The organism is Pseudomonas nitroreducens TX1 (assembly GCF_000313755.1).
GTDB lineage: Bacteria > Pseudomonadota > Gammaproteobacteria > Pseudomonadales > Pseudomonadaceae > Pseudomonas > Pseudomonas nitroreducens_A.
This window is the reverse complement of record NZ_AMZB01000120.1, coordinates 1-54,259: the sequence shown is the minus strand read 5'-3', so window position 1 is coordinate 54,259 and position 54,259 is coordinate 1. Positions and strand designations below refer to the sequence as shown.

General features: G+C 65.5%; 52 protein-coding genes and 1 riboswitch. Of the genes, 27 read left to right on the top strand and 25 right to left on the bottom strand.

The annotated features are described in order from the left end of the window. Positions 1 to 235: 235 nt before the first annotated feature. The 4 genes from C167_RS0118315 to C167_RS0118300 all read right to left on the bottom strand — a co-directional run bounded on the left by C167_RS0118315 (position 236) and on the right by C167_RS0118300 (position 8,527). Positions 236 to 2,962: a LuxR C-terminal-related transcriptional regulator gene (locus C167_RS0118315; RefSeq protein WP_017519747.1), complete on the bottom strand. Its 2,727-nt coding sequence runs from the start codon at positions 2,960 to 2,962 to the stop codon at positions 236 to 238. A gap of 232 nt (positions 2,963 to 3,194) precedes the next feature. Beyond that, complete coding sequence (locus C167_RS0118310; RefSeq protein WP_017519746.1) at positions 3,195 to 4,562, bottom strand: DUF1329 domain-containing protein; 1,368 nt, start codon at positions 4,560 to 4,562, stop codon at positions 3,195 to 3,197. 153 nt (positions 4,563 to 4,715) lie between these two features. Further along, on the bottom strand, positions 4,716 to 6,638 hold the full coding sequence (locus C167_RS0118305) for a DUF1302 domain-containing protein (protein ID WP_017519745.1): 1,923 nt from the start codon (positions 6,636 to 6,638) through the stop codon (positions 4,716 to 4,718). Between the two features lie 206 nt (positions 6,639 to 6,844). Beyond that, complete coding sequence (locus tag C167_RS0118300; protein WP_017519744.1) at positions 6,845 to 8,527, bottom strand: fatty acid--CoA ligase; 1,683 nt, start codon at positions 8,525 to 8,527, stop codon at positions 6,845 to 6,847. A gap of 390 nt (positions 8,528 to 8,917) precedes the next feature. Between C167_RS0118300 and C167_RS0118295 the strand changes: the two genes are divergently transcribed. Then, positions 8,918 to 10,093 (top strand): thiolase family protein, encoded by a 1,176-nt coding sequence (locus C167_RS0118295; RefSeq protein ID WP_017519743.1) that lies wholly within the window; start codon positions 8,918 to 8,920, stop codon positions 10,091 to 10,093. An 84-nt stretch (positions 10,094 to 10,177) separates the two neighbouring features. Here C167_RS0118295 and C167_RS0118290 read toward each other — a convergent pair whose 3' ends face one another. After that, positions 10,178 to 10,807, bottom strand: coding sequence for a LysE family translocator (locus C167_RS0118290; protein ID WP_017519742.1), 630 nt, complete (start codon positions 10,805 to 10,807; stop codon positions 10,178 to 10,180). A gap of 82 nt (positions 10,808 to 10,889) precedes the next feature. Between C167_RS0118290 and C167_RS0118285 the strand changes: the two genes are divergently transcribed. The 6 genes from C167_RS0118285 (at position 10,890) to C167_RS0118260 (ending at position 16,627) form a co-directional block, all read left to right on the top strand. Further along, the gene (locus C167_RS0118285; RefSeq protein ID WP_017519741.1) at positions 10,890 to 11,855 is read left to right on the top strand and encodes a 2-hydroxyacid dehydrogenase; all 966 of its coding nucleotides are present in this window, start codon (positions 10,890 to 10,892) and stop codon (positions 11,853 to 11,855) included. Continuing rightward, a complete protein-coding gene (locus tag C167_RS0118280) occupies positions 11,852 to 12,616 on the top strand; it encodes a DUF1835 domain-containing protein (protein WP_017519740.1) in 765 nt (254 codons plus the stop codon). The genes C167_RS0118285 and C167_RS0118280 overlap by 4 nt, the downstream gene beginning before the upstream one ends. A 53-nt stretch (positions 12,617 to 12,669) precedes the next feature. Beyond that, entirely contained in the window at positions 12,670 to 13,671 is a 1,002-nt protein-coding gene (locus C167_RS0118275) for a class I SAM-dependent methyltransferase (RefSeq protein ID WP_017519739.1), read from the top strand. Positions 13,672 to 13,790: 119 nt separating this feature from the next. After that, positions 13,791 to 15,248: an amino acid permease gene (locus C167_RS0118270; RefSeq protein WP_017519738.1), complete on the top strand. Its 1,458-nt coding sequence runs from the start codon at positions 13,791 to 13,793 to the stop codon at positions 15,246 to 15,248. Between the two features lie 44 nt (positions 15,249 to 15,292). Further along, positions 15,293 to 15,495: riboswitch (yybP-ykoY riboswitch) on the top strand. Positions 15,496 to 15,501: 6 nt separating this feature from the next. After that, positions 15,502 to 16,083, top strand: coding sequence for a TMEM165/GDT1 family protein (locus C167_RS0118265; protein WP_017519737.1), 582 nt, complete (start codon positions 15,502 to 15,504; stop codon positions 16,081 to 16,083). Positions 16,084 to 16,183: 100 nt separating this feature from the next. Continuing rightward, complete coding sequence (locus C167_RS0118260) at positions 16,184 to 16,627, top strand: ketosteroid isomerase-related protein (protein ID WP_017519736.1); 444 nt, start codon at positions 16,184 to 16,186, stop codon at positions 16,625 to 16,627. A gap of 148 nt (positions 16,628 to 16,775) precedes the next feature. On the opposite strand, the gene C167_RS0118255 is transcribed toward C167_RS0118260, so the two are convergent. Then, positions 16,776 to 17,759, bottom strand: coding sequence for an NAD-dependent epimerase/dehydratase family protein (locus tag C167_RS0118255; RefSeq protein ID WP_017519735.1), 984 nt, complete (start codon positions 17,757 to 17,759; stop codon positions 16,776 to 16,778). Between the two features lie 78 nt (positions 17,760 to 17,837). Further along, complete coding sequence (locus tag C167_RS0118250) at positions 17,838 to 18,659, bottom strand: M48 family metallopeptidase (protein WP_017519734.1); 822 nt, start codon at positions 18,657 to 18,659, stop codon at positions 17,838 to 17,840. 416 nt (positions 18,660 to 19,075) lie between these two features. On the opposite strand from C167_RS0118250, the gene C167_RS0118245 reads away from it, so the two are divergent. Continuing rightward, a complete protein-coding gene (locus C167_RS0118245) occupies positions 19,076 to 21,208 on the top strand; it encodes a methyl-accepting chemotaxis protein (RefSeq protein ID WP_017519733.1) in 2,133 nt (710 codons plus the stop codon). A gap of 294 nt (positions 21,209 to 21,502) precedes the next feature. Here the strand turns inward: C167_RS0118245 and C167_RS0118240 are convergent, their stop codons facing one another. From C167_RS0118240 to C167_RS0118230, 3 genes are read right to left on the bottom strand one after another with little or no spacing between them, the layout of a single operon-like run. Further along, positions 21,503 to 22,114, bottom strand: coding sequence for an SOS response-associated peptidase (locus C167_RS0118240; protein ID WP_017519732.1), 612 nt, complete (start codon positions 22,112 to 22,114; stop codon positions 21,503 to 21,505). Positions 22,115 to 22,133: 19 nt separating this feature from the next. Then, complete coding sequence (locus tag C167_RS0118235; protein ID WP_017519731.1) at positions 22,134 to 22,400, bottom strand: putative signal transducing protein; 267 nt, start codon at positions 22,398 to 22,400, stop codon at positions 22,134 to 22,136. Beyond that, entirely contained in the window at positions 22,400 to 22,582 is a 183-nt protein-coding gene (locus tag C167_RS0118230) for a CPXCG motif-containing cysteine-rich protein (RefSeq protein WP_017519730.1), read from the bottom strand. Before C167_RS0118230 ends, C167_RS0118235 begins: the two co-directional genes overlap by 1 nt. A 139-nt stretch (positions 22,583 to 22,721) precedes the next feature. Here C167_RS0118230 and C167_RS0118225 point away from each other — a divergent pair, with 139 nt between their 5' ends. Further along, a complete protein-coding gene (locus C167_RS0118225; protein ID WP_026079142.1) occupies positions 22,722 to 23,882 on the top strand; it encodes a 1-acyl-sn-glycerol-3-phosphate acyltransferase in 1,161 nt (386 codons plus the stop codon). Positions 23,883 to 23,925: 43 nt separating this feature from the next. Here C167_RS0118225 and C167_RS0118220 read toward each other — a convergent pair whose 3' ends face one another. Continuing rightward, a complete protein-coding gene (locus C167_RS0118220) occupies positions 23,926 to 24,204 on the bottom strand; it encodes a hypothetical protein (protein ID WP_017519728.1) in 279 nt (92 codons plus the stop codon). Between the two features lie 262 nt (positions 24,205 to 24,466). Between C167_RS0118220 and C167_RS0118215 the strand changes: the two genes are divergently transcribed. After that, positions 24,467 to 24,673 carry a hypothetical protein gene (locus tag C167_RS0118215; protein WP_017519727.1) on the top strand — a complete coding sequence of 69 codons (207 nt, stop codon included), beginning with the start codon at positions 24,467 to 24,469 and terminating at the stop codon, positions 24,671 to 24,673. Between the two features lie 64 nt (positions 24,674 to 24,737). Here the strand turns inward: C167_RS0118215 and C167_RS0118210 are convergent, their stop codons facing one another. After that, positions 24,738 to 25,325 carry a YajG family lipoprotein gene (locus C167_RS0118210; protein WP_017519726.1) on the bottom strand — a complete coding sequence of 196 codons (588 nt, stop codon included), beginning with the start codon at positions 25,323 to 25,325 and terminating at the stop codon, positions 24,738 to 24,740. Positions 25,326 to 26,125: 800 nt separating this feature from the next. On the opposite strand from C167_RS0118210, the gene mqo reads away from it, so the two are divergent. Further along, positions 26,126 to 27,619, top strand: a complete 1,494-nt coding sequence (gene mqo / locus C167_RS0118205; protein WP_017519725.1) for a malate dehydrogenase (quinone) — start codon at positions 26,126 to 26,128, stop codon at positions 27,617 to 27,619. A 63-nt stretch (positions 27,620 to 27,682) separates the two neighbouring features. On the opposite strand, the gene C167_RS0118200 is transcribed toward mqo, so the two are convergent. The 3 genes from C167_RS0118200 to C167_RS0118190 form a co-directional block, all read right to left on the bottom strand. Continuing rightward, positions 27,683 to 28,084, bottom strand: coding sequence for a VOC family protein (locus C167_RS0118200; protein ID WP_017519724.1), 402 nt, complete (start codon positions 28,082 to 28,084; stop codon positions 27,683 to 27,685). Positions 28,085 to 28,330: 246 nt separating this feature from the next. Further along, positions 28,331 to 28,618 (bottom strand): PA4642 family protein, encoded by a 288-nt coding sequence (locus C167_RS0118195; protein ID WP_017519723.1) that lies wholly within the window; start codon positions 28,616 to 28,618, stop codon positions 28,331 to 28,333. A gap of 98 nt (positions 28,619 to 28,716) precedes the next feature. Next, the gene (locus C167_RS0118190; protein ID WP_017519722.1) at positions 28,717 to 29,211 is read right to left on the bottom strand and encodes a hypothetical protein; all 495 of its coding nucleotides are present in this window, start codon (positions 29,209 to 29,211) and stop codon (positions 28,717 to 28,719) included. A gap of 142 nt (positions 29,212 to 29,353) precedes the next feature. Here C167_RS0118190 and C167_RS0118185 point away from each other — a divergent pair, with 142 nt between their 5' ends. Next, a complete protein-coding gene (locus tag C167_RS0118185) occupies positions 29,354 to 30,271 on the top strand; it encodes a LysR family transcriptional regulator (protein ID WP_017519721.1) in 918 nt (305 codons plus the stop codon). On the opposite strand, the gene C167_RS0118180 is transcribed toward C167_RS0118185, so the two are convergent. The 3 genes from C167_RS0118180 to C167_RS0118170 form a co-directional block, all read right to left on the bottom strand. After that, positions 30,255 to 31,679, bottom strand: coding sequence for an aldehyde dehydrogenase family protein (locus C167_RS0118180; protein WP_017519720.1), 1,425 nt, complete (start codon positions 31,677 to 31,679; stop codon positions 30,255 to 30,257). The two genes, C167_RS0118185 and C167_RS0118180, sit on opposite strands and share 17 nt — an antisense overlap. A 213-nt stretch (positions 31,680 to 31,892) precedes the next feature. Continuing rightward, positions 31,893 to 32,369, bottom strand: coding sequence for a WbuC family cupin fold metalloprotein (locus C167_RS0118175; RefSeq protein ID WP_017519719.1), 477 nt, complete (start codon positions 32,367 to 32,369; stop codon positions 31,893 to 31,895). 2 nt (positions 32,370 to 32,371) lie between these two features. Then, positions 32,372 to 32,929, bottom strand: coding sequence for a hypoxanthine-guanine phosphoribosyltransferase (locus tag C167_RS0118170; RefSeq protein ID WP_017519718.1), 558 nt, complete (start codon positions 32,927 to 32,929; stop codon positions 32,372 to 32,374). 155 nt (positions 32,930 to 33,084) lie between these two features. Here C167_RS0118170 and upp point away from each other — a divergent pair, with 155 nt between their 5' ends. The 3 genes from upp (at position 33,085) to C167_RS0118155 (ending at position 36,187) form a co-directional block, all read left to right on the top strand. Then, entirely contained in the window at positions 33,085 to 33,723 is a 639-nt protein-coding gene (upp, locus tag C167_RS0118165; protein ID WP_017519717.1) for a uracil phosphoribosyltransferase, read from the top strand. A gap of 3 nt (positions 33,724 to 33,726) precedes the next feature. Beyond that, positions 33,727 to 35,028 carry a uracil-xanthine permease family protein gene (locus C167_RS0118160; protein ID WP_017519716.1) on the top strand — a complete coding sequence of 434 codons (1,302 nt, stop codon included), beginning with the start codon at positions 33,727 to 33,729 and terminating at the stop codon, positions 35,026 to 35,028. Between the two features lie 160 nt (positions 35,029 to 35,188). Then, the gene (locus C167_RS0118155; protein ID WP_017519715.1) at positions 35,189 to 36,187 is read left to right on the top strand and encodes a lysylphosphatidylglycerol synthase transmembrane domain-containing protein; all 999 of its coding nucleotides are present in this window, start codon (positions 35,189 to 35,191) and stop codon (positions 36,185 to 36,187) included. Between the two features lie 3 nt (positions 36,188 to 36,190). Here C167_RS0118155 and C167_RS0118150 read toward each other — a convergent pair whose 3' ends face one another. Both C167_RS0118150 and purU read right to left on the bottom strand, forming a co-directional pair. Next, a complete protein-coding gene (locus tag C167_RS0118150; protein ID WP_017519714.1) occupies positions 36,191 to 36,376 on the bottom strand; it encodes a hypothetical protein in 186 nt (61 codons plus the stop codon). Positions 36,377 to 36,456: 80 nt separating this feature from the next. After that, positions 36,457 to 37,308 carry a formyltetrahydrofolate deformylase gene (gene purU / locus C167_RS0118145; protein WP_017519713.1) on the bottom strand — a complete coding sequence of 284 codons (852 nt, stop codon included), beginning with the start codon at positions 37,306 to 37,308 and terminating at the stop codon, positions 36,457 to 36,459. 257 nt (positions 37,309 to 37,565) lie between these two features. Between purU and mvaT the strand changes: the two genes are divergently transcribed. Continuing rightward, on the top strand, positions 37,566 to 37,940 hold the full coding sequence (gene mvaT, locus C167_RS0118140) for a histone-like nucleoid-structuring protein MvaT (RefSeq protein WP_017519712.1): 375 nt from the start codon (positions 37,566 to 37,568) through the stop codon (positions 37,938 to 37,940). A 68-nt stretch (positions 37,941 to 38,008) separates the two neighbouring features. Here mvaT and sbcB read toward each other — a convergent pair whose 3' ends face one another. Beyond that, positions 38,009 to 39,439, bottom strand: a complete 1,431-nt coding sequence (gene sbcB / locus C167_RS0118135; RefSeq protein ID WP_017519711.1) for an exodeoxyribonuclease I — start codon at positions 39,437 to 39,439, stop codon at positions 38,009 to 38,011. Positions 39,440 to 39,582: 143 nt separating this feature from the next. Between sbcB and C167_RS0118130 the strand changes: the two genes are divergently transcribed. From C167_RS0118130 to C167_RS0118095, 8 genes are all read left to right on the top strand, one after another. After that, positions 39,583 to 40,395, top strand: a complete 813-nt coding sequence (locus C167_RS0118130; protein ID WP_017519710.1) for a hypothetical protein — start codon at positions 39,583 to 39,585, stop codon at positions 40,393 to 40,395. 136 nt (positions 40,396 to 40,531) lie between these two features. After that, positions 40,532 to 41,299 carry a hypothetical protein gene (locus C167_RS0118125; protein ID WP_017519709.1) on the top strand — a complete coding sequence of 256 codons (768 nt, stop codon included), beginning with the start codon at positions 40,532 to 40,534 and terminating at the stop codon, positions 41,297 to 41,299. A gap of 155 nt (positions 41,300 to 41,454) precedes the next feature. Further along, the gene (locus tag C167_RS0118120; protein WP_017519708.1) at positions 41,455 to 42,126 is read left to right on the top strand and encodes an RDD family protein; all 672 of its coding nucleotides are present in this window, start codon (positions 41,455 to 41,457) and stop codon (positions 42,124 to 42,126) included. After that, positions 42,123 to 43,109 (top strand): stage II sporulation protein M, encoded by a 987-nt coding sequence (locus tag C167_RS0118115; protein ID WP_017519707.1) that lies wholly within the window; start codon positions 42,123 to 42,125, stop codon positions 43,107 to 43,109. Before C167_RS0118120 ends, C167_RS0118115 begins: the two co-directional genes overlap by 4 nt. Continuing rightward, positions 43,096 to 44,691 (top strand): DUF4129 domain-containing protein, encoded by a 1,596-nt coding sequence (locus C167_RS0118110; RefSeq protein WP_017519706.1) that lies wholly within the window; start codon positions 43,096 to 43,098, stop codon positions 44,689 to 44,691. Before C167_RS0118115 ends, C167_RS0118110 begins: the two co-directional genes overlap by 14 nt. Beyond that, positions 44,688 to 45,977 carry a DUF4350 domain-containing protein gene (locus C167_RS0118105; protein ID WP_017519705.1) on the top strand — a complete coding sequence of 430 codons (1,290 nt, stop codon included), beginning with the start codon at positions 44,688 to 44,690 and terminating at the stop codon, positions 45,975 to 45,977. Before C167_RS0118110 ends, C167_RS0118105 begins: the two co-directional genes overlap by 4 nt. Further along, positions 45,974 to 46,981: an AAA family ATPase gene (locus C167_RS0118100; RefSeq protein WP_017519704.1), complete on the top strand. Its 1,008-nt coding sequence runs from the start codon at positions 45,974 to 45,976 to the stop codon at positions 46,979 to 46,981. Before C167_RS0118105 ends, C167_RS0118100 begins: the two co-directional genes overlap by 4 nt. Beyond that, a complete protein-coding gene (locus tag C167_RS0118095; RefSeq protein WP_017519703.1) occupies positions 46,978 to 48,306 on the top strand; it encodes a DUF58 domain-containing protein in 1,329 nt (442 codons plus the stop codon). The genes C167_RS0118100 and C167_RS0118095 overlap by 4 nt, the downstream gene beginning before the upstream one ends. A 71-nt stretch (positions 48,307 to 48,377) precedes the next feature. Here the strand turns inward: C167_RS0118095 and C167_RS0118090 are convergent, their stop codons facing one another. From C167_RS0118090 to C167_RS0118080, 3 genes are all read right to left on the bottom strand, one after another. Beyond that, complete coding sequence (locus C167_RS0118090; RefSeq protein ID WP_017519702.1) at positions 48,378 to 48,737, bottom strand: PilZ domain-containing protein; 360 nt, start codon at positions 48,735 to 48,737, stop codon at positions 48,378 to 48,380. Between the two features lie 60 nt (positions 48,738 to 48,797). Further along, complete coding sequence (locus C167_RS0118085; protein WP_017519701.1) at positions 48,798 to 49,220, bottom strand: DUF4124 domain-containing protein; 423 nt, start codon at positions 49,218 to 49,220, stop codon at positions 48,798 to 48,800. A gap of 75 nt (positions 49,221 to 49,295) precedes the next feature. Then, positions 49,296 to 49,664 carry a hypothetical protein gene (locus C167_RS0118080; protein WP_017519700.1) on the bottom strand — a complete coding sequence of 123 codons (369 nt, stop codon included), beginning with the start codon at positions 49,662 to 49,664 and terminating at the stop codon, positions 49,296 to 49,298. 99 nt (positions 49,665 to 49,763) lie between these two features. Between C167_RS0118080 and C167_RS0118075 the strand changes: the two genes are divergently transcribed. The 3 genes from C167_RS0118075 (at position 49,764) to pyk (ending at position 53,154) form a co-directional block, all read left to right on the top strand. Beyond that, on the top strand, positions 49,764 to 50,588 hold the full coding sequence (locus C167_RS0118075; protein ID WP_017519699.1) for a tetratricopeptide repeat protein: 825 nt from the start codon (positions 49,764 to 49,766) through the stop codon (positions 50,586 to 50,588). Positions 50,589 to 50,688: 100 nt separating this feature from the next. After that, entirely contained in the window at positions 50,689 to 51,597 is a 909-nt protein-coding gene (locus tag C167_RS0118070) for a universal stress protein (RefSeq protein ID WP_017519698.1), read from the top strand. A 105-nt stretch (positions 51,598 to 51,702) separates the two neighbouring features. Then, positions 51,703 to 53,154 (top strand): pyruvate kinase, encoded by a 1,452-nt coding sequence (gene pyk, locus C167_RS0118065; protein ID WP_017519697.1) that lies wholly within the window; start codon positions 51,703 to 51,705, stop codon positions 53,152 to 53,154. 275 nt (positions 53,155 to 53,429) lie between these two features. Here pyk and C167_RS0118060 read toward each other — a convergent pair whose 3' ends face one another. Further along, complete coding sequence (locus C167_RS0118060) at positions 53,430 to 54,203, bottom strand: enoyl-CoA hydratase-related protein (protein ID WP_017519696.1); 774 nt, start codon at positions 54,201 to 54,203, stop codon at positions 53,430 to 53,432. Positions 54,204 to 54,259 lie beyond the last annotated feature (56 nt).

The window sequence follows — 54,259 nt, the reverse complement described above, 5'->3', positions numbered from 1 at the left end:
GAGCCCTTGCTGAGAAATCCCAAACTAGGTAGGAGCAACTGTCTTCTTTTGCGAGTCAGTGCTCGGGGTTCTTCCCTCTCCCCAACCCTCTCCCTGAAGGGAGAGGGAGCCGTCCGTGCCGGCTGATGGCGTGGTTTCATCCTGCTCCGAACGGTCCCCTCTCCCGCTTGCGGGAGAGGGCTAGGGAGAGGGGCTCCTTCACCTGCCGTTGACGTCGGAAGGCTCGGCCAGCGCCCTAGCGCAACAGCCCCATTTCCTTTGCCCGCGCCACCGCCTGGGTGCGGCGTTCGACGCCGAGCTTGTCGTTGATGTGGCGGGCGTGGCTTTTCACCGTGTGCAGGGAGATGAACAGGCGTTCGCTGATTTCCTGGTTGGAGCAGCCCTGGGCGATCAGTTCCAGGACCGCCAGCTCACGGCCGCTCAGGCAATCGGGGAGCGCCATGCCGCGCTCCGGCGCAGCCGGCAGTCGTTCGCGCAAGGCCTCGATGGCCGGCGAAGACGCCCGCACGGCCAGTTGCTCGCGCAGCCAGTCCGGATGTTGCAGCAGGACTTCATGCAACGGGATCAGCAGGCCGACCGCCAATCCATTCAGGCATTCGCCCAGCTCGAAGGAAGCCTCGCGTTCACGGCCGTCCTGCAGCAGCAGGGCAACCAGCTGGCCTTGGGCGAAACGTGCCTGCAACTGCGCACCGCCTTGCAGGGCGCCGCTGGCCACGGCGCGCAGCCGCGCCTCGGCGTCGGCCATGCGACCCTCGCGGCGCTCCAGCTGCGACTGCAGCATCTCCACGTTGCGCGGCAACTGTGGCGAACACTCCGGCGGGGTGGCCGGCTCGTCGCCGGTGTAGGTGTCGCGCAGACGCTCCAGCCAGGCCGTGGCCAGTTCGACCTGGCCCTGACCGAGCCAGAGTTCGCACTTGATCAGGGTAATGGCCGACAGGTAATAGACCGGCGGCACGTCCCACACGTGCATCATCCGCTCGACCTCGGCGAGGTAGGCGAAGGCGCGGGTGTAGTTGCCCAGCCGCCCTTCCAGGCTGGCCAGCACGCAGAAGCCGATCACCAGGCTGATATCGCGGCAGGCGCGAGCCTCCTCGATGCCGGCCTTGAGGCATTTGCGCGCCTCGTCCGGCTGCAGCGCCAAGCTGCGCAGGTAGCCCTGGTAAAGCATCAGCCGGCCGCGCACCGCATAGCGACGCTGCGAGGACAGGCCGGCCAACCGCGCCAGTCCCTGACGCACTTCGTCCTCGGCGCGCAGCACCTCGCCACGCGCCTGCAGCACGCGGGCTCGGTCGTAATGCACCATGGCCTCGAACAGCGGATTGCCGAAGCGTTGCGCCAGTTCCAGCGCCTCTCTGTTCAGCCCCCGTGCACGCCACAGGTCATCGCGCACGATGGAGATATTGCTCAGGGTCGACAGGCACAGCAGGCGCGGGCCGAAGCGCTCCGGACCGAGGCCCTGCAAGGCCTCCTCGCAGTGCCGCTCGGCCGCTTCGATCTCGCCACGACCACGGGCGATCACGCCCGCCAGGGCCTGCCATTGCGCGAGCAGGTCGCGCTGGGTGGTGTCATCCGCGGCGGGCAGGAAGCGCGACAGCTGCGCGCCCAGTTCCTCGGCCGCATCCAACTGACAGGCCAGCGCCAGCGCCCAGCTGTACAGCACGATCAGGCGCGGCGTGCTGGCCAGCAGGCTGTCGGGCAAGTCCATCTTCCAGCGCAGCAGCGTGGCGACGTTCTGCTCGGCCAGCAATTGCTCTTCGGACAGGCTCTGCACCAGGCTCGCGGCGACTTCCGGATGGCCGGCGCGCAGGGCCTGCTCCACGGCGTCATCGAACAAACCCTGGGCGCTGAACCAGCGGCACGCGCGCAGGTGCAGCGCCGCAGCCGAGGGCCCGGACCCGGGCAGCGGGCGGGCCAGCAGCAGGTCGGAGAACAGGTGGTGATAACGGAACCACTGGCCCTGTTCGTCCAGCGGCACGAGGAATACCTGGTGCTGCTGCAGATGACGCAGGATCGAGGCGCTGTCATGGGAGTCCCGCAGGGCATCGCACAGCTCGGCGGAGAAGCGTTCGAAGCGTGCTGTCTGGGCCAGGAATATCTGCACCTCCGGCGACTGCTTGTCGATCACCTCTTCCAACAGATAGTCGCGGATCAGCTCTTCGGCGCCGTGCACCGAAAGATCAGGCACATTGGCCGCCAGTTCGTCGCCATGGGCCAGCAGCCACAGGCGCAGCCCGGCGATCCAGCCTTCGCTGCGCTCGACCAGGTTGTCGAGGGCGTTGTCGTCGAGTTGGGCGCCGGTGGCGCAGACCAGTTGCGCCGTCTCCTCGACGGTCAGGCGCAGGTCCTGCTCGGTGAATTCCAGCAACTGGCGCGACAGGCGCAGGCGCGCCAGGTGCCAGTCCGGGCGCTGGCGGCTGGTGACCAGCACGACCAGGCCGGCGGGCTGGTGATTGAGGAGGAACTGCAGGCAGCGGTCGAGCACCGCCCCTTGGGCCAGGTGATAGTCGTCCAGCACCAGTAGCAGCGGGCGGTCGACGCAGAGGCTGTCCACCAGTTCATCAAGCAGGTCGTCGAGCCAGGCTTCGAAGGCGAACGGCTGGTGGCGCTGGCGCATCTTCAGCAGGGCCAGGGCTTCATCACCGAGGGTGGGGAAATGCAGGCGCAAGCCTTCGAGCAGGCGCTCGAGGAAGCGCCCGGGGTCGCTGTCCCTGGCACTGAGCCCCAGCCACAGGCTGCGCCATTGCTCTTCCAGCGTCTGGCAGAATTCGATGGCCAGGGAACTCTTGCCGAACCCGGCCGGCGCGGATACCAGGATCAGCCGTCCCTCCAGCCCTGCAGCCATGCGCTGGCACAGGCGCGAACGCGCGACGTGGCCATGTGGCAGCGGCGGCCGGAAGAAGCGGTTGCCGGCCACACCGGGCGGTACAGGGGTCAGACTTGGCAGAGTCGAGAAGTCGGTCATCGGCCTGGCTATTGCTCTAGCTCTTGTAGCGGTCAACGAAGGTCGCACTGTCGACCGAGCCTAGCCGCTCGCGAACGGGAATAGAAGCCGATTTTGTTACCTTTGCCCACAAGATGACCGGAAGGCATCCAACATTCCGTCCTCCATTCATCCGGCAGATGACGAGCCATAAAAAAACCGGCCCGAAGGCCGGTCTTTTCTCACCGCGGAACCACCCGTGGGGATCGGGGGATCAGCGCACGCCTTCCTGGCGAAGCGCTGCCGGGGTGAAGTCGCTTTCCGAGGCGCTGTAGTTGAAGTCGTAGGCGGATTTCTCCTCGTTCTTCAGGCCCAGCACCAGGTAACGACCGGACAGCAGGTCATACAGGGTTTCCGCGGTGTACCACGGTACCTGGTAGTTGTAGTAGAACTGGTTGAACGCCTCGGCCACGCGCCACAGGGTGCCACGACCGTCGTAGTGGTCGATGGCCACGGCCTGCCAGGTGTCTTCGTCGATGTAGAAGTCACGCTTGGCATAGATGTGGCGCTCGCCCGGTTTCAGGGTGGCGGTCACGTGCCACACGCGGTGCAGCTCGTAGCGCGACAGGTCCTGGTTCAGGTGGCCAGCCTTGATGATGTCCGAATACTTCAGCTTCGGATCGTCCATCTTGTAGTTGTTGTACGGGATGTACAGTTCCTGCTTGCCCACCAGTTTCCAGTCGTAGCGGTCCGGCGCGCCGTTGTACATGTCCAGGTTGTCGGAGGTACGCAGGCCGTCGGCGGCGGTACCCGGGCCGTCATAGGAAACCTGCGGGGCGCGGCGAACGCGGCGCTGGCCGGCGTTGTAGAGCCAGGCCAGGCGCGGCTCCTTCACCTGGTCGAGGGTCTCGTGCACCAGCAGCACGTTACCGGCCAGGCGTGCCGGCGCGGTCACACGTTGCTTGAAGTAGAACAGCACGTTGCTCGGCTTGCTGGCGTCGTAGTCCTTCAGGTCGGTGCGGAAGACGAATTCGTCCTGGAAGTACACCAGCGAGTAGGAGCCGTTGACCTGCGGAGTGGCCTGGGTCACCAGACGGCGCACGTGGCCGCCGCGATAGCGGGTGATGTGGTTCCAGATGACTTCCAGGCCGTCCTTCGGAATCGGGAAGGGGTTGGCCACCTGGAAGTTCTCCAGGCCGTTGCCGCCCTGCAGCAGCTTGGTACTGGTGGCGTTCTTCTTGGTCGCCTCGAGCACGTTCGCCGGCACGGTGGCGGTACGGTGCGACGGGTACACCGGCATCTTGTAGGTGTCGGGGTAGCGCTTGAACATGGCCTGCTGGCCAGGAGTCAGCTTGTCCTTGTACTGGTCCATGTTCTGCGCGGTGATGGTGAACAGCGGCTTCTCGCTGGCGAACGGATCGCTGAGGAAGCCCTTGCTGTCGGCGGTGCCGGCGTTCTTGGCCAGGCCACCAGTCCAGGCCGGAATCGAGCCATCGGCGTTGCCGGCCTTTTCCGCGCCCATCGGGGTCAGGGTGGTGCCGAGCTTGGCCGCTTCATCGGCAGAGACGGCCGCCATCACCTGGGAAGCGATGAGGCTGAGCGCCAGGGCGCCCGTGTGCAGCAGGATCTTTGTTGTTCTCATGCGTTTATCGTCCTCGTTGAGTCTTTGCCCACCGCGATGGCCGCCTTTCCAACAGCGCATCGCGGGTCTTGTCTGCTGCCCGGGGCGGCGGGTCACCCGGCCGCCCGGATGGCCCGCCGCGAGGGCGGGCCGCTTGCCGGTTGAACGGCCGGCTTAGAAGGTCACACCGAAGCTCAGGCTGACGAAGTCACGATCGTCGACGGTGGAGTACTTGCCGTCGAAGTAGTTGGTGTAGGCCAGGCTAGCGGTGTAGGTGTTCAGGTAGTCGGCGTCGATACCCAGGCTGACCGCCTTGCGGCCTTCCTCGAAGTTGCCACCGGGGCCGGGGGAGTAGCCGTCCACGTCGTGGGACCAGGCCACGTTGGGCTTGAGGTTCACGCCGGCGAACACGTCGTTGTAGTCCCAGATCGCACGGGCGCGGTAGCCCCAGGAATCAGCGGTGGTGAAGCCTTCGCTTTCGCAGTTGCGGCTGACGTTGTTGGCGTTGGCGGTGCCCAGGGTGGAGACGTTGAGCGCTTCGCAGGTCGGACGGCCGTTGAGGCTACCGTTCAGCGGGCCGGGGCCGAACACCGGGTCACGGCCGTAGCGCGCCTTGTTCTGGCTTTCCAGGCCGCCGACGTGGGTCCAGCCGACTTCGCCCACCAGGGTCAGACGCTCGGCGCCCATGACCTGGTCGAAGAAGTGGGTGAAGGTGGTCTGCAGCTGGGTGACTTCCTTGCGGCGGTAGCCGTGCAGGTCCTGGCCGGCGGTGCCGGTCAGCACGGAGGCATTGTCGTAGACGTGGTTGCCGCCGATGGACACCGGGTCCAGGCCGGAATACAGGATGTCGGTGGTGTTCAGCTGCACCGGTGCGTTCGGCCGGTAGCTGATCTCGCCCTGCCAGGCGGTGCCGGTAGGCAGCGTGGTGGAGAAGCTCAGGCCGTACAGGCGGATGTCTTCGGGGTACTCGATGAAGTAGCTGGAGTTGCCCGCCATCGCCGCCGCGCCGGCCTGGGCTGCCAGGGACGGGCTGATCGCCGCGATGTTGGTGATCAGCTGGTTGATCTGGGTGACCTTGGAGGCGTCGGCGCCACGGCCGGAGAAGATCGGCAGGCGGCTGTGGTAGTTCATGTAGTAGCCGCCGAACTCGGTGTTCAGGCTGTCGGCGAAGTACTTCAGGGAGAAGCCATACTGGCCGCTGTCGCGGGCGTCACGGTCCGGACCGCGCCGGACCACCAGGCCTTCGTTCCAAGGCGACGGAGTCACCGCCAGGTTCGGGCCGAGCAGGCCGTTCAGGGTGCGGATCGAAGCGGCGTTGTTGGTCAGCACTGCCAGGTTCTGGGTACAACCATCCGCCACCACGTCCGGCTGGGAGAAGAAGGTGCCGCAGTTGTCGACCGCGGTCTGATCCCACTCCAGCTGGTAGAAGCCTTCGGCAGAGAGGTTCTCGGTAAGGTTCTGCGAGAGGTAGAACATGTTCACCGGCACCAGGGCTTCCTTGATCTCGGAACCCGGGCGGCGGAAGGCGGTGACGTCGAACGGGTTGATCACGCTGATGCCGTTCTGGATGAAGGTGCTCTCGCCCCAGTTCACCACCTGTTTGCCCAGGCGCACGGTGCCGGGCAGTTCGCCGATGGCGTAGTTGTGGTAGATGAAGGCGTCGAGCAGCTGCGCGCCGGAGGCCTGGGCGGCTTCCTTGCGGTTGTGGTCGGACAGCGGCTTGAATTCGGTGTTCTCGTCCTTCTGCTCGAAGTCGTACCAGTACTTGCCGCGCAGGAAGACGCCGGTGTCCTGGTATTTCAGCTCGAGGTCATGGATGCCCTTGAAGATCTTCGAGAAGGTCTTGCCGGCCTTGTAGTTCAGGTGGCCGTCGTCGGAGGTCTGGGACAGCCCCTTGCCGCCGTTGTTGATGCCGATGAGGTTGCTGTTCGGATTCTGCGTCGACCAGCTGGCCCCCACGGACAGCGTCGAGTCGAACGAACCTTCGATTTCCCCGATGTTGAAGCTGACGGCGGATGCCGGCGTCGCCAGCGTGGATGCCAGGCTGACTGCCAGCGGCAACCGCGCCAGGCGCCAGATATGTTGCATGGTTTTCATCGACGCTACTCCATGTGTTTTTTGTTATGAGTAGTGGCGACTATAGCCAGCGTCCTACGGTGCTTGATCGCTCGAAAGTGTGATTTCACTTACAAAGGCCCTGACTAGACGCTTGCGCAGGCCCGAGGCGGCGTGATCACTGGGCTGCGCCGTGCCAAGCGCTTGCTTGGCACGGCGCCCGAAAACCGTGACTTGCCGGTCGTCGGTCACACCGTGGAGAGGAAGGCGCTACCTGCCTCCTGCCATTGGGCGATGTCTACCCGGATGCGCTTCTTGTCGAGCTTGCCGACACTGGTCTTGGGAACTTCAGTAACAACGGCGATCTGCGAGGGAATCGCCCACTTGTTGATGTGGCCCTGCTCGACGAAAGGCTTGAGGTGTTCGCGCAGCGCCTTGGCGTCCAGCGCCTGGCCGTCGCGCAGCACCAGCAGGGCGAACGGACGCTCGCCCCACTGTGGGTCGGGCACGCCGACCACCGCCACCTCGCGCACCGCCGGGTGACGGCTGATGAGGTCCTCCAGCTCCAGGGAGGACAGCCATTCGCCACCGGTCTTGATCACGTCCTTGATGCGGTCGCGGATATCGATGAAGCCCATGCCATCGAGAGTCGCCACGTCGCCGGTGTGCATCCAGCCACCCGCCCACAGCTCCTCGCCCTTCTCCGGCTCGCGGAAGTAGCCCTGGGTCAGCCAGGGCGCGCGCAGCACCAGTTCGCCCTGGGACTCGCCGTCCGCCGGGTGGAACTGGCCGTGCTCGTCCATGATCGCCGCCTCCACCAGCGGCACCGGCACGCCGGCCTTGATGCGGTAGGTGGTGCGCTCATCCTCGCTGCCGGCGCAGAGTTCCTGGTTGAGGTAGCCACAGGAAATCAGCGGGCAGGTCTCGGACATGCCATAGGCCGCCGTGAGCTGGATGCCTCGGGCCTTGGCGGCGTCGTAAAGCGCGTGGTTGAGGGCGCTGCCGCCAATGATGATCTTCAGCCCGCCGAAGTCGTGATCCTTGGCGCCAGCTGCGTTGAGCATCATCTGCAGGATGGTCGGCACGCAGTGGGAGAAGGTCACCTTCTCCTCGCGGATCAGCTTGCACAGCAGTTCCGGCTCGTACCGGCCCGGATACACCTGCTTCACGCCCAGCATGGTCGCCACGTAGGGCACGCCCCAGGCGTGGACGTGGAACATGGGGGTGATCGGCATGTAGACGTCATTGGTGCCCATCAGGCGGATGCTGTCCAGGCTGCCGATGGTCGAGGCCATCGCCAGGGTGTGCAGCACGAGCTGACGATGGGTGAAGTACACACCCTTGGGGTTACCGGTGGTGCCGGTGGTGTAGAAGGTGGTCGCCACCGAATTCTCGTCGAAATCGGGGAAGGCGTAGCGCGGGCTGGCGGCGGCCAGCAGGGTCTCGTACTCGCCGACGCAGTCGGCCAGCGCGCAGGTCTTGTCGGCGCCGTCGGTGATCAGCAGGGTCTTTTCCACCGTGGTCAATTGCCCGGCGATGCCCTGGTAGAGCGCGGCGAACTCGCTGTTGACCAGCACGAAGCGGTCCTCGGCGTGGTTCATGGTGTAGAGGATCTGTTCCGGCGAGAGGCGGATGTTGATGGTGTGCAGCACCGCGCCGATCATCGGGATGGCGAACATGCATTCCAGGTAACGGTGGCTGTCCCAGTCCATCACCGCCACGGTGTCACCCGCCTTTACGCCGGCCTCGGTCAGCACGTTGGCCAGGCGTGCGACGCGCTCGTTGAAGGTGGCATAGGTGTAACGCACGGTGTCGCGGTAGACGATTTCCCTGCCTTTCTCGTAACGGCTGCCCGACAACAGCAGGCTCTTGATCAACAGCGGGTACTGGTAGGCGTTCTGTGCAGCGGGGATGACGCGGGTCTTCAGCATGGCGTACGCACTCTCAAGGCGGGATCTCATCAGGATGAGACCGACTCTAGAGGGCCCGGTGTGTCCATTCATCAGTCAAAAGAGTGATTTGCCGATGACTCTATGGCCGCATCCGGTCACGCGGTAGAATCCTGGCGCCCGGTCGTTCACGGCCGGTACCTTTACCCGGAGTCCGTGTAGGGCCTGCGAGCTAGAGCAGAACAAGGCGGAAGCAGGCGAGGGAGCGGAGTTTACATCTAGTAAATGAGCATGACTCGCTTCGCTCGCCCCTGCGGGGCCGCGCTGAAGCGCGTTAGCCGCAAGCGGCTTCCGAGCCTGCTTCCAACGCAGTTATGCCGACGCGCAGCCGGTCCTACGGGGAGTCCCACAACAAGAGCGAAGAGGTTAGTCATGTCCGAGATCGTCATCGTCAGCGGCGCCCGCACTCCCATGGGCGGCTTCCAGGGCAGCCTGTCCGGCGTTTCCGCCGTCGACCTGGGCGCCATCGCCATCCGCGAAGCCATTTCCCGTGCCGGCATCCAGCCCGAGGACGTGCAGGAAGTGATCATGGGCAACGTGCTGCCCGCCGGCCTGAAACAGGGCCCGGCCCGCCAGGCGGCACTCAACGCCGGCCTGCCCGCCGCCACTGGCTGCACCACCATCAACAAGCTCTGCGGCTCGGGCATGAAGGCCGTGATGCTGGCCCACGACCTGCTCAAGGCGGGCACCAACAGCGTGATGGTCGCCGGCGGCATGGAAAGCATGTCCAATGCCCCCTACGTGATCGAGAAAGCCCGCACCGGCCTGCGCATGGGCCATGGCGAGATCAAGGACCACATGTTCCTCGACGGCCTGGAAGACGCCCGCACCGGTCGCCTGATGGGCTCCTTCGCCCAGGAAACCGCCGACCAGTACAAGGTCACCCGCGAAGAGATGGACGCCTATGCCATCGAGTCGCTCAAGCGCGCCCAGGCCGCCATCGAGGACGGCTCGCTGGCTTCGGAAATCGTCCCGGTGACCGTCACCACCCGCAAGGGCGAGACCGTGGTGAAGGACGACGAGCAGCCGCTCACCGCCAACCTGGACAAGATTCCCGGCCTGCGCCCGGCCTTCCGCAAGGACGGCACCATCACCGCAGCCAACGCCAGTTCCATCTCCGACGGTGCCTCCGCGCTGGTCCTGATGACCGCTGAAGAAGCCGCGCGCCGGGGCCTGAAGCCGCTGGCGAAGATCGTCGCCCACGCCACCCAGAGCCAGGACCCGGCCGAGTTCACCCTGGCCCCGATCGGCGCCATGACCAACCTGTTCAAGAAGGCCGGCTGGAGCAAGGACGACGTCGACCTGTTCGAGATCAACGAAGCCTTCGCCATGGTCACCATGCTCGCCATGCGCGAACACGGCCTGGATCACGCCAAGGTCAACGTCTACGGCGGCGCCTGCGCCCAGGGCCACCCGGTCGGCTCCACTGGCTCGCGGATCATCGTCACCCTGATCAACGCCCTGCAGAAAAAGGGCGGCAAGCGCGGCGTGGCCTCGCTGTGCATCGGCGGCGGCGAAGCCACCGCGGTGGCGATCGAGCTGGTCTGATACGTCGTCAGGCATGAAAAAGGGGCGCCTCGGGCGCCCCTTTTTCATTCGGAACCAAGCATTCCTGCAGGAGCGAGGCCAGGCTCAGCGCAGCTCGGTGAAGGCCAGCTTGATCCCCAGCCCCACCAGCACCACGCCCATCATCCGGTCGAACCAATGGCCCATGCGCGCAAAGCCGGCGCGCACGCGCTGCTGGCTGAACAAAAGCGCCACCAGGCAGAACCAGGTGGCCGTGGCGCAGGCCAGGTACACGCCATAACCGGCCTGCACCGCCAGCGGCGTGTGCGGGTTGATCACCACGGTAAACAGCGAGAGGAAGAACAGCGTGGCCTTGGGGTTCAGGCCATTGGTGACGAAGCCGGCGACATAGGCGCCCCGCGCAGTGCGAGCGACGGGCGCGGCGAGGGACTGAGCCGCTGCCGGCTCGGCAGGACGCGCCCGCAGAGCCTTGAAGCCGATGTACAGCAGGTAGGCCGCCGCCAGCCACTTCAGCGCGTTGAACAGCACGATGGACTGCGACACGATCAGGCCGATGCCCAGCAGCGAGTAGGTCACGTGCAGGAAGATCGCACTGCCCACGCCCAGCGCCGTCCAGGTGCCGGCGCGCCGACCGTGGGTCACGCTCTCGCGCACCACCACGGCGAAGTCCGGACCGGGGCTGGCCACCGCCAGCAGGTGGATGAATGCCACGGTGAGAAATTCCGTCCAGTACATCGCGCCTCCGCAGACCCATCGAAAAACGGTTAGGCTGACCACCTTACGTCAGACCGATTCACCGCAAAAGGTACCGCTGCACATGAACAGCCCCCGCGCCGTCTTCCTCGACCACGCCTCCCTCGACCTCGGCGACCTCGACCTCGCGCCGCTGCGCGCAGAGTTCGGCGAACTGGTCCTGCACGGGCGCAGCGATGCGGAGCAGGTGGCCGAGCGGCTCGAAGGCGCCCAGGTGGCCATCAGCAACAAGGTGCGCATCGACGCCGCCGTGCTGGAGCGCTGCCCGGAACTGAAACTGATCCTGGTCGCCGCCACCGGTACCAACAACATCGACCTCGTCGCCGCCCGCCGTCACGGCGTGACGGTCAGCAACTGCCAGGGCTATGGCACCCCGTCGGTGGCCCAACACACCCTGATGTTGCTGCTCGCCCTGGCCACCCGACTGCCCGACTACCAGGCAGCGGTGCGCGCCGGGCGCTGGCAGCAGGCGCCGCAATTCTGCCTGCTGGACTTCCCCATCATCGAACTGGAAGGCAAGACCCTCGGTCTGCTCGGCCACGGAGAGCTGGGCGGCGCAGTGGCGAAGCTCGCCGAAGCCTTCGGCATGCGCGTGCTGCTCGGCGCCCTGCCCGGCCGCCCGCCGCGCACCGACCGCCTGGCGCTGGACGAGCTGCTGCCGCAGGTCGACGCCCTCACCCTGCATTGCCCGCTCACCGATGCCACGCGCAACCTGATCGGCCAGCGTGAACTGGACCTGATGAAGCCTGGCGCCTTCCTGATCAACACCGCCCGCGGCGGCCTGGTGGACGAGCAGGCGCTGGCCGACACCCTGCGCCGGGGCCATCTGGGCGGTGCTGCCTTCGACGTGCTCAGCGTGGAGCCACCCAGGGACGGCAACCCGTTGCTGGCTGGCGACATCCCGCGTTTCATCCTCACCCCGCACAGCGCCTGGGGCAGCCGCGAGGCCCGGCAGCGCATCGTCGGTCAGTTGAGCGAGAACGCCGCCAGCTTCTTCGCCGGCGAGCCGCGCCGGGTGGTGGCGGCATGAGCCTGCATCTGGTCTGCGGCGACGGCGCCGCCGATGCCCTGCGCCGGGCGGCCGAGGCAGGGGTGCTGACCGAGAAGAAGATCCGCGTGTTGCCGGACGACCTCGCGGTCGGCCCTCTGAACGAGGTAGACGTCCCGCCCTGCCAGCAGCGCGCTGCGTTCTGGCACAAGCTGGGCGGCGAAGTCCTGCAGGAGCGGGCGATCGCCAGCGAACTGGCCAGCGACGCGACCTGGCTGCGCAGCCCGGACGCCGCCTCCGTCACGCTCTGGCACGGCGACAGTGCCAGCGAGCAGTTGCTGCTACGCCGCGTCTGTGCGTTGCTGCCCGCCAGCGTCAGCCTGCGCAGCGTCGGTGCCGGCAGCGGCCAATGCCGCAGCGAAGACCGCCACGCCATCGCCATGCTCAAACCCGTCGAACTGGCCAACGCCCTGGCCGCCAGCCACGAACTGGACGCCTCAGAGCGCCAGCATCTGGCCGCGGACTGGCAGCGCGCCCTGGCGGAAAACGCCGAGCTGCGCCTGTGGCTGGATGGCCAGCTGAGCGGGGCCGGCTACGCCCACATCGACCGTATCCTGCTGGACAGCGCCAGCGAGGCCTGGCGCCCGGTGCAATCGTTGATCGGCCCGACCATGGCGTACGTCGACGGGCTGTTCGTCAGCGACCTGCTGGCCGCCTGGCGCCTGCGCGAACAGGTCGCGGCCGGCGCGCTGGAGCTGCGTGGCGACGACTTCTGGACGAACTCCGAGGTGCGGCTCGCCTAGGCTCTGCCGCGGCAGCCCTGCTAAACTCGCGCCCTTTTTTGCCAGGAGGCCGCATGTCCAACGCCCCTACCAGTGAAGTGCTGCTGCGCCAGATCGAGCGCTTCCAGGGCCGCGTCCTGCTCGCCGGCCTGCCCGCCGACGCCCTGCTCGGCGATCTGCCGCAAGCCCAGGGCTGGAGCTGGCACGCCGGCGAAGCCCGGCAGTTGGAAGGTCGTTATCCCGGCCGCTGCCACTTCGGCGCCACGCCTCCCGCGGGCCGGTTCGATGCCGCCGTGCTGTTCCTGCCCAAGTCCCGCGAGCTGGCCGATTACCTGCTCGCCGCGCTGGCCAGCTGCGTGCCGGACGGCGAGCTGTACCTGGTCGGCGAAAAGCGCGCCGGCGTCGAACGCGCCAGCAAGCAGCTCGGTGAATTCGGCCGCGCCAGCAAACTGGACAGCGCCCGCCACTGCCAGCTGTGGCACACGCGCATCGACGGCGCACCGGCAGCGCCTGACCTGCATGCCCTCGCGCAACGCTACGAGCTGCCATTGGCCGACGGCCCGCTGCAGGTCGTTACCCTTCCCGGCGTATTCAGCCATGGCCGCCTGGACCGCGGCAGCGCGCTGCTGCTGGAGCACCTGGACCAGCTGCCAGCCGGCCACGTACTGGACTTCGGCTGCGGCGCCGGGGTGCTCGGCGCCACGCTCAAGCGACGTTATCCACAAAGCCGCCTGACCCTGCTGGATGTCGACGCCTTCGCCATCGAGAGCAGCCGCCTGACCCTCGCCGCCAACGGCCTGGACGGCGAAGTGATCGCCGGCGACGGCATCGATGCCGCGCCGCAGGATCTCGCCGCCATCGTCAGCAACCCGCCCTTCCACCAGGGCGTGCACACCAGCTACGCCGCCACGGAGCACCTGCTGCGCCAGTCGGCCCGGCATCTGGCCAGCGGCGGCGAACTGCGCCTGGTGGCCAACAGCTTCCTGAAATACCCGCCGCTGATCGAACAGCACCTGGGTCCCTGCCGCACCCTGGCCGAGGCCGACGGCTTCCGTATCTACAGCGCCCGGCGCTGATCCAAGGCTCGCACTACACTCCACGCAGCCCACTGGATCGGCGCATCGCCGCTCGCCCTGAACTATCGAGGACACCTGTGAACCGAAGAATTAGAGATGACGTCGAACTGACTTTCGCCATGGGGCCAAAGGAGAAGCCGCATCATCTCAAGCGCTCCCTCAAGCCGCGCCACCTGAACATGATCGCCATCGGCGGTTCCATCGGCACCGGTCTGTTCGTCGCCTCCGGCAGCACCATCGCCACCGCCGGCCCTGGCGGCGCGCTGCTGGCCTATGCGCTGATCGGCCTGATGGTGTTCTTCCTCATGACCAGCCTCGGCGAGCTGGCGGCGTACATTCCCGATTCCGGCTCTTTCTGTACCTATGGCAGCCGTTTCATCGACGATGGCTTCGGTTTCGCCATGGGCTGGAACTACTGGTACAACTGGGCGGTGACCATCGCCGCCGAATTGGTGGCCGCGCAGTTGGTGATGAAGTTCTGGTTCCCCGACGTGCCCGGCATCTACTGGAGCGTGGTGTTCCTGGGCATCATGTTCATGCTCAACTACTTCTCGGTGAAGGGTTTTGGCGAGAGCGAATTCTGGTTCGCGCTGATCAAGGTGGTGGCCGTGGTAGTCTTCATCGGCATTGGCCTGGCCAGCATCATCGGCATCATGCACGGCGTCGACAGCCCCGGCTTCAGCAACTTCACCACAGGGGATGCGCCCTTCGTCGGCGGCCTGCAGGCGATGATCGGGGTGGCGATGATCGCCGGCTTCTCCTTCCAGGGCACCGAGCTGATCGGCGTCGCCGCGGGCGAATCGGAGAACCCGCAAAAATCCATTCCCATCGCCATCCGCCAGGTGTTCTGGCGAATCCTGATGTTCTACATCCTGTCGATCTTCGTCATCGGCATGCTGATCCCCTACACCGATCCGAATCTGCTCAAGACCGACAGCACCGACATCAGCACCTCGCCCTTCACCCTGCTGTTCGAGCGCGCGGGCCTGGCTGCCGCTGCCGGCGTAATGAACGCGGTGATCCTCTCGGCGATTCTCTCGGCCGGCAACTCGGGCATGTACGCCTCGACCCGGATGCTCTACACCATGGCCACCCAGGGCAAGGCGCCGCGCCTGTTCACCCAGGTGTCCGAAAGCGGCGTGCCGCGCTATGCGCTCTACGCCACCACGCTGATCGGCGCGCTGTGCTTCCTTACCAGCTTCATCGGCGACAAGACCGTCTACACCTGGCTGCTCAACGCCTCGGGCATGTGCGGCTTCATCGTCTGGCTGGGTATCGCCGTGTCGCACTACCGCTTCCGCAAAGGCTTCGTGCTGCAGGGCGGCAATCTCAATGACCTGCCCTACCGCGCCAAGTGGTTCCCCTTCGGCCCGCTGTTCGCCTTCTGCCTCTGCCTGGTCATCACCCTGGGGCAGAACTACCAGGCCTTCGTCGGCGAGCACGTGGACTGGGCCGGCCTCGTTGCCACCTACATCACCATCCCGCTGTTCCTGGCGATCTGGCTGGGCTACCGCTTCAAGAACGGCACCCGCTTCATCCGCTACGAGGACATGGACATCCGCCCCGCCCGCGATTGAACTGCCGCGCAGGCTTGCCCAAGTCCTGCGACTTGGGCAGAATGCGCCCCGTCCTAGGGGAGTAGTCTCCCGCGAGCGCCCTGCTCGCCCGGTACGCGTCAACACACTTGGTCCACAGACCATGGCGCGTACGATCCAGGCCTGCAGCGTTCAGGCCGGGGTTTGACAAGACCTATGACACGAGCAACCTGACCCGGGGCGGGCAGGTGGCGCGTGTCATGGTGATTAGTCGACCCGCCCCTTAGGAAGCCTGATGGAATCCCTCTTCGTCCCCACCCTGATCGTTGCCCTCGCGGAAATCGGCGACAAGACGCAACTGCTCGCGCTCGTTCTCGCCGCGCGTTTCCGCAAGCCCTGGCCGATCATCGCCGGGATAATCGCCGCCACTCTGGCCAACCATTTCGCCGCCGGCGCCGTGGGCAGCTGGGTCGCCTCGTTCTTCTCGGAAAGCACGCTGAGCTGGGTACTGGCCGTGTGCTTCCTGGCAGTCGCCGGCTGGACGCTGGTTCCGGACAAACTGGACGACGACGAAGAAGGCTCGCTGAAGAAGTTCGGCCCCTTCCTCACCACGCTGATTGCCTTCTTCCTCGCCGAGATGGGCGACAAGACCCAGGTCGCCACCGTGATGCTGGCCGCGCAGTACCCGCATTTCTGGCTGGTGGTCATCGGCACCACCCTGGGCATGCTGATCGCCAACGTGCCGGTGGTACTGGCAGGCAACTTCGCCGCCGAGCGCCTGCCGCTGAACCTGATCCGTCGCCTGGCCGCCGCCGCCTTCGCCATCCTCGGCCTGGCCGCGATCTACCATGCGCTGAAGCTCTCCGGGGTGTTCTGACCGACAGCTTTTCGCGAGGAGGCCGGCGCGCCGGCCAATGCCTGTGTATCGCCCGCGATACACAGTGGCGCCTGAGCCTTCCACGACAAAGGACGTCGCCATGCCGGAAAAAGACCTGAAGCGAATCGCCCGCCACCACATCGACCTCGCCTGGAACAAGGGGCACCTGGCGCTGGTGGAGCAGTTGCACAGCCCGGACTTCATCTACAAGAGTGCCTTCACCGCACAGCCGCTGGACAATGCCGGCTACCGGACGCTGGTGGAGGAAATCCGCAGTGGCATGGAGGACCTGGAAGTGGCAGTGGAAGAATGCATCCGCGAGGGCAACAAGGTCTTCACCTGGAGCACCCTGATGGGCAGCATCGCCCGCCCAGTGCTGGGGTATCCGGTCAGCGACCGCATCGTCAGCATCTCGGCCATGGGCTTCTGGGTGTTCAACAGCCAAGATCAGGTGCAGGAGTTGTGCACGCTGTTCGACATGGAGAGCTTCCGCGCGCAGATGGGGCTGCCCAATCGGCCCTTCGCCGAGAAGGCACTGCCCTGACAATGAAAAAACCCGGCCATGAGCCGGGCTTTTTTGTTCCTCGTTACCAATGCTGCTCTTGTAGGAGCGAGCGTGCTCGCGAACAGGCACCGCTCGGGGTTGTGCAGTTCGCGAGCAAGCTCGCTCCTAAAGGGCCCCTAGCCTTGGCTCAGAGGTAATCGTTGGCGTGGAACCAGGAAATGGCCCGCTCCAGCGTGTCCTCCAGCGGCACATGGGACTCGAAACCCAGTTCCTCCCGTGCCTTGCGACCGTCGAGGAACTGCCCGCCAGCCATGACTTCGATGGCGGTGTCGTCCAGCAACGGCATCTTGCCGGTCAGGCGATAGCGCCAGCGGCCCAGTGTCGCCAGCGCGCGGGCACGGTGCAACGGCATCGGGGTCGGCGCGGGCTTACCCAGTAGCTTGGCGATGGTCGCGGTCAACGCGCCCATCTCGATGTTATGCCCGGTGAGCAGGTAACGCTCCCCCACCCGGCCGCGCTCGAGCGCCGTCAACAGACCGCGCCCGGCCTCAGAAGCATCGATGACGTTCCGCCGGCCTGGTACGTAATGCAGCATCTCGTCGCGGCCGATGGCGGTGATCAGGCGCCCGGTAGTCGGGCCGATGTCCAGCTCGCCCAGGACCATGCCGGGAATCCCGATGACCACCGGCAGGCCGCCGCGGGCCTGCTCGCGAGCCTGCTCGTCCAGCGCCCATTTGCACATGACGTAGGCACTCTTGCCGGTGGGCAGCCCTTCATAGAACAGCCCCTCGTGCCCCGGCAGCCCTTGCGGATGCGAGGGCATGGCGAAGGCCGAGCCGACGTAGAGGATGCGCGGCACTTTCGCCTGCAGGCAGGCGGCGTAGAAATGGTTGGTCAAGTCCAGCGCGCTGGCGACCTCCTCCTGCCAGCGACGCGGGCGCACCGGATAGTAACCGGCGCTGAAGATCACTGCGTCCAGCCCACTGAGTGCACGGGCCATGCCCTGGTGGTCGAAAAGCTCGGCCACCCGGCACTCTGGCTCCAGGTAGGCCAGGCGCTGGATCTGCGACGAGGGTCGGTGGATCAGCACCAACTGGTGGCCGGCCGCCTTGATCGCGCGGGCGGCATGGTGGCCCAGGAGCCCGGTGGCTCCAAGTACAGCGATTTTCACGGGTGCTCCCTGTTCACTGGATCGGGCAGCGCAACCTTACGCCACCCTTGGCCGTTCGAGAGAATCACGAACCACTGCTTAACGGGTCTTGGCCTGCTCGTAGAGCGGCATGACCTTGGGGATGGCGGCCTGCAGGTTGGCCATCCGCGTGCTGTCCGCCGGGTGCGTGCTGAGGATTTCCGGCGGTGCATCGCCGCTCGATGCCTGGCCCATTTTCTGCCAGAGGGTCATCGCGGCGTTGGGGTTATAGCCGGCTCGCGCCGCCAATTCCAGGCCTATCAGGTCAGCCTCGTTCTCGTTCTGCCGGCTGTTGGGCAGGGTCAGGCTGTACTCGACCACCTGATGGGCCAGGTCCACGCTGTTCTGCCCCAACCCCAGCAAGGCGCCACCGATGCCCAGGCCCATCTGCTCGGCATAGGCTCGGGACATGGCCTCGCGGCCGTGCTCACGCAGGGCGTGGGCGATCTCGTGGCCCATCACCGCGGCCAGCTCATCGTCAGTGAGTTTGAGCTGATCGATCAGCCCGGTGTAGACGATGATCTTGCCGCCCGGACCGCAGTTGGCGTTGAGCTCGTCGCTCTTGATCACATTGACTTCCCATTGCCAGGACGGCGCGTCGGAGCGGAAGGCGCCGGTCTGCGGAATCAGCCGCGCGGCAATGGCCTTCACGCGCTTGGCGTCGCTGCTGCTGGCATCCAGCTTGCCGGCCTTGGAGGCCTCGCCGAGGGTCTGCTGGTAGGACTGCGCGTACATCTGGTCGACCTGTGCGCTGGACAGCATGCTGAACATGGTCTGTTTGCGCTCGACGCCGACGACGCCACCGCTGGTGGTGTTCACCTGCTGGCAGGCGGTCAGCATCAGCGCGGCGGCCAGGCCGGCGATACGGAAAACTCTGGGCATGTTGCTCTCCCGAAACAATGCAATCTCCCACGGACAGCGCGCATGGTAGGCCCACCCCCGATGCCCGGCAACTGGCAGAAAACAGCCGGCACAGCAGTGACTTAGGAAACCGGACCGGCTCGGCGGATGGAGCCATGGATCGCTCGTCGTGGCGGACTCGATGGAGGTGTTTCCCCCTGCGAGATAAGCGCAGATGACACCCTCCACCCCTATCCAAGTACCGGTATCGGATGCTCATCGCGGCCAGATAATTTCATTTTGACATCACATGCTAGACCTCCCGGCCAGCGCCGACAATCCTGCGACAGACGGCGAACGGTCGCGTTACAACCCATTACAACGGCCCCCTAAGGAAAACACCTGGACCTGCCGATACAGATAGACACGCAGACCTCTGGCGCATTCCGGGTACCCGTATGAAATTCAAGTCGATCCAGTTTTCCGTGGTGGCGCTGGCCGGTGCCAGCGTTCTGACAGTGGTCGCGGCGCTGGTGCTTTACGCCCTTTTCGCCGGATCGCGCACTCAGGCGCTGGTGCAGGAGCGCACCCAGGCGCTGCTTGAACAGGTCATCAACGAACGCCTGGTGGCCCTGGCTCGTGGCCAGGTCGCGCAGATCCAGCGCGAACTGGAATACCCCCTCACGGTTGCCCGCGACCTGGCCAACACCAACGCCCTGCTGGATGAGACCGACGCCAATGGCCAGCCGCTGCTGGGCATCGGCCGCGCCGGAATGTCCAACCTGCTGCGCCAGACCGTGGCGCAGAACCCCAAGCTGCTCGACGCCTTCGCCGGCTGGGAACCCAACGCCTTCGCCGGGAACGACAGCCAGTACTCGGGCCTGCCAGGCTACGACGCCAGCGGGCGATTCATGCCCTGGTGGTACCGCAAGGACGGCGGCCTGACCGTGGAAGCCATGGGCGACACCCTGGAAAGCCAGAAGATGCAGCCCACCGGCGTGCGCGAAGGCGAGTACTACCTGTGCCCGAAAGAGAAGCACCAGCCCTGCATCATCGACCCGGCCCCCTACGAGATGGCAGGCAAGATGGTGCTGATGTCCTCGTTCAACGCGCCGATCATGGTCAAGGGCCAATTCAAGGGCACCGTCGGCGTGGACCTGTCGCTGGACTTTATCCAGGACCTGCTCAAGACCGCCGACAGCCAGCTCTACGACGGCGCCGGCGAGATGGCGCTGATCTCCACCAACGGCCGCCTGGTCGCCTACACCAAGGACCCGGCCAAGCTCGGCGAAGCGGCGAGCAGCGTGCTCGACACCAATGAGGTGGCCAACCTGGCCAAGCTGACCCTCGACCAGCCACTGACGTCGGTGGACAAGGAGCACGGCCATATCGAGCTGTTCCTGCCCTTCACCATCGCCGACTCCGGCGCGCGCTGGACGCTCATGCTGCAACTGCCACAGGAAGCCGTGCTGGGTGACCTGAACCAGCTGCAGAGCGACCTGAAAACCCAGCGCGACAGCGACACCCTGGGCATGACCCTGGTGGGCCTGCTGATCGCCGCCATCGGCCTCGCCGTGATCTGGCTGGTCGGCCACGGCATCGCGCGTCCGCTGCGCCAACTGGTCGGCATGCTCGACGACATCGCCCAGGGCGAAGGCGACCTGACCCGCCGCCTCTCCACCGACCGCGCCGACGAACTGGGCTCCATCGCCAAGGGCTTCAACACCTTCCTCGGCAAGCTGCAGGGCATGATCGGCCAGGTAGTGACCTCGGTACAGCATGTCAGCGATTCCTCCGAGCACACCGCCGACATCGCCATCCGCACCAACCAGGGTGTGCAGAAGCAGCTGGCGGAGATCGAGCTGGTGGCCACCGCCGTCCACGAGATGACCGCTACCGCCCAGGACGTGGCGCGCAACGCCACCCACGCGGCCGAGGCAGCCAACCATGCCGACCAGGCCGCGCACCACGGCAAGCGCATCGTCGAAAGCAGCTCGGCGGCGATCCAGGCGCTGGCCAGCGAGATCGGCCGCGCCGTGGGCGTGGTGCAGTCGCTGGCCCGTGACAGCGAGAACATCAATGCGATTCTGGTGGCCATCCGCGGCATCGCCGAGCAGACCAACCTGCTGGCGCTCAACGCCGCCATCGAAGCCGCCCGCGCTGGCGAGCAGGGCCGCGGCTTCGCGGTGGTCGCCGACGAAGTGCGCAACCTGGCGCAGAAGACCCAACAGGCCACCCAGGAAATCCAGTCGATGATCCAACAGTTGCAGAACGGTACCCGCGAGGTGGTGCAGGTGATGCAGCAGAGCCAGGACAAGACCGAGGACAGCGTGCGTCATGCCGGCGAAGCGGCCCAGGCGCTGGAGTCGATCACCCAGGCGGTGTCGGTGATCAACGACATGAACACTCAGATCGCCAGTGCAGCCGAGGAACAGAGCGCGGTGGCCGAGGACATCAACCGCAACGTCACTAACATCGGCATGGTCGCCAACCAGGTGGCCGGCGGCGCCGACGAGGCCTCCCAGGCCAGCGCCGAGCTGACCAAGCTGGCCGAGCAGCAGCGCAGGCTGGTGAATCAGTTCAAGGTGTAAGCAACAACGGCAGGATGCCTCTTGCCCCTGTAGGAGCGAGCTTGCTCGCGAACCTTCCCCCAGCAGCAGGAGGTTCCCTCTCCCCCGCCCTCTCCCTGAAGGGAGAGGGGGCTGTACGTGCCGGCTGAAGACTCGGGATCATCCGGCACCGTTCTATCCCACTCGCCCTGAAAAGGAGAGGGAGCATTCCAGCCGGCTGACGCCAGGGTTTCATCCTGCGCCGAACGATCCCCTCTCCCTTCAGGGAGAGGGTTAGGGAGAGGGCAAACCCAGGCTCGGAGCGTCAGGCAGATTTCACGCCGGCGTCAGGCACTCCGGCCCGTTGCAGGTCGGATCATTGATGAAGTTCGCCAACGCCTGCTCGCGCAGGCGTGCCTGGGGCAACTGCAGCAGCTCCAGCAAGCGCGCCGTTGGCGTCTCTTGCGAGAGCCACTGCGCCTGCTCGGCCGCATCGAGGATCAAGGGCCGGCGCAGGTCGCCCGCCGCCTGGGTGAGCATCGCCACGCTGTAATAAATGTGGCCTTCCACCGGATATGCCTCCCACACCCCCGCAAAGCAGATCAGCCCGCCACCGGAAACCCAGTGCGGCCGCTTGCGCACACCGCCCCACTCGTAGAAGCCGTTGGCCGGCAGCAGGCAGCGGCGCTGGGCGAAGGCGTCGCGGAACATCGGCTGTTCGGCGATGGTTTCGGCACGGGCGTGGGCCGGTGTGCGCGACAGGTCCTTGAGCCAGGCCGGCGTCAGGCCCCAGCGGGCGAGGTCGGCATGGCGCGCTCCGTTCTCCTCGCGCAGCACCAGCACACGGGCGCCAGGCGCGACATTCCACTGCGGCTGCAGGTCGGCGGGGAAGCCGGCGTTTTCGGCAAGCTCGCGGTTCCAGCGGAACAGGGCGTAGCGGCTCGTCATGGGAACTCGATAAGCGACATCAGCAAAGCAGGACGCCGGGACCGCCTTCATGATCGTCGGCACAGCCCGGCAGGGGTTGCGCGGCATTGTACGCGGCGATCAGTTCGCGCGCCTGCTCCGCCACCTCGTCCTCCACCCACAAGTGCAGCAGGCCCATGCCCGGCAGCTCGCCGATGCCGCCGACCAGGTGGCGCCCGCCCAGGTGCGACGAAATGCCCTCGTTGGCCAGCATGCCGCCCAGCAGTTCGGCCTCGATCAGGTCGGCAGGTGAGTAGATTCGCTGCATCAATCGTCCTCGCGCTGGACTTCCAGGGACCATTCCACCCCATCGGTGTGGAGCTGGAACAGGATCGGCCGGCAACACACCGGGCAATCTTCATAGTAGCTCTGGTCGCCTCCGGAGAGGTCGAGCACGGCCTCGGCCGGCTCTCCGCAATAGGGACAGGAATAGGCCTGACTTTCGAGCATCGCTGGTTCCCCCGTGACTTCCGTTTATAATCGCGCGGTCTTTTTGGGTGCCCGCCCGGCCGGCGAGCCGGCGGCATACCCGTCCGGGCCGTCTATTTCGCGGCCCGTCCCGTGATACCCCTGGAATTCAATAGAGAGCATGATGGGCGAGTTCGAAGCCATCCGACCGTACAACGACACCGAAGTGCCGGCTGTCCTGCAGCGCCTGCTGAGCGACGACGCCTTCCTCGGCGCGCTGGCGCGTTACCGTTTTCCGCGTCTGTCCGGTCCGTTCGGCTGGCTGCTCAGACCTCTTATAGCCCATCGGCTGGCCCGCGAGGTCACCGGCATCCGCAGCGTCGTCGCGCTGCAGGACAAATTCGAGCCCTACGTCGACCGGACCATCGAGCACGCCACAGACGGCGTCACCTATTCAGGCGTCGAGCGCCTGCAATCCGGCCGCGCGTACCTGTTCATCGCCAACCACCGCGACATCGTGATGGACCCGGCCTTCTGCAACTACGCGATCTACCACGCCAAGCTGCCGACGCCGCGCATCGCCATCGGCGACAACCTGCTGCAGAAGCCCTTCGTCAGCGACCTGATGCGCCTGAACAAGAGCTTCATCGTGCACCGCTCGATCAGCGGCCGCCGCGAGAAGCTGGCGGCGTACCAGAACCTCTCGGCCTATATCAATCATTCGATCTGCCAGGACGGCCAATCGATCTGGATCGCCCAGGCCGAAGGACGGGCCAAGGACGGTGACGACCGCACGGATTCGGCGATCCTCAAGATGTTCCACATGAGCCGCAAGGACGAGCCTTTCGCCGAGGTGATCCGCCAACTGCACCTGATCCCGGTGTCCATCAGCTACGAATACGACCCCTGCGATGCCGCCAAGGCCCGCGAGCTGTTCACCCGCGCGACCACCGGCGAGTACAGGAAGGCACCGGGCGAGGACGATCGCAGCATCGTCCAGGGCATCACCGGCTACAAGGGCCGTGTGCACATCAACTTTGGCGAGGAGATCACCGGCGACTTCGCCGATGCCAAGCAGCTCGCCGCCGAGCTGGACCGGCAGATCCTCGGCAATTACCGGTTGTTCCCGGTGCACTACCTCGCGTACGAGGCCTCCGACCTGCGCGACGCCGCACTGAACGTGCCGCGCGCCGAGACCCTGTTCAAGGCCGAGGAACTGCAGCGCGCACGCACCGAATGGGAGCGCCGCCTGGGCGAATGCCCCAGCGAGCAGCGCGGCCACCTGATCCTGCAGTACGCCAACCCGGTGCTGAACCAGTACCGGCTCAAGCAGCCGGCATGAAAAAAGGCGCCCTCGGGCGCCTTTTTCGATTTTCCGTCCTGGCTCAGAGCTGGGTGCTGTACCAGCTTACCGTCACGGCCAGCGCCATGCAGGCGAAGCCGAAACGGTAGAAGAAGCGGTTCATCCGCGCGGTCGGCTCAAGGCTGTCCAGCGGCACCGGCGCGACCTCGCTCTCGGCGGCCAGGCGCGCGAGGGCCAGGCGCTCGCGGCGCCGTGTCGCCAGCAGCAGCCAGCCTCCGGCCAGGGCGAAGAACAGGGCCAGGTCGTTCACGATACGACCGGGATGGGCCTGGAACAGACTCCAGAGCGCCTGCAGCGACATCACAACCTCCGCTTCAGAACTGCACGCCAACGACTTCGAAGCAAAGCGGGGTCAGTCTGGACGAACGGGCATGGCCCGTCATGGATGAGAAATAATCGACGCGCATTTTATCCGCTGGGTCGCCCTCGCAGCCAGCGCGCAACGCTTATTTACGACGAGCGTAAGAATTATCGAGAAATGGTCTAAGGCCTTTCCCGCGCCCTGGCACGGTGCTGGCTTCATCGAATTCTGCAAACCCGGACTTTCGCCAAGGAGATTCGCCATGCTCGATATCATCCCCCACGAAAATGCCTACCTGGTCGAACACCTCGAAGAAATCGAAGCCGTGGTCGTCGAACTGTCGTTCAACGTCCAGGACGACCATTGGCTGGTCTACACCCAGGCCTGCGGCCACGAACACCTGGACCTGCCGGAAACCGACGAGCGCATGCGTTCGTTCGAGGTCGACCCGTACCGCCAGGCCGCCTGATCGCCTCCACTCAGCGCCCATTAAAAAGCCCGCCTTCCGGCGGGCTTCTTCATTTCCCCTTCGCTCAGCGCTGGTTCAGCGTCTGGCCGATGGTCGGGTCCTTGAACACGCGGGTCAGCGCGTCGCTGAGCACTTCGCTCACCAGCTTGGTGTTGGTCGCCTGGTTGGGGGCCATGCCGAAGCGCTGGTTGGTCGAGGCGCCGTAGCGGCCGCTGTAGCGGCGGGTGCCGCTCTGCACGTCGGCGCGGAAAGTGGCGCCAATGTCGGCCTCGGTGACATACATGCCTTCCTTGGGCGACTGGTACTTCAGTTCGGCCAGGGTCAGGGTCAGTTGCGGCGCGTTGTAGGCGTTGGCCGACGGGGTGAAGCCCAGCAGGCGCACGGCGGTCTCAGCCTGCAGCTGCAGCTTGGGGATGACGTCTTCGCTGCGCACGGTCAGCTGGCTGGTTTCCGAATACAGGCCGCCACGGGTACCCAGCGCGGTGCTCGGACGACCGTCGACGACTTTCACCACCACCGGCTGGCCCTGGCCAACGGCGGCGACCGGGCCCTTGAACTCGGGCGTCGGATTGAGTTGTTGCGGGCTGAGGGCGCAGCCGGTCAAGGTCAGGCTGGCGGCAGCAATAAAGCCGAGCAACAGGCGAGGCAGCATGCTCATCTCTCCATGGGGTAAGCGATGGCCGGCAGTATACCGGCGGGCAGCGCGGTCAGATAGCGCTTGGCCATTGGACGCGGAACCCGTTCTCAGGGTTCCCTCACTGCGCGTCGATAAGCCGCCTTGCCCCCTGTGCGGAGCAGACGTAGCAGGAGGGTTACACATGGCCAATCAAGGGGTACACACTAGGAAAAAAGTCTAAGGTACAGAGCTTTTTTTTGTGTTTCGCCGTTATAATCGCCCCCCGATTATAAGGACGCCTCCTGGTCGGGCCCCGCACGATGCCGACACACCGTGTCTCGCCTCTGCCACCCCTCAAAGAGAGTCGCCACTCGCCTCGGTCACTGGCCGTCGCGCTTTGTACGTTCGTTGCGCAGAACTTGGCAAGGATGCAGCCGCCCCCTCCGCACGGAGACCGGACCGGCCCGCGACGACGATCCCCTTTGAGCTTCACGCCTCCAAAAGAGCGTGATCGAAGGTTTTTCACTACTTCACGAGAGTGTGGCGAGCAATGAAGAGTTTTGCGTTGGTAGCACCATTGACGTCTGACCCCGCAGCACTGAATCGCTTTTTCGGCACCGGAAGCCGCGCGTAAGCGCCACTTTCGCATGCACTTGCGGATGAACTGTTCCGCCATGGACTGCCGAGAAGGAGCGCATTTCCCTCCTCTGCCCACGGCCCGCGACATCCGCGAAAGGTCCTTTGCGACCTGAGAAGAATTCGGACAGGCAATTTTTACGCACCTGAGCGAAAGCCCCCTGTCACAACTGGCTGCTGATAGTTTTGGAGACGCGTTAATGGCGCAGAACGAAATCGAATCGATGGACGTGCTGCTGGTCGGCGCCGGCATCATGAGCGCAACCCTGGCTGTCCTGCTCAAGGAAGTCGATCCGGGCGTGAAGCTCGAGATCGTCGAACTGCAGGAGTCCGGAGCCATCGAGAGTTCCAACCCGTGGAACAACGCCGGCACCGGTCACGCCGGCCTCTGCGAGCTGAACTACACACCGCAGGCGGCCGACGGCTCGATCGACATCAAGAAGGCGGTGAACATCAACGCCCAGTTCGAAGTGTCCAAGCAGTTCTGGGCCTACCTGACCGGGAAGGACGCCTTCGGCGCACCGCGCAACTTCATCAACCCCGTTCCGCACATGAGCTTCGTGCGTGGCAAGGACATTCCCTTCCTGAAGAAGCGCTTCGAGCTGCTCAGCCAGCACCACGCCTTCTCCTCGATGGAATACACCGAGGACCGCGCGAAGATCGCCGACTGGGCCCCGCTGACCATGCCCGGTCGTCCGGCCGACGAGCAGGTCGCGATGACCCGTGTGGAAAGCGGCACCGACGTCAACTTCGGCGCCCTGACCAACCAGCTGCTGGGCTACCTCTCCAGCCGCGAAGGCAGCGAAGTCCGTTACTTCCAGAAGGTCGTGGGCCTCGAACGCTCCGGCGACGGCTGGCTGGTGGACATCAAGAACACCCAGACCGGCGATGCGCGCAAGGTCAAGGCGAAGTTTGTCTTCCTCGGCGCCGGCGGCGGCGCACTGCCGCTGCTGCAGATGTCCGGCATCCCGGAAAGCAAAGGCTTCGGCGGCTTCCCGGTGAGCGGCCAGTGGCTGCGCTGCGACAACCCGGAAGTGGTCAAGCAGCACCAGGCCAAGGTCTACAGCCAGGCCGAAGTGGGCGCCCCGCCGATGTCCGTGCCGCACCTGGACACCCGCGTGGTCGAGGGCAAGACCTCGCTGCTGTTCGGCCCCTACGCCGGCTTCTCCACCAAATTCCTGCGCCACGGTTCCTTCCTCGACCTGCCGCTCTCGGTGCGCACCAGCAACCTGCTGCCGATGCTCGCCGTGGCCCGCGACAACATGGACCTCACCCGCTACCTGGTGAAAGAAGTCATGCAGTCCATGGACCAGCGCATCGAAGCCCTGCGCAAGTTCTACCCGGAGCTGAACCCGGCCGACTGGCGCCTCGAAACCGCCGGCCAGCGTGTGCAGATCATCAAGAAAGACCCGAAGAAAGGCGGCATCCTGCAGTTCGGTACCGAACTGGTGGCGGCCCAGGACGGCAGCATCGCCGCCCTGCTCGGCGCATCGCCGGGTGCCTCGGTCACCGTCTCGATCATGCTGGGCCTGCTGGAGCGCTGCTTCCCCGAGCGCTACAAATCGGCCGAGTGGACCGCGAAGCTCAAGGAGATCTTCCCGGCCCGCGAGAAGCAGCTGGAAACCGACGCCGCGACCTATCGCGAAGTCAACCAGATGACCGCCGACCGTCTGCAGATCGTCGCCGCGTCCTGAGTGCTGCACCCATGAAAAGGCCCGCCATCCGGCGGGCTTTTTCGTTTCCGCGTTCGGCGCGGCTCAGTGACAGCTGACCATCCAGCCAACGCCGAAGCGGTCGGTGAGCATGCCGAAGCGCTGCGCCCAGAAGGTCTTTTCCAGCGGCATATCCACCCGTCCCTCCTCCGCCAATGCGGCAAACGCCTGCTCCGCCGCCACCACGCTGCGCAACGTCAGGTGCAGAGAGAAACCATTGAAAGCGGCGTTATGCTCGCCGCGGCCATCGGACAGGAAGATTTCCGTCTCGCCGATCTGCAGGCTGGCGTGCATCACCTTGTCCAGCCAGCCATCGGGTACCGGTGCGGGGCCCGGCGCTTCCTCAAAGCGCATCAGCGCGCCCAGCTGAGCCCCCACCGCGTGTTGGTAGAAGGCAATGGCCTCATCGGCGCGACCATGGAAAAACAGATAGGGCTGTACGTGCACGGCTTCGTCCTCGCCTTGTCGTTATCGTTGTGAGGAGAAGTCTAGGCGGGGAATCAGGGATAGGGGCGCGAAGCGCGGACCGTAGGAGCGGACCTTGTCCGCGAAATCCCGACCGGTGCGCCCTGAACGACCCGGCGTGAATCGGACCAATTCGCGGACAAGGTCCGCTCCTACGGGACTGGAGCCAGCCACTCAGCAGAAACGAAAAAGCCCGCACAAGGCGGGCTCTTCAGCGCATTGATGCGATCAGCCGCGGGCTGCCTTGATCACTTCGATGTAGGGCTCGGCCTGGCGCTGATCCTGGATCAGGGCGATGAAATCCTGGCCCTGGGCATCCTTGGCGGACAGGTCGTAGCCGGCTTCGACAAAGAAACCGACGAAGCGCTCGAAGTCGTCGATGCGCAGGCCGCGGTAGGCCTTGACCAGCTTGTGCAGGGACGCCGGGGTGTCGTCGGCCGGTTCCACGTCGAGGAACAGCTTGATGGCGTCGTCGTTGATCTCTTCGCCAATCACCTGCTTCTTGTCTTTACGCATCGCTCGCTTCTCTCTACGGCTGTCTCGGGAATCGCGGCCGGCAGCGGCTCAGGCCGGGCACCACGGGTCGGGCAGTTTACCCCCGCGCCGGGCGCGGCTCAACGCGCACGCACCGCGCCGGTGTGCAGGTCGGCCCAGATATGGCCGTTGCCGTAGGTGAGGAACTGCACGTAGACGGTGCCGTTGCGCAACAGGTCGAGCAACGGTGGATAAGCCGCCTGCGGGTAGTACAGGCTGAGCACGCGGGTCTTCTCGTCGTAGACCGGCTTCTTCAGGCTCTTGCCCTCACCGTCGAAGCTGATCACCACCTGGCTGATCTGCGCCCCCTTGTTCAGCGGCTTGCCCTTGAGGCGCAGCAGCGCGGGCGTAGTGATCGGAATGGGCTGCTGGTTGGATTGGCGCTGGTTCCCCAGCACCACACTGTATTCGGTGACCTGCAGCAGTTGCTGCTGCTCTGGCTCGCCCTGGCGCAGGCCGGCGTCGTCCGGCGGCAGGAACTGGCTGTGCATCGGTGCGGCACCAGCCTCTGCAGCAACACCGAGCGGAAGGCAGAACAACAGCGCCAGCAAGGCGCCGGGTATGCGAACGGACATCATCACCTCCGCGGGACAGGGCCGGGCACTCTAGCACGCACCCGAAGCGCCACGACAGGCGCTCATGGCAAGCTGGGCGATACATTGATAGCCTTCAAAGCAACACCCCCAATACATCGCCATTCACGAATCGAAAGCCGCCATGCTGCACAACGTCTCCGACCTCGACCTGCGCCTGCTGCGCATCTTCGCCTGCGTGGTGCGCTGCGGGGGATTCTCCGCCGCACAGGGCGAACTGGGCATGGGCCAGTCGACCATCAGCACGCACATCGCCAGCCTGGAGACGCGCCTGGGCTATCGCCTGTGCGAACGCGGCAAGAGCGGCTTTCGACTGACCGAGAAAGGCGAGCGGGTGCTGGACTACGCGCAGAACCTGTTCGCCGCGCTGGGCGACTTCCGCGACCAGGTGCAATCCCTCGCCGGGCGACTGGTCGGCGAACTGCACCTGGGCCTGGCCGACAATATCGCCACCCTCCCCGACGCACGCATCCACCAGACCCTGGCGCGCTTCAACCGCCGCGACCAGGACGTGCGTCTGCATTTCCTCATCGAATCCTCCAGCGAACTGGAACGCCTGGTACTCAGCTGCCGCCTGCACCTGGCCATTGCCTGCTTCAGCCGGCGCCTGCCGAACCTGCGCTACGAGCCGCTGTACCACGAGCGGGTAGCGGTGTTCTGCGGGCGCGAGCATCCGTTGTTCGACAAGCCAGTGAAGGACGCGGGAGAGCTGGAAAGCTGCGACTGGATCCAGCATGGCTATGCGATCGCCGACGTGCAGTTGCCGGCCGACCCGCAACGCAGCACGGCCTTCGCCCAGCACATGGAAGCCGTGCTCCATGCGGTGCGCGCCGGAACCCACCTGGGCTACCTGCCGACCCATTACGCCGAACGCTGGGTGCAGCAGGGCGAGATGCGCGCGCTGCTGCCGGACAGCCTCGGCTACGGCATCACCCACAGCCTGGTGGTGCGCGACGAGCCGGGGCACAACGAAGCGCTCCAGGCGCTGGTCGAAGACCTGCGCCTGGAGCACGGGGTGTCACCGGTCAGCGCGGCGCGGTGATGTGCTTGATGTCGAAGAACGCCGACAGCCCCCACGGGCCCAGCTCGCGGCCGATGCCGCTGCGCTTGCCGCCGCCCCAGGAGGTCTGCGGGAAGACCACTTGCGGCGAGTTCAGCCAGACGTTGCCAGCCTCCAGGCACTCGGCCACACGCTGGGCGCGCTCGAGATCGGCGCTGCACACGGTGGCGGCCAGGGCGAAATCGCTGTCGTTGGCCTGGCGCAGGGCATCGGCTTCATCACTGAAAGTGCGCACGCACAGCACCGGGCCAAAGATTTCCTCGCGCCACAGGCGGCTGTCCGCCGGTACGTCGGTGTACACGGTCGGCTGGATGAACCAGCCCTCGGTCGCTTCGCCGCCAGTCAGGCAGGCCAGGCCTTCGTCGCGGGCGACCGCGAAGTAGTCGAGCACCTTGCGGTACTGCGCTTCGCTGGTCATCGGCCCCATGTCGGTCTCGCCCAGCAGCGAATCGCCGACGCGCAGGCCTTCCACCGCCTCCTTCAGCTTCGCCAGCAGCGGCTCGGCGATGGATTGCTGCACCAGCAGGCGCGAGGTGGCGGAGCACATCTGCCCGGCGTTCCAGTAGACGCCGGCGATGATCCACTGCACGGCTTCGTCCAGGTCGCAGTCCTCGAATACCAGGATCGGCGACTTGCCGCCCAGCTCCAGGCCCACCGGCAGGGTGCGCGCTGCAGCGGCTTCCATGACCTTGCGGCCAACCACGTTGCTGCCGGTGAAGGACAGCTTGGCGATGCCCGGATGGCTGCACAGGGCAGCACCGGCATCGGCCAGGCCCGGCACCAGGTTCAGCACGCCGGCCGGCAGGCCGATGGCGTCGGCGATCTCGCCCAGCACCAGCTCGATCAGCGGGGTGATTTCCGAGGGCTTGAGCACCACGGTACAGCCCGCCGCCAGTGCCGGCGCGACTTTCCAGGCGCTGGTCACCAGCGGGAAGTTCCACGGCACGATCAGGCCGACCACGCCGATGGGCTCGAAGCGGGTCTGCGAACGGTAGCCGGCGTCCGGCAGGGCGACTTCGGCGTTCTGCCGGGCGTCCAGCTGGTCGGCCAGTTCGGCGTAGTAGGCGAAGGTGGCAATGGCGTCGCCGATGTCGATCTCGGCTTCCAGGCGCGGCTTGCCGCTGGCCTGCATCTGCAGGGTGATCAGCGCTTCACGGCGAGCATCGAGCTGCTCGGCGAAGGCGCGCAGGTAGCCGGCGCGTTGGGCGGCGCTGGTCAGTTTCCAATCGGCGAAGGCGCGCTTGGCGGCAGCGACGGCGCGCTCTACATCGGACACACCGGCGCAGGCGACTTCCGGCAGCGCCTCACGGGTGGCGGGAGCGATCGGGCGCAGGACGGCGCCGCTGTCGGCGGCCTGCCATTGGCCATCGATATAAAGAAGACGGGACATGCGAACCTCGTGCGGCTATCAGTGAGGATCGCAGGATAGGTGGGGCATGCATTTGAAAAAATGCTCGCTTGCCCATGCATACATCGATTCAGATAGATGCATCAGGGATCTGTAACAGCGAGCGTGCTCGCGAACCGCTTCGCGCCAGACATTCCCATCGGCGCCGGGATGTTCGCGAGCAAGCTCGCTCCTACGAAAAGCCGAAGAGCCTGTTCAGGCGGGGAAGTGGGAGCGCATCCAGGCCAGGTACTCGGCAGCGCCCGGCTCGCCCTCGCGCGGCGCCCACTGGCCGCGCTCGTCCTCGCCCAGCGGCACGAAGGGGCCAGCCTTGGCCTCGAACATCACGCTGTCCGGCTCCAGCGCGACGATGGCGTGGAAGGTGCCGGGCGGCAGGTCGGCGCCGACGCATTCGCCGCCCGCGCGCAGGACGCGGGTGGTCAGCAGTTCACCACTGTCGGAGAAGATCAGCAGCCCCAGCGCGCCCTTCACCACCAGCAGGCTTTCGGCCTTGTCCGGGTGGCGGTGGCAGTGCGGCGGGATGTAGCTGTCCGGCTGCAGTGCATTGAGCAGGCGATGGCAGGGCTCGGTCTGCTCATGGAAGTTGTGGTTCTGCCGGCGCCGGGGGCTGGCGGCGGCACGGGCTGCGACCTCGTCGAACAGCACGCTGTCGAGAAAACGCGGCCCGCTCATCGTCACAGGCCTTTGACGGCGAAGATGCCGGCAGCGTTGCGCCAGTAACCCTTGTAGTCCATGCCGTAACCGAAGATGTAGCGGTCGATGCAGGACAGGCCCACGTAGTCGGCCTTCAGGTCCGGACGGGCCTTGCGGTCGTGATCTTTGTCGATCAGCACGGCGGTGTGCACGCGCTTGGCGCCGGCGTGCTTGCAGAAATCCATGATCGCCGAGAGGGTGTGCCCTTCGTCGAGGATGTCGTCGATGATCAGCACTTCGCGGTCGATGAAGGAGATTTCCGGCTTGGCCTTCCAGAACAGCTCGCCACCGGTGGTCTCGTTGCGGTAACGGGTCGCATGCAGGTAGGAGGCTTCCAGCGGGAAATTCAGCAGGGGCAGCAGCTTGCCGGAGAAGATCAGGCCGCCGTTCATCACGCAGAACACCACCGGATTGGTGTCGGCCAGGGAGCCGTTGATGGCCTCGGCCACACGGGCGATGGCGGCCTCTACCTCGGCGTTGGTGTACAGGCAGTCGGCTTCGGCCATGACTTGGCGGATGTGCGCGAGATCGACGGACATGGGGTTCTCCCGTGAAAAAGTGCGCAAAGGTACCTATCGGCGTGCCGTGGAGCAAGGGTCAGCGGACGAATGTCGCCGACAATCGTGGCCCAAGATAGCTAGGATGCATTACGCTACCGCAATTTTTTTGCCAGCCCCGCCCGGAGAACCCGTCCATGCCCGTCCTCGAGATCCGCCATCCCCTGATCCGCCACAAGATCGGACTGATGCGCCGTCACGATATCAGTACCAAGAATTTCCGCGAGCTGGCCCAGGAAGTAGGCGCCCTGCTCACCTACGAGGCGACCAAGGACCTGCCGCTGGAGAACTACGAGATCGAAGGCTGGGCCGGCCCCGTGCAGGTGGAGAAGATCGCCGGCAAGAAGATCACCGTGGTACCGATCCTGCGCGCCGGCATCGGCATGCTCGACGGCGTGCTCAGCCTGATTCCGGGCGCCAAGGTCAGCGCCGTCGGGGTCGCGCGCAACGAGGAAACCCTCGAAGCGCACACCTACCTGGAAAAACTCGCGCCGGACATTGCCGAGCGCCGCTCGCTGATCATCGACCCGATGCTGGCCACCGGCGGCTCCATGGTCGCCACCATCAACCTGCTCAAGAAAGCCGGCAGCAAGGACATCCGCGCGATGGTGCTGGTGGCCGCGCCCGAGGGCATCAAGGCAGTCAACGATGCGCATCCGGACGTGCTCATCCTGACCGCATCGATCGACCAGTGTCTGAACGAGAACGGCTACATCATGCCGGGCCTGGGCGATGCCGGTGACAAGATCTTCGGCACCAAGCAGAAGGAAACCTGATCGATGGCCGATGAATTCAACGAACCGCTGTGGCGCCAGGTCATTTCTGGCGCACAGATGCTCTTCGTGGCCTTCGGCGCGCTGGTGCTGATGCCGCTGATCACCGGCCTGGACCCGAACGTCGCGCTGTTCACCGCTGGCTTCGGCACCCTGATGTTCCAGATCGTCACCGGCCGCCAGGTGCCCGTGTTCCTGGCCTCCAGCTTCGCCTTCATCACCCCGATCATCCTCGCCAAGGGTCAGTTCGGCCTGGCCGCGACCATGGGCGGCGTGGTGGCCGCGGGTTTCGTCTACACCTTCCTGGGCCTGGCGGTGAAGGTCAAGGGCACCGGCTTCATCGACCGCCTGCTGCCGCCGGTGGTCATCGGCCCGGTGATCATCTCCATCGGCCTGGCCATGGCGCCTATCGCCGCCAACATGGCCATGGGCAAGGCCGGTGACGGCACCGAACTGATCCCCTACAAGACCGCCATGTTCATCTCCATGCCGGCCCTGCTGACCACCCTGATCGTCGCGGTGTTCGGCAAGGGCATGTTGCGCCTGGTGCCGATCATCGCCGGCGTGCTGGTGGGCTACGGCCTGTCCTTCGCCTACGGCGTGGTCGACGTGGCGAAGATCGTCGCCGCACCCTGGCTGGAGCTGCCGAAGTTCACCGCGCCGGAATTCAACTGGCAGGCCATCCTGTTCATCGTCCCGGTGGCGCTGGCTCCGGCCATCGAGCACATCGGCGGTGTCATCGCCGTGGGCGGCGTGACCGGCAAGAACTACCTGAAGACCCCGGGCCTGCACCGCACCCTGCTGGGCGACGGCATCGCCACCTCCGCCGCCGGCCTGTTCGGCGGCCCGCCGAACACCACCTACGCGGAAGTGACCGGCGCGGTGATGCTGACCAAGAACTACAACCCGAAGATCATGACCTGGGCGGCGGTGTTCGCCATCGGCCTGGCCTTCATCGGCAAGTTCGGCGCCATCCTGCAGAGCATTCCGGTACCGGTGATGGGCGGCATCCTCTGCCTGCTGTTCGGCACCATCGCCTCGGTGGGCATGAACACCCTGATCCGCCACAAGGTGGACCTGTCCCAGGCGCGCAACCTGTGCATCGTCTCGGTCACCCTGGTGTTCGGCATCGGCGGCGTGCTGATCGGCACCGGCACCGGCCCGGACGATTTCGGCCTCAAGGGCATCGCCCTGTGCGCCATTGTCGCCATCCTGCTGAACCTGATCCTTCCGGGCGAGGAAGGCTGGGAAAACAAGGCGCTGGAGCAAGGCGCCGGTGAGTCGCCCGCCGAGAAGCCCGCCGAGTGAGGCAGCGGCGCCGCCGCAAGGCGGCGCTTCTCCCACGGAAAGTTGGGCGAACGCCACATGCCGATCACGGTCCACTCAGCATGACAGTTCGATTCCGACCGGAGGCTCTGCCCATCCGCTTCGCCTCGCTCGTTCCGTTTTTACCCTCGCAGGTGCGCCCGTGAGCCGTGCCTGGTGGCTGTTGCTCGGCCTGATAGGCGCCTCGCTGATTCCGCTGGCGCTGGGCGGGCGCGAAATGCTGGCGCATGTCCTCGCCTTTCCCCGCGACCAGTTGCTGATCATGTTCGGCATGATCTGCCTGTGCTGGCTGATCAATGCTCAGAAGCTGCGGGTGCTGCTCAACGGCCGCGCAGGCGAGATCGGCAAGGCGCGCTCGGTGGGCATCATCATGGCCTCCGAGTTCGCCTTCTACGCCACCCCCGGCGGCACCGGCGGCCCGCTGACCCTGATGGCCCTGCTGGCACGCCACGGCATGCGCCCGGCACACAGCAGCGCGATCTTCGCGGTGGACCAGTTGAGCGATCTGCTGTTCTTCCTCTGCGCGCTGGCGGCGGTGCTGGTCTGGGCGCTGTCCCACAGCGTCAGCCCGAACCTGGAGACCTCGCTGATCACCAGCGGCGTGCTGCTGGGCGGAATCTTCTTCGGCGTGGTGCTGCTGGCGCGCTTCCAGCGCCGGGTGATCAAGGCCAACGGCCGATTGTTCAAGCGCCTGGGGATGAAGCCACGCACGCGCCTGCACTGGGCGCGCAAGGCCCTGCACTTCCGCGACACCCTGGTGAGCTGCCTGCTCCAGCCCAAGCGCCGGCTGCTGCTGATCTTCTTCTTTACCTGCTGCCACTGGATCCTGCGCTTCTCGGTGCTCTATATCACCTTGAAAGCACTGGGCGTGGACCTGCACTGGGCCTGGGCTTTCCTGATCCAGTTGCTGTCACTGGCGGCGGGCCTGGCGACGCTGCTGCCCGGGGGCGCTGGTGGTACGGAGTTGACCAGCGCCGCGCTGCTCGCCCCGCTGGTGGGCAAGTCCACGGCGGCCGCGGCCATCCTGATCTGGCGCGTGGTGACCTACTACTTCTACCTGGTGATGGGCGCGCCGGTGTTCGCCCTGATGGCGGGCCGGCCCCTGCTGCGCAAGCTGATCGGGATGCGCGAACGCGCCTGAGGCTCAGTCGCCGGAGGTCGTATCATCCTCGGATGGCGCCTCGCCTTTGAGCGAATCCCAGAGCTCGGCGGCGCCGGGAAACTCGGTGCCGTCCTCGTCGCTCAGCGCGTCGGGATCGTAGCGGCGGGTACAGCCTTCGCCCAGGGTGGGCGGCGGGTTGGCGGTGCCGGGGTTCTTCGGGTCGCTCATGTCGGCCATCTCCTTTGAGCGCAGCGTCCGCCGCCGATGACGGCGGAAGCCTGCGCAGTACCCAGTCTGGAACGAGAGGATCAGTCGAACACCACGGTCTTGTTGTCGTGCACCAGCACGCGGTCTTCCAGGTGGTAGCGCAGGCCGCGGGCCAGCACCAGCTTCTCCACGTCCTTGCCCAGGCGCACCAGGTCTTCGATGTTGTCGCGGTGGCTGATGCGCACCACGTCCTGCTCGATGATCGGGCCGGCGTCCAGTTCCTCGGTGACGTAGTGGCAGGTCGCGCCGATCAGCTTCACGCCGCGCAGCGAGGCCTGGTGGTACGGCTTGGCGCCGACGAAGGACGGCAGGAAGCTGTGGTGGATGTTGATCACCTGGTGGCGATACTTCTGGCACAGGTCCGGCGGCAGGATCTGCATGTAGCGCGCCAGCACCACGTTGTCGGCCTGATGCTCGTCGATCAGCCGCGAGACCTGCTCGAAAGCCGGCTGCTTGTTCTTCGGGTCCACCGGGACATGGAAGTACGGAATGCCGTGCCATTCCACCATGCTGCGCAGGTCATCGTGGTTGGCGATCACACAGGGGATCTCGCAGTCCAGCTCGCCGCTGTGCCAGCGGTGCAGCAGGTCGGCCAGGCAATGCGACTCGCGGCTGGCCATCAGTACGACGCGCTTCTTCACCGAGGAGTCGGTGATGCGCCACTCCATGGAGAACTCACGGGCAATCGGGGCGAAGGCCTGGCGGAAACCATCGATGTCGAACGGCAGGGAGTCGGCACGAATCTCGTGTCGCATGAAGAACCAGCCGTTGTCGTTGTCGGAATGGTGACTGGCCTCGGTGATCCAGCCGTTGTAAGTGGCCAGGAAATTACTCACCTTGGCGACGATGCCAACCCCGTCGGGGCAGGCGATCACCAGTCGGAAAGTGCGCATGGGTGTACTCCAGATACATCGCGAAGGCGGCCATTCTAGCGACTGCCGGGGAAAAGATCAGCCATTGCCGCGGTGCGCCGACGAGAGTCAGTTCAGCGCTGCGCAGTGCGCCGAATAATTACCTGCGAATGAATTATTTAAATAAGTGGACAATTACTCACAAAACTTTTCCCAAGCATTTACTTGAACAACTTCGCTGACTATTATGTCTACTACAAACTTTCCGCCACCGCTGGACCCAGAACAAGGTACCCAACATGTCGCTGATCAACGAGTACCGCGCTACCGAAGAAGCCATCAAGGAACTTCAGGAGCGCCTGAAATCCCTGGAGCAGGACGACAAGCTGAAGAAAGAGCTTGAGTTCGAAGAGAAACTTCGCGCGCTGATGGGCAGCTATGGCAAGTCCCTGCGTGACGTCATCGCCCTGCTCGATCCGGACGCGAAGCTGAGCAAATCGCCGCGCGCCGCAAAGACCACCGTGAGCAAGCGCGCTCGCAAGGTCAAGCAATACAAGAACCCGCACAACGGTGAAGTGATCGAAACCAAGGGCGGCAACCACAAGACCCTCAAGGAATGGAAAGCCAAGTGGGGCGCCGAAGCCGTAGAAGGCTGGGCCACACTGCTGGGCTAAGCCTTGCGGACATGAAAAACGCCAGCAGGTGCTGGCGTTTTTTATTGCCCGCAAGAAAGTACAGGGCGCTACAGGCCATAGCGCGCGCGCAGCACCTGCGCATACTTCTGCCACTCTTGCAGCACCAGCCGACCGGCCGGCGTGGCATTGACCAACTGTTCGCTCATTGCCGCGGCAAAGTTATCCAGCGTATTCGGCGCGCCGCACTCGGCCCGACTCAAACGCGCACGGCAGAAGTCCTGCCATTGTTGCTGTTCCGTGGCATTCAAAGTTTCCGGGAAATTCCGCGCCCGATAACGGAAGAGCAGTTCCGGAAGTCGCGCATCGTCGAATGGCCATTGTTCTTTCGCCAGCCGCGAGGGATCGGCCTGGCGCACCTGCTCGCACAATCTTCGGTCCCGGTCCCCGATAAATCCGTCGTACAACTGCTGTTCGGGATCCTCGCTGCCGGCGAAACTTTCTTCGGCATACAAGGGTGCAAGTTTGTCCTGCCAGATTGCTTTCGCCTGGGTCAGTGTCCGGGCTGCGTTCAGGCAGGCATCCAGGTCCAGCCCGATCCGCTCGCGATCCTGCGGACGCAACACGGACAGCGGCGCCACGACGGGACATTTGTTGATGTGCAAAAGCTTCAGCGGCACCGGCAACTCGCCCTCGGCCAACTCATCACGACGGGTATAGAGGCGCTTGCGCAAGGCCTCCGCGTCCAGCTCCAGCAGCGGCGACACATCGGCGCCCAGGTCGCAGACGATCAGCGCGTTGCGGTTGCGCGGGTGCCAGCCCAGCGGCAGCACCACCGACAGATAATGACGGGCGCCGGAGAACATGCCGGAGATGTGCACCATCGGTTGCAGCACGCGCACCTGATCGAGCACGCCCTGCTTACCACGCAAGCGATAGAGGTAGTCATAGAGCTTGGGCTGGCGGTCGCGCACCAGTCGCGCCAGGGCGATGGTGGCGCGCACGTCGGACAGGGCATCGTGGGCCTGCCCGTGGTCGATGCCGTTGGCCGCGGTGAGTCGCTCCAGCTTGAGGCTGACGATGCCGTCCTGCTGCGGCCAGACGATGCCTTCGGGGCGCAGGGCATAGGCGGTGCGCACCATGTCGATCAGGTCCCAGCGGCTATTGCCGCCCTGCCACTCGCGGGCATAGGGATCGAAGAAATTGCGGTACAGGCTGTAGCGCGTCACCTCGTCATCGAAACGCAGGGTGTTGTAACCCGCCACGCAGGTGGCCGGCTGAGCGAGCTCGGCATACAGGCGGGTCATGAATTCGGCTTCGCCCAGGCCGCGCTCCTCCAGGCGATCCGGAGTGATGCCGGTGACCAGGCAGGCCGCCGGGTGCGGGAGGATGTCGTCACTGGGGCGGCAATAGAGGTTCAGCGATTCGCCGATCTCGTTGAGATTTTCGTCCGTGCGGATGCCGGCCACCTGCAGCGGCCGGTCGCGGCGCGGGTCGATACCGGTGGTCTCGTAGTCGTACCAGAAGATACTGGCGTTCATTGTTGTTCCTTGCCTGCAAGCGAGTGCGTCGCAGTCTAACAGTGCGGCCTGCCACACTTCCAAAACGCCTCGCTGGCACATGGACAGCCCAGACCTTTATGATGGGCGTCGCAAGGACACACCCACTGGAAAGGACTTTCCTCATGCAAGACATCGCTGCACAAAATCCCTACAGCGCCCCGCTGAGCAATCTCGAGCCGGGCGCAGCGCAGGGCTCCGTGCCCTCACTCGCCGACGCCCTGAGCCGCGGCTACGACTTCCGCGTCGGCGACCTGCTGGGCGAATCCTGGCGCCGCACCAAGGGCACCAAGGGTTTGATCATCGGCGGCTTCGTGGTCTTCTACGCAGCGATCTTCGCCCTGGTCAACGTGCTCAGCCTGTTCCTCACCGTGGTCGGCGTCGCCGGCATCGCCGGCATGGGCCTGCTCGGCGACAGCGAAGCCGCGGGCGGCATGGCGGTCGGCGCACTGGTGGCCTTCTTCATCGGCTCCATCGTCCTGAGCTTCGTCGCCACGGCGGTGTGCTACCCGCTGCTGGCAGGCGTCAACATGCTCGGCATCCGCCGTGCTGCCGATCAGCCGCTGCGCTTCAACGAGGTCTTCAGCCACTTCGGCCGCACCTTCCAGGTGGTGGTCTGCGTGCTGTTGAGCACCATCATGATCTTCATCGGCTACTTCTTCGTGCTGCCGGGCATCTACCTGAGCATCGCTTACATGCTGGCCATCCCGTTGGTGGTCGAACGCGGCCTGTCGCCCTGGGCGGCCATGGAAGTCTCGCGCAAGGCCATCACCCAGCACTGGTTCAAGGTGTTCGGCCTGCTGCTGGTGTTCGGCCTGCTGTTCATGCTCAGCACCCTAACCCTGGGTATCGCGCTGATCTGGATGATGCCTTGGCTGATCGTCGCCATTGGCGTGCTCTACCGCACCATCTTCGGCGTTCTGCCACCCAAGGCCTGAAACCCCGCTGGAAGTGGCGCCATGCGCCCCTTCCGCACTTTCGGGACGAGCCACACCGAGCGTCGCCCACATCACCGGCATTAGCCTGCCTTACCCACTCCCGCGCCGTTACCGACCCGAGCCAAAGGAGCAAACCATGACTACCGATACTTCCTCCAACCCCTTCGCGCCGCCCGCCAGTTCGCTGCAGGACCCTGTCGCCAGCGGCACGGTGCCGAGCATCGAGGAGGCCCTTGCCCGCGGCTACGACTTCTCCATCGAAAGCCTGATCAAGGATGCCTGGCAGCGTGTCAACGGCACCAAGGGGCCGATCATCGTCGGCTTCATCATCTACATGGTCATCGTGCAGGTGATCAGCTTTGTCCTGGGCATGGTGCTGGGCCTTGGCTACGTCGCCAGCGGCTCCGAGGCCGGCTTCGGCATGGCCATTCTGCAACTGGTGGTGGGCATACTCGCGGCGGCGGTCGGCTACCCGTTCCTCGCCGGGATCAATATGCTCGGTATCCGCCGCGCCGCCGACCAACCCATCTCCTTCAACGAGATGTTCAGCCACTTCGGGCTGTTCGTGCCGCTGTTCATCACGGGTCTGGTGATGACCCTGCTGGTCTACCTCGGCGTGCTGTTCCTGCTGCTGCCGGGCATCTACCTGAGCGTCGCGTACATCCTGGCGATCCCGCTGGTAGTGGAGCGCAAGCTGAGCCCCTGGCAGGCGCTGGAGGCCTCGCGCAAGGCGATCACCCAGCACTGGTTCAAGGTCTTCGGGCTGTTCCTGGTGCTCGGCGTAATCCTGATCGTGAGCGCCATTCCGCTGGGTATCGGTCTGATCTGGACGCTGCCGTTGTCGATCATTGCCATCGGCGTGCTCTACCGCACCATCTTCGGTGTCCTGCCGCCCACGCATTAAGACAGCATCGGCCAATCCTGCCAGCGCGGTTGCCTCGTCGCACCGCGCTGGCTAGCATCTGGCACCTACCCCATCGACAGCGGTTTCCCTTGAGCCCAGCAGACCTCCATTCCAACGCGTCTCCCCAGGCGCCCGTCCTGGATACCCGCTATCACGTGGAGACCCCGGAAGGCATCGACCTGCTGCTGCGTCCCGCCGGTGTCGTGCCTCGCGCCCTCGCCTACCTGATCGACCTGGGCATTCGCATTCTGCTGATGGTGGCGCTGTTCATGCTGCTCGCCTTCCTCGGCGAACTGGGCACAGGCCTGGGCCTGATCCTCACCTTCATCATGACCTGGTGGTACATGGTGCTTTTCGAAGTGCTCAACCAGGGCCGCTCCCCCGGCAAGCAGGTCATGGGCCTGCGCGTGGTGCACGACGACGGCACCCCCATCGGCTGGTCCGCCTCGCTGCTGCGCAACCTGCTGCGCTTCGCCGATATCCTGCCGTTCGCCTACACGCTCGGCCTGCTCAGTTGCCTGTCCAACTCCGGCTTCAAGCGCCTGGGCGACCTCGCCGCCGGCACCCTGGTGATCTACCGCGATCCGCCACCGAGCCGCCCTCAGGTGCCGCAGACCACGCCCGAACTCGCCCCCTGGCCCTTGAGCCTGGAGGAGCAGCGCGCGCTGATGAGTTTCGCCGAACGCGGCACGCAGCTTTCGGCCGCTCGCCGTGAAGAACTCGCCGGCATCCTCGCGCAGCCACTGGGCATCGCGCCCGAACAGGCCGAAGCACGCCTCAACCGCATCGCCAGCGGCCTGCTGGGCAACGGGACGGGCCACCCATGAAGCAGGCCTACTTCGAACAACGCCACCAGGGCAGCTGGAAGCGTTTCGCCAAGCGACTGGACCAACTGGAAGGCGGCAAGCGCCAGGAGCCCAGCGACAAGCCCGAGGAGTTCGCCGCCGACTACCGGCGCATCTGCCAGCAGCTTGCCCTGGCCCAGGAACGCGGCTACAGCAGTCACCTGATCGACCAACTGCAGCAGCTCGCCATGCGCGGGCACCAGCAGTTCTACCGCCACCGCAGCCACCTGGGTGCGCGCATCCTCGGCTTCCTGGTCGCCGGCTTCCCGCGGCTGGTGCGCGAGGAGTGGCGCTGCATCGGCCTCGCTAGCCTGCTGTTCTATGGCAGCCTGCTGCTGATGGGCGTGCTGGTCTATCACTTCCCCGACCTGGTCTACAGCGTCATGACGCCGGAGCGCGTCTCCGAGATGGAATCGATGTACTCGCCGGACACCACGCGCCTGGGCCCCATGAGCACGCGCGACGCCGGCGATGACTGGCAGATGTTCGGCCACTACATCATGAACAATATCGGCATCGCCTTTCAGACCTTCGCCAGCGGACTGCTCTTCTGCGTCGGCAGCCTGTTCTTCCTGCTGTTCAACGGCGTGGTGATCGGCACCGTCGCCGGTCACCTGACCCAGGTCGGCTACATCGAGACCTTCTGGTCCTTCGTCATCGGCCACGGCGCCTTCGAGCTGACCGCCATCACCTTCGCCGGCGGCGCGGGCCTGAAGCTCGGCTGGGCACTGCTCTCCCCCGGCCGCCTGAGTCGCCTCGAGGCCCTGCGCCAGGCGGCCTCCCGCGCCGTGCAGCTGATCGGCGGGGTGATCCTGATGCTGCTGATCGCCGCCTTCATCGAGGGCTACTGGTCCTCCATCACGCACTTTTCGGCGACGGTGAAGTACGGGGTCGGCGCCTGCCTGTGGCTGCTGGTGGCCAGCTATTTCCTCCTTGCCGGACGGAGACGCCATGCGCCTGACTGACGCCAGCGTCGCCATTCGCCCGCGCAGCGCCTGGGAGGCGCTGGACCTGGGCATCCTCCTGGCTCGTCGTCACGCCGGCGTGCTGACGGCCAGCTGGGCTATCGTCACCCTGCCGGTATTCGTGCTGCTGTCCGTGCTGCTATGGAACTACTCCAGCTGGGCGATCCTGATCTTCTGGTGGCTCAAGCCCGCCTTCGAACGCCTGCCGCTGTACATCCTGTCGCGCTCGCTGTTCGGCGACACGCCAACGCTCAAGGAAGCGCTGCGTGCCTTCCCCGGCCTGATCAAGGCGCAACTGCTGCCCAGCCTGCTCTGGCGCCGCTTCAGCCCGACCCGCAGTTTCGACCTGCCGGTGCTGCAGCTCGAAGGCCTTGCCGGCCAGGCGCGCAGCCAGCGCCTGGTGGTACTCGGCCAGCGCAATGCCGGCGGCGCCACCTGGCTGACCATAGTCGGCATGCATTTCGAACTGGCGCTGTGGCTGGGCCTGACCACGCTGATGTACCTGATGCTGCCCAACCAGTGGGTCGAGGACTGGGAATGGAAGTCGCTGATCAGTGCCGCACAAGGCGACTGGGCGTGGCTGGAGCACATCAGCAACCTGATCTACGCCCTGCTGCTGATCGTCTGGGAACCGGTGTACGTCGCCTGCGGCTTCACCCTCTACCTCAACCGCCGCACCGAACTGGAAGCCTGGGATATCGAGCTGGTATTCCGCCGCCTGCGCCAGCGCCTGGTCGGCAGCGCCTATGCCCTGCTGCTGGCAATGGCCAGCGCGTTCGTCCTGCTGCCGGCCGATGACGCGTTGGCTGCGGACTCGGATACCGGCAGCAAGGCCAGCCAGAGTTGCCCGCTGCCCGATCAGAACCCCGACGGGCCCCAGGGCGCGCGGCTGACCCAGCAAAAGCTCAACAGCGAAGACGCGCGCAGCGCCGCGGAAAAGATCCTCGCCGCGCCGCCGTTCAGGAACAGCGAGAAAGTCACCGGCTGGCGTCTTCACGAAGACAAGAAAGAACAGAAGCCGGCAGACCCGGACGAGGCCAAGCGGCTGAAGAACTTCTTCGAGGCGCTGGGCAACTGGAAGGCCTTCAAGTTCGCGGCGCAAGGCATCGAAGTGCTGCTCTGGGGCCTGCTGTTCACGATCATCGCGTTGGTCATCTGGCGCTATCGCGAATGGCTGCGGCTGTTCGTCGAGCGCATCGGGCTGCCGCAGAAGCCGCGCCGCGAAGCACCCAGCGTGCTGTTCGGGCTGGACCTGGCACCCGAAACCCTGCCCAGCGACGTCGCCAGCGAAGCCGAGCGCCTGTGGGACGAGCAACCCCGAGCGGCGCTCGGCCTGCTCTATCGGGCCCTGCTCAGCCGCCTGCTGCACGACTTCCGCGTGCCGCTGCGCGAATCGACCACCGAAGGCGAAGTGCTGGTGCGCGTGGCCGACCTCAACGACCCACCGCTGGACAATTTCGCCCGCAGCCTGACCCAGCAGTGGCAGGCGCTCGCCTACGGCCACCGGGCGCCGCGGGCCGAACTCAAGCAGCAGCTGTGCGGCGAATGGCGTCATCTGTTCGGCACCGAGGTGCGGGCATGAAGCGCAACAACCTCGTCCTGCTGGTGCTACTCACCGTGCTCGTGCTCGGCGGCATCGGCTACTACCTGTACCGCAACCTCGAGCCCTACACCGAGACCATCGAGCACGGCGCCTCCCCGCAAGCCCGCGCCAATCCCTATCTCGCCGCCGAGATGTACCTGCGCGGCCGCGGCATCCGAGTCACCACCGCCCGCGGCATGGAAGTGCTGGACAAGCTGCCGAGCAAGGGCCAGACCCTGATCCTGCTGGGGACCCGCGAGAACGTCACGCCGACCCAGAATGCCCGTTTGCTCGACTGGGCCAATCGCGGCGGCCACCTCATCGTCACCGCCGAAAGCCTGTGGGACGAAGAAGAAGGCAAGAGCCGCGACGCGCTGCTGGATCAGTTGGGCGTGCAGCAATTCCTCACCGCCGACCTGAAGGACAAGGAAGAGGAAAAATCCACCACGCCCGAAGAAGATTCAGCAGTTGCGTCCCAGGACGAACAGCAGGATGAAGCGGACAAGCCGGAAGCAGAAGAAGATCATCCCGACCAGGCTTCCAGCGCCCACGAAAGCGAGGCCGCGGAAGCCGATCCCTACCCCGAGCTGACCAAGCTCTACCTGGAGAACGAGAAGGCCCCGGCCTACATCGACTTCGACACCGACTACCACCTGTTCGACTCGAAGAACCTCGCCTACGCCTGGGCCAACAGCGCCGATTCCACCCACCTGCTGCAACTGCAACAGGGCCAGGGATTGATCACCGTGCTCACCGACAACTGGATCTGGCAGAACGGCGAACTCGACGCCTACGACAACGCCTGGCTGCTCTGGTACCTGACCCAGGACAGCGCCGTCACCCTGGTATACCGCGCCGACGGCACCAGCCTGATGACCCTGCTGATGCGCTTCTTCCCCCAGGCACTGCTGGCCGCCGTCCTGTTGCTCGTTCTGGTGCTCTGGCGCAATGGCCTGCGCCAGGGCCCGCTGCAGCCCAACCCGGACCGCAGCCGCCGGCAACTGGAAGAACACCTGCGCGCCGGCGCCGATTTCATCCTCCGCCAGCGCGGCCAGCTCACCCTGCTGCAGGGCCTGCAACGTGACGTGACGCGCCGGGCGCGGCAACGCCAGCCCGGCTTCGACCGCCTGCCGGTCGCCGAACAATGGCAAGCTCTGGGCCGCATGACGCGCATGCCGGTCAGCGCCATCAGCCAGGCCATGCGCCCCTATCCGCAACAGCGCATGGCCGTCGCCGAATTCACCCGCCAGGTCGCGCACCTGCAAAGCCTCAGGAATGCCCTATGAGTGACCAACCTGAACAGCCCGCTACTCCCACACCCAATGCGGCAGCCCAGCGCCAGCGCGCCAGCCAGTTGGCCCAGGCACTGCGCCACGAACTGCAGAAAGCCCTGATCGGCCAACAGGAGGTGATCGACGACGTGCTCACCGCCCTGCTCGCCGGCGGCCATGTGCTCATCGAGGGCGTTCCGGGCCTGGGCAAGACCCTGCTGGTGCGCGCCCTCGCCCGCTGCTTCGACGGCGGTTTCGCGCGCATCCAGTTCACTCCCGACCTGATGCCCAGCGATGTCACCGGACACGCCGTGTACGACCTGGCAACCGAGCAGTTCAAGCTGCGCAAGGGCCCGGTGTTCACCCATCTGCTGCTGGCCGACGAGATCAACCGCGCGCCGGCCAAGACCCAGGCCGCCCTGCTGGAAGTGATGCAGGAGCGCCAGGTCACCCTCGAGGGTCGCGCCCTGCCCGTGCCGCAGCCGTTCATGGTGCTGGCCACGCAGAACCCCATCGAGCAGGAAGGCACCTACCCGCTGCCCGAAGCCGAGCTCGACCGCTTCATGCTCAAGCTGCGCATCGACTATCCGCTGGAGAGCGAGGAGCAGACCCTGGTGCGCCAGGTTACCCGCTCGGCGCGCAGCGACATGCTCGATGTGGCGCCCATGCGTGCTTTGCTCAAGGACAAGGACGTGCTGGCCCTGCAGAAGATCGCCGCCGACCTGCCCATCGACGACCAGGTGCTCGACTACGCCGTGCGCATCGCCCGCACCACGCGTAACTGGCCGGGCCTGGCGCTGGGCGCCGGACCGCGGGCCTCGATCGCCCTGGTGCGTTGCGCCCGTGCGCGCGCCCTGCTGCGCAGCGGCGATTTCGTCATCCCCGACGACGTCAAGGGCAGCGCCCTGGCCGTGCTGCGCCATCGCGTGCGCCTGTCGCCGGAACTGGAGATCGAAGGCCTGTCGGTAGACCAGGTGCTGCAACAGCTGCTCGACCAGGTACCGGCGCCGCGCGTATGAAACCCTCGCGCGCGCTCCTCGCGCTGCTCGGCGTCCTGCTGGCGATCGCCATCGCCCTGGGCGCGGCGCAGGCACTGGACTCGGGCTCGGCGCTGCTCGGCCGCCTCTGGTGGGGTGCGCTTTGCGCGCTGATCCTGCTGTCGCTGGCCGATGCCCTGTGGCTGCGCCGCACGCCGTCGCCCGAGCTGAGGCGCCAGCTCAGCGGCAACCTGCCGCTGGGCCGCTGGAGCGAGGTGCGCCTGCAATTCCATCACCGCTATGCCCAGCCGCAACGCATCACGGTGTTCGACCACCTGCCCGCCGGCATGGACTTCGAATATCTGCCGCAGACCGTGGAGCTGCATCCCGGCGAGCAGACCGAACTGGGCTATCGCGTACGCCCGCTGTCGCGTGGGCATTTCGTCTTCCCGCGCTGCGAGATCGAGCTGTCCAGCCCACTGCGCCTGTGGAAGGGGCGGCGCTACCTGGAGCAGCGCGACGAAACCCGCGTCTACCCGGATTTCGCCCGCCTCTACGGCGCCGAACTGATGGCCGTGGACCACTGGCTCAACCGCATCGGCGTGCGCGCCGGGCAGCGCCGTGGGCTGGGCCTGGATTTCCACCAGCTGCGCGAATTCCGCGACGGCGACACCTTGCGGCAGATCGACTGGAAGGCCACCGCGCGCAAGCGCACGCCCATCGCCCGCGAGTACCAGGACGAGCGCGACCAGCAGATTCTCTTCCTGCTCGACTGCGGTCGGCGCATGCGCAGCCACGACGGCGACCTCTCGCACTTCGACCATTCGCTCAACGCCAGCCTGCTGCTCGCCTATGTCGCGCTGCGCCAGGGCGACGCGGTGGGCCTGATGACCTTCGCCGGCGACCAGCCGCGCCACCTGCCGCCGGCCAAGGGCAGCGCCCAGCTCACCGCCCTGCTCAACAGCGTCTACGACCTGCGCAGCAGCCAGCGCCCGGCGGACTTCCCCGCCGCGGTGCAGGCCGTGCTCACCCGCCAGCGCCGCCGCGCGCTGGTGGTGATAGTGACCAACCTGCGCGACGAGGATGACGAGGAACTGGTGGCGGCGGTGAAACGCCTGGGCCGCCAGCACCGTGTACTGGTAGCGAGCCTGCGTGAGGAAGTCCTCGACCGCCTGCGCCAGTCGCCGGTGGAAGGTTTCGAGGAGGCCCTGGCGTACTGCGGCGCGGTGGATTACCTGAACGCCCGCGCCGGGCTGCACGAGAAGCTGATGGCCCATGGCGTGCCGGTGCTCGATGCACGGCCGAGCCAGCTGGGGCCGGAACTGATCAGCCGCTATCTGGGCTGGAAGAAAGCTGGTGCGCTGTAGCGTCGCGGCAAATCCGGACGCCAACTCCCTGGAGCCCCACACCGTGCAGATCGGTCAGCGCGTCCTGCGCTTCAGACCGACTCCACCTGCCGGCGAAAACTGAAATAACGGCGCAACGCGTCGACCAGCTCGACGTATTCCATTGGTGGCGCCGCCAGGCTGAAACCCGAATCGTAGTGACCTGGATTGACGTCCTCGCGGCACCATTGGCATGTGGCGGCGAACTCGATCAGTTGCAGCTTGCCGTCGTGGCTGGGGATCTTCAGGCGCATTTCGAAGCGGCCACCCACCAGCATCGGCAGCTGGCTGATCAGGAGCAGCCCATCCAGCGACACGTTGCCCAGGTAACCCATCGGTTTGTCGGTGATGCTGTTGAACACCTTCAGGTAGTAGGGCAGCTGATGGCGCTCGATATGTCGTTGATGACGCATAATGGCGTTTCGCTATGAGATATCGTCCAGTATGACGATGCCGCCCACGCAGGGCCAGTCCTAACGACAACCTTCCGCCAGCCGTGCGCTAAGCGCCTGACGAGCGGCGTCGAGCTGTGCATCGCTGTAGTAAGTCCTTTCACCACTGCCGTCCTGCGTGAAGTAGCGCCCGCCATGACTGATCGACTCCAGGTCATGGCGCCACTGAGCGCACTGCTGGTCCAGCTTGGCCTGCTGCTCCGCTGCCTGGTTATGGGCGGCGGCGCTTTCATCCCGGCGCGCGTCGTAGAAGCGGCGGGTACGCTCTTCGCGCTCGCGGGTCGCCGCATCACGTTCGACGACCTGCGGCTTGACCTCGACGCGTTGCGCCCCGGGCGGTGGCGTTTCGCTGAAGTGCACCTTTCCCTGAGCGTCGGTCCAGCGGTAGATATCCGCCGAAGCCAGCAGGGGGAAACACCAGGCACAAAGCCACAGGGCGCGCATTGCTACCTCCTTGCGTGAAGCATCCATGAGATTAGCCAGCTATCGGCCCGCCTCAAGTCGGCCCACGACCGCCGGTCAGGGCGTAGCCGGGTCGGTGCGCGAGTCGCCGGGCAGGCGGCCGTTGAGCCGAAGCGTTTCCAGCCGCGCCTTGGCCCGGTAAGCATACTCACTGGTGGGATAGCGGGCGATGATGAACTGGTAGGTCTGCGCCGCATCCACGTAGAACTTCTCGCGCTCCAGGCACTGGCCGCGCAGCATAGAGATTTCCGGCTGGATCCACGGCCGCGCGCGGGCCTTGCGCTCGGTCTCCGAAAGCTCCAGCTGCACACGCTGGCAATCGCCGCTCTTGTACGCGCGATAGGCGTTGTTCAGGTGATAGTTCATCGACCAGCTGGTGCAGCCGGTAACACTCAGCGCCAGCAGCGCGAGGAAAAGGGTTCGCATGGGCATATCCTCCGTTGGGAAGTGTATCGGCCCGTCTTGGCCGTACTGTAGTCCGCCACTAGACTCACGTGGACTTCGCCTTGGCGCAAAGGAGTTGCCATGCGTTTCGCACATTCCCTGTCGATTGCCCTGCCGTTCGCCGCGCTACTGCCCTGGCTCGCCGCCTGCGCCCCTACCACGCCGCTGTTCGTCGCGCAGGTCACCACCGGCGAAGTGGCCGAATACAAGCAGTTGAAGAACAAGCGCATGACCGCCGCCGTGGAAGAGGAAGGCGACCTGCTGACCTACAGCGCCCAGGCCATTCGCGACGGCAAGAGCGCGGATGCCGAGAAGCTCTACCTCACCGGCTACGACAACTCCCGCTATGGCCCGGAAGTGCGCGCCATCGCGCTGTACCAGATCGGCCTGATCTACATGAGCCGCTACAACGACCAGCGCGACGATCGCAAAGCCATGGATTATTTCCAGCGCATCGACCGGGAGTTTCCCGGCACCAAGGCTGCCGAACACGCCGACGCCCGCGAGCTGATCATCGCCCAGCGCGCCAAGGACCCGGTACAGAAAACCGCCAGGCAACTGCTGGCCGACTGGCAGCCGCAGTACAACCTGGACCTGAACAAGCCGACCCTCGACCCGGACATGACCCTGCTGTCACGCCGCGCCGTACTCAAGGGCCGTGTCGACGAAGCGGCGCAGCTCTACCTGCTGGGCGCCAATGACCCGGCCATTCCGCCGGACATCCGCGAAAAGGCGCTGTACCAGCTTGGCCTGATGTACATGGCGCCGGACAATCCCCATCCGGACCGCGAGAAGGCCATCGCCTACCTGCGCCGCCAGCTCGCCGAATTCCCCAGCGGGGAACTGGCCGCCAAGGGTGCCCGGCATCTGGACCGCGCACTGAACCAGACCTCGCCGCGCAGCTGATGGCAGGACCGGCGCACCGCTGAGCCAGGTCAAGGCGCGCGGCCGGCGCCAGTGTCTACGCTTGCTCTGCATTGAGCGCAGAGCAAGCGAGGACTTTGCCATGAAGCTGCATCACCTGCTCGTCATCATCGACCCGAGCCACGAGGACCAGCCCGCCCTCACCCGCGCCCGCTGGATCGCCCAGCGCTGCGGCGCGCGTCTGGATCTTCTGGCCTGCGAATACAACCCGGCGCTGGACAATGCTCTGCTGCTGGAGCGCGGCGACCTGGACGCTGCCCAGCGCAACCTGCTCGACGAACGCCTGGCCTGGCTGCAGCAACTGGCCGCGCCGCTGCGCGACTCCGGCCTCGACGTGCACTGCCAGGTGCGCTGGGGCAAGTCCCTGCATCACCAGGTGGTCCTGCACTGCGAACAGACCACGCCGGACCTGGTGCTCAAGTCCGCGCACCACCACAACCTGCTCAAGCGCCTGTTCCTCACCAACAACGACTGGCAGTTGATCCGCCATTGCCCACAGCCGCTGTGGCTGGTGCAGCACGGCGAATGGGCCGGGAAAAACCTGTGTGCCGCCGTCGACCCGCTGCACGCCGGCGATGCCCCGGCCGCGCTGGACCATCGACTGATCACGGTCGCCCGCGAACTGGAGCAGCGATTGCAGCTCGATGCCCACTACCTGCACGCCTACATGGCCCTGCCGCACACCCTGGCTTTCAATGCCGAGCTGCTGGCGGACTACGATAACTACGTGGCGCGCACCGAGGCCCACCACCGCGAAGCCTTCGACACGCTGCTGGCAAACTATCCACAGATCGATCACCGGCTCACCCACCTGGGCCAGGGTTTTGCCGAAGAAGTGATTCCGGCTTATGTGAAGGAACACGCCATCGACCTGTTGCTGATGGGTGCCGTCGCCCGTGGCCAGCTCGACAATGCGCTGATCGGCCAGACCGCCGAGCGGGTCTTCGAGGAAGTCGAATGCGATCTGCTGGTGATCAGGCCTGCCCCCTGAGCGGGCTACCTGAAAGAGTCATCCGAAAGAGAGTAAGATGGCGCCCTGGCCGTTCCGGACCCACTCCGGGAACGGCCTGACCGCTGCTTTCCCTAGGAGTCCCGCATGTCCCTTCGCCGCACCAAGATCGTCGCCACCCTCGGCCCAGCCAGCAATTCCCCCGAAGTCCTGGAGCAGCTGATCCTCGCCGGGATCGATGTCGCCCGCCTGAACTTCTCCCACGGCACTCCCGACGAACACCGCGCGCGCGCCCAGCTGGTGCGCGACATTGCCGCCAAGCACGGTCGCTTCGTCGCGCTGCTGGGCGACCTGCAGGGTCCGAAGATCCGTATCGCCAAGTTCGCCAACAAGCGCATCGAACTGGCCGTCGGCGACACCTTCCGCTTCTCCACCAGCCACCCGCGCACCGAAGGCAACCAGCAAGTGGTCGGCATCGACTACCCGGACCTGGTGAAGGACTGCGGTGTAGGTGACGAACTGCTGCTGGACGACGGTCGCGTGGTCATGGCGGTGAAGGAAGTGAAGGCGGACGAGCTGGTCTGCGAAGTGATCATCGGCGGCCCGCTGTCCGACCATAAAGGCATCAACCGCCGTGGCGGCGGCCTCACCGCGCCGGCCCTGACCGAAAAGGACAAGGCCGACATCAAGCTGGCGGCGAGCATGGACCTGGACTACGTCGCCGTGTCCTTCCCACGTGACGCCAAGGACATGGAATACGCCCGCCGCCTGCTCACCGAAGCCGGCGGCACCGCCTGGCTGGTGGCCAAGATCGAGCGCGCCGAAGCCGTGGCCGACGACGAAGCCCTGGACGGCCTGATCCGCGCCAGCGACGCCGTGATGGTGGCCCGCGGTGACCTCGGCGTGGAAATCGGCGATGCCGAACTGGTGGGCATCCAGAAGAAGATCATTCTGCACGCACGCCGCTACAACAAGGCGGTGATCACCGCGACCCAGATGATGGAGTCGATGATCCACAACCCGATGCCGACCCGCGCGGAAGTCTCCGACGTGGCCAACGCCGTGCTCGACTACACCGACGCCGTGATGCTCTCGGCCGAATCCGCCGCCGGCGAATACCCGGTGGAAGCGGTCAAGGCCATGGCGCGCATCTGCGCCGGCGCCGAAAAGCACCCGACCACTAAGAAATCCAGCCACCGTATCGGCCAGACCTTCGAGCGCTGCGACGAGAGCATCGCCCTGGCAGCCATGTACACCGCCAACCACTTCCCGGGCATCAAGGCGATCATCTGCCTGACCGAAAGCGGCTACACCCCGCTGATCATGTCGCGCATCCGCTCCTCGGTGCCGATCTTCGCCTACTCCCCGCACCGCGAAACCCAGGCCCGCGTGGCGCTTTTCCGTGGCGTGGAGACCATTCCCTTCGATCCGGCTGCCCTGCCGCCGGAGCGCGTCAGCCAGGAAGCCGTCGATGCGCTGCTGCAGCGTGGCGTGGTGACCACGGGTGACTGGGTGATCCTGACCAAGGGCGACAGCTACACCGCCCAGGGCGGCACCAACACCATGAAAGTGCTGCACGTGGGCGACCTGCTGGTCTGATCCTGCTGTAATGAAAAAGAAAAGGCCGCCCCGGGGCGGCCTTTTGCTTTGCGGTTGCTCAAAGGGCAACCAATCGGCTGAAAGCCAGTCGCCACGTGGCTTCGGCACCTTGGCCCCAAGCTTATCCACAGCACCTTCCACACCTTATGTGGGCAACCTGCGGACCATCGTTCAAATACCGCTCAATCTCTCGCAGGCCACGGCTGGCGGGAGGTAGCCGGGTTGCCTCAGAGCTTATCCACAGCGCGCTCCACAGATTGTGTGGGCAACCTGCCTCAGAGGAACTTCGAGAAGTCCGGCTGACGGCGCTGGGTGAAGGCGCTCAGCGCTTCATGGGCTTCCGGCGAATGCAGGCGCTGCACGAAGTGCTGGCCCTCTTCCGCCACCACGCGGCGCAGCTCCTCGATGAAAGGTGCCTTGAGCAGGCGCTTGCTCAGCGCCACCGCGGCCGGCGGCAACTGCTGGAAGGCCTGGCAAACCTCGCGGGCACGCGCCAGCGCAGCCGCACCGTCTTCCAGCGCCTCATTGGCGATACCGTAGGCCACGGCCTGCTCGCCGGTGAATCCTTCGCCGCGCAGCAACAGGCTGGAAGCCTTCACCGGGCCGACCAGGCGCGGCACCAGGAAACTGGAACCGAACTCCGGGCACAGGCCCAGGTTGACGAAGGGCATCTTCAGCTTGGCGCCCTTGGCGATGAATACCTGATCGCAATGCAGCAGCAGCGTGGTGCCGATGCCCACGGCGGGGCCGGCGACGGCGGCGACCACCGGCTTGGTGAACTCCATCAGTGCGCGCATGAAACGGAACACCGCGCTGTCCGGGCCACTCGGCGGCTCCTGGAGGAAATCAACGATGTCGTTGCCGCTGGTGAAGCACTCGGCATTGCCGGTGATCAGCACCACGCGCACCGAACGATCCTCCTGCGCCGCTTCCAGGGCATCGGCGAGCCCCGCATACATGGTGCGGGTCAGCGCGTTCATCTTGTCCGGACGGTTCAGGCGCAGGGTCAGCAGGCCCTCTTCGCGCTCGACGAGAATCTGTTCGCTCATGGCAATTCCTTGTTCTTATTGATGTGAGAAGACCGTTTCAGAGCCCGTTCAACACC

What these genes read in the sequence shown, in the direction of transcription:
- C167_RS0118315 (WP_017519747.1), bottom strand. Translation starts at nt 2,962, where the DNA reads ATGACCGACTTCTCGACTCTGCCAAGTCTGACCCCTGTACCGCCCGGT.
- C167_RS0118310 (WP_017519746.1), bottom strand. Translation starts at nt 4,562, where the DNA reads ATGAGAACAACAAAGATCCTGCTGCACACGGGCGCCCTGGCGCTCAGC.
- C167_RS0118305 (WP_017519745.1), bottom strand. Translation starts at nt 6,638, where the DNA reads ATGAAAACCATGCAACATATCTGGCGCCTGGCGCGGTTGCCGCTGGCA.
- C167_RS0118300 (WP_017519744.1), bottom strand. Translation starts at nt 8,527, where the DNA reads ATGCTGAAGACCCGCGTCATCCCCGCTGCACAGAACGCCTACCAGTAC.
- C167_RS0118295 (WP_017519743.1), top strand. Translation starts at nt 8,918, where the DNA reads ATGTCCGAGATCGTCATCGTCAGCGGCGCCCGCACTCCCATGGGCGGC.
- C167_RS0118290 (WP_017519742.1), bottom strand. Translation starts at nt 10,807, where the DNA reads ATGTACTGGACGGAATTTCTCACCGTGGCATTCATCCACCTGCTGGCG.
- C167_RS0118285 (WP_017519741.1), top strand. Translation starts at nt 10,890, where the DNA reads ATGAACAGCCCCCGCGCCGTCTTCCTCGACCACGCCTCCCTCGACCTC.
- C167_RS0118280 (WP_017519740.1), top strand. Translation starts at nt 11,852, where the DNA reads ATGAGCCTGCATCTGGTCTGCGGCGACGGCGCCGCCGATGCCCTGCGC.
- C167_RS0118275 (WP_017519739.1), top strand. Translation starts at nt 12,670, where the DNA reads ATGTCCAACGCCCCTACCAGTGAAGTGCTGCTGCGCCAGATCGAGCGC.
- C167_RS0118270 (WP_017519738.1), top strand. Translation starts at nt 13,791, where the DNA reads ATGGGGCCAAAGGAGAAGCCGCATCATCTCAAGCGCTCCCTCAAGCCG.
- C167_RS0118265 (WP_017519737.1), top strand. Translation starts at nt 15,502, where the DNA reads ATGGAATCCCTCTTCGTCCCCACCCTGATCGTTGCCCTCGCGGAAATC.
- C167_RS0118260 (WP_017519736.1), top strand. Translation starts at nt 16,184, where the DNA reads ATGCCGGAAAAAGACCTGAAGCGAATCGCCCGCCACCACATCGACCTC.
- C167_RS0118250 (WP_017519734.1), bottom strand. Translation starts at nt 18,659, where the DNA reads ATGCCCAGAGTTTTCCGTATCGCCGGCCTGGCCGCCGCGCTGATGCTG.
- C167_RS0118245 (WP_017519733.1), top strand. Translation starts at nt 19,076, where the DNA reads ATGAAATTCAAGTCGATCCAGTTTTCCGTGGTGGCGCTGGCCGGTGCC.
- C167_RS0118240 (WP_017519732.1), bottom strand. Translation starts at nt 22,114, where the DNA reads ATGACGAGCCGCTACGCCCTGTTCCGCTGGAACCGCGAGCTTGCCGAA.
- C167_RS0118235 (WP_017519731.1), bottom strand. Translation starts at nt 22,400, where the DNA reads ATGCAGCGAATCTACTCACCTGCCGACCTGATCGAGGCCGAACTGCTG.
- C167_RS0118230 (WP_017519730.1), bottom strand. Translation starts at nt 22,582, where the DNA reads ATGCTCGAAAGTCAGGCCTATTCCTGTCCCTATTGCGGAGAGCCGGCC.
- C167_RS0118225 (WP_026079142.1), top strand. Translation starts at nt 22,722, where the DNA reads ATGATGGGCGAGTTCGAAGCCATCCGACCGTACAACGACACCGAAGTG.
- C167_RS0118220 (WP_017519728.1), bottom strand. Translation starts at nt 24,204, where the DNA reads ATGTCGCTGCAGGCGCTCTGGAGTCTGTTCCAGGCCCATCCCGGTCGT.
- C167_RS0118215 (WP_017519727.1), top strand. Translation starts at nt 24,467, where the DNA reads ATGCTCGATATCATCCCCCACGAAAATGCCTACCTGGTCGAACACCTC.
- C167_RS0118210 (WP_017519726.1), bottom strand. Translation starts at nt 25,325, where the DNA reads ATGCTGCCTCGCCTGTTGCTCGGCTTTATTGCTGCCGCCAGCCTGACC.
- mqo (WP_017519725.1), top strand. Translation starts at nt 26,126, where the DNA reads ATGGCGCAGAACGAAATCGAATCGATGGACGTGCTGCTGGTCGGCGCC.
- C167_RS0118195 (WP_017519723.1), bottom strand. Translation starts at nt 28,618, where the DNA reads ATGCGTAAAGACAAGAAGCAGGTGATTGGCGAAGAGATCAACGACGAC.
- C167_RS0118190 (WP_017519722.1), bottom strand. Translation starts at nt 29,211, where the DNA reads ATGTCCGTTCGCATACCCGGCGCCTTGCTGGCGCTGTTGTTCTGCCTT.
- C167_RS0118185 (WP_017519721.1), top strand. Translation starts at nt 29,354, where the DNA reads ATGCTGCACAACGTCTCCGACCTCGACCTGCGCCTGCTGCGCATCTTC.
- C167_RS0118180 (WP_017519720.1), bottom strand. Translation starts at nt 31,679, where the DNA reads ATGTCCCGTCTTCTTTATATCGATGGCCAATGGCAGGCCGCCGACAGC.
- C167_RS0118175 (WP_017519719.1), bottom strand. Translation starts at nt 32,369, where the DNA reads ATGAGCGGGCCGCGTTTTCTCGACAGCGTGCTGTTCGACGAGGTCGCA.
- C167_RS0118170 (WP_017519718.1), bottom strand. Translation starts at nt 32,929, where the DNA reads ATGTCCGTCGATCTCGCGCACATCCGCCAAGTCATGGCCGAAGCCGAC.
- upp (WP_017519717.1), top strand. Translation starts at nt 33,085, where the DNA reads ATGCCCGTCCTCGAGATCCGCCATCCCCTGATCCGCCACAAGATCGGA.
- C167_RS0118160 (WP_017519716.1), top strand. Translation starts at nt 33,727, where the DNA reads ATGGCCGATGAATTCAACGAACCGCTGTGGCGCCAGGTCATTTCTGGC.
- C167_RS0118150 (WP_017519714.1), bottom strand. Translation starts at nt 36,376, where the DNA reads ATGAGCGACCCGAAGAACCCCGGCACCGCCAACCCGCCGCCCACCCTG.
- purU (WP_017519713.1), bottom strand. Translation starts at nt 37,308, where the DNA reads ATGCGCACTTTCCGACTGGTGATCGCCTGCCCCGACGGGGTTGGCATC.
- mvaT (WP_017519712.1), top strand. Translation starts at nt 37,566, where the DNA reads ATGTCGCTGATCAACGAGTACCGCGCTACCGAAGAAGCCATCAAGGAA.
- sbcB (WP_017519711.1), bottom strand. Translation starts at nt 39,439, where the DNA reads ATGAACGCCAGTATCTTCTGGTACGACTACGAGACCACCGGTATCGAC.
- C167_RS0118130 (WP_017519710.1), top strand. Translation starts at nt 39,583, where the DNA reads ATGCAAGACATCGCTGCACAAAATCCCTACAGCGCCCCGCTGAGCAAT.
- C167_RS0118125 (WP_017519709.1), top strand. Translation starts at nt 40,532, where the DNA reads ATGACTACCGATACTTCCTCCAACCCCTTCGCGCCGCCCGCCAGTTCG.
- C167_RS0118115 (WP_017519707.1), top strand. Translation starts at nt 42,123, where the DNA reads ATGAAGCAGGCCTACTTCGAACAACGCCACCAGGGCAGCTGGAAGCGT.
- C167_RS0118110 (WP_017519706.1), top strand. Translation starts at nt 43,096, where the DNA reads ATGCGCCTGACTGACGCCAGCGTCGCCATTCGCCCGCGCAGCGCCTGG.
- C167_RS0118105 (WP_017519705.1), top strand. Translation starts at nt 44,688, where the DNA reads ATGAAGCGCAACAACCTCGTCCTGCTGGTGCTACTCACCGTGCTCGTG.
- C167_RS0118100 (WP_017519704.1), top strand. Translation starts at nt 45,974, where the DNA reads ATGAGTGACCAACCTGAACAGCCCGCTACTCCCACACCCAATGCGGCA.
- C167_RS0118095 (WP_017519703.1), top strand. Translation starts at nt 46,978, where the DNA reads ATGAAACCCTCGCGCGCGCTCCTCGCGCTGCTCGGCGTCCTGCTGGCG.
- C167_RS0118090 (WP_017519702.1), bottom strand. Translation starts at nt 48,737, where the DNA reads ATGCGTCATCAACGACATATCGAGCGCCATCAGCTGCCCTACTACCTG.
- C167_RS0118085 (WP_017519701.1), bottom strand. Translation starts at nt 49,220, where the DNA reads ATGCGCGCCCTGTGGCTTTGTGCCTGGTGTTTCCCCCTGCTGGCTTCG.
- C167_RS0118080 (WP_017519700.1), bottom strand. Translation starts at nt 49,664, where the DNA reads ATGCGAACCCTTTTCCTCGCGCTGCTGGCGCTGAGTGTTACCGGCTGC.
- C167_RS0118075 (WP_017519699.1), top strand. Translation starts at nt 49,764, where the DNA reads ATGCGTTTCGCACATTCCCTGTCGATTGCCCTGCCGTTCGCCGCGCTA.
- C167_RS0118070 (WP_017519698.1), top strand. Translation starts at nt 50,689, where the DNA reads ATGAAGCTGCATCACCTGCTCGTCATCATCGACCCGAGCCACGAGGAC.
- pyk (WP_017519697.1), top strand. Translation starts at nt 51,703, where the DNA reads ATGTCCCTTCGCCGCACCAAGATCGTCGCCACCCTCGGCCCAGCCAGC.
- C167_RS0118060 (WP_017519696.1), bottom strand. Translation starts at nt 54,203, where the DNA reads ATGAGCGAACAGATTCTCGTCGAGCGCGAAGAGGGCCTGCTGACCCTG.